Raw genomic sequence first — 55235 nt, forward strand, 5'->3', positions numbered from 1 at the left:
GTGTAGGCCGCCGCCTAAATTTTTTTATACCCGGGGCCCCTGTATTTAATTCCAGGGGCCACGGCTTTTTTTGTTTTGCGGAGATGGTATCCCGTCACCAACCCCTCCGCACCGCCCTGCGTCAGCTGAGGGTAAGGTCAGGGGGCATCATTGGCTCTTTTCCACAGGAGGCTCCCGGGTGGAGGTCCAGGAGACGCGGGTCCAGACGGACCGTGTCCTCACCATCCCGAACATCCTCAGCATGGCGCGCCTCGCCGGCGTGCCCCTCTTCCTGTGGTTGATCCTCAGGCCGGAGTTCGGAGGGCCCAACAGCGACAAGTGGGCGCTGCTGGTACTCGCGCTCAGCGGCATCAGCGACTACCTCGACGGCAAGCTCGCACGCCGCTGGAACCAGATCAGCAACCTCGGCAGGCTGCTCGACCCCGCGGCGGACCGGCTCTACATCCTCTCGACGCTGGCCGGCCTGACCTGGCGGGAGATTCTTCCGCTCTGGCTGACCGCGGTGCTTCTGCTGCGCGAGCTGGTTCTGCTCGTGATGGTCTGGATCCTCAGACGCCACGGCTATCCGCCGCCGCAGGTGAACTTCCTGGGCAAGGCCGCCACCTTCAACCTGATGTACGCCTTTCCACTACTGCTCTTGAGCGACGGAAGTGGCTGGCTTGCATCTCTCGCTGCTATTTTCGGATGGGCGTTCGCCGGATGGGGTACAACACTGTACTGGTGGGCAGGGATCCTGTATGTGGTTCAGGTCCGCCGACTTGTCAAGGCGGACAGCATGGCCGATTGAGCCTGCCGATTCGGCGGCCGTAGAGGCGCGAAGGCCCGTTTCACATGCGGGCCAACAAGGCGGGCTGAGTCGGCTAGATCGTCGTCTATAAGGAGGACGTTTCCGACATGAAGGCCGTCGTAATGGCCGGCGGTGAAGGCACCCGCCTTCGCCCCATGACCTCAAGCATGCCCAAGCCGCTCCTGCCTGTGGCCAACAGGCCGATCATGGAGCATGTGCTGCGCCTGCTCAAGAGGCATGGTCTGACCGAGACCGTGGTAACAGTGCAGTTCTTGGCGTCGCTCGTCAAGAACTACTTCGGCGACGGCGAAGAGCTCGGGATGGAGCTCACCTATGCCAACGAGGAGAAGCCGCTAGGCACCGCCGGGAGCGTGAAGAACGCCGAGGAAGCGCTGAAGGACGATGCGTTTCTCGTGATCTCCGGTGACGCCCTGACCGATTTCGACCTCACCGAGCTGATTAACTTCCACAAGGAGAAGGGCGCGCTCGTCACCGTCTGTCTGACGCGCGTACCGAACCCGCTGGAATTCGGCATCACCATCGTCGACGAGGAAGGCAAGGTCGAGCGCTTCCTCGAGAAGCCGACCTGGGGGCAGGTCTTCTCCGACACGGTGAACACGGGCATCTACGTGATGGAGCCCGAGGTCTTCGACTATGTCGAGGCCGATGTGCCGGTCGACTGGTCCGGCGATGTCTTCCCGCAGCTCATGAAGGAAGGCAAGCCCGTCTACGGGTATATCGCCGAGGGCTACTGGGAGGACGTCGGCACGCACGAGAGCTACGGCAAGGCGCAGGCCGACGTGCTGGAGGGCAAGGTCGACGTCGAGCTCGACGGCTTCGAGATCTCGCCCGGCGTGTGGGTCGCCGAGGGTGCCGAAGTGCATCCTGACGCCGTGCTGCGCGGGCCCCTCTACATCGGGGACTACGCCAAGGTCGAGGCGAACGTCGAGATCCGTGAGCACACCGTGGTGGGCTCGAACGTCGTGGTGAAGGACGGCGCGTTCCTGCACAAGGCCGTCGTGCACGACAACGTCTACATCGGCCAGCACAGCAATCTGCGGGGCTGTGTCGTCGGCAAGAACACCGACATCATGCGGGCCGCCCGCATCGAGGACGGCGCGGTCATCGGCGACGAGTGCCTCGTCGGCGAAGAATCGATCATCCAGGGCAATGTGCGGGTCTATCCGTTCAAGACGATCGAGGCGGGCGCGTTCGTCAATACGTCCGTCATCTGGGAGTCGCGCGGTCAGGCGCACTTGTTCGGAGCCCGTGGTGTGTCCGGGATCCTGAACGTGGAGATCACGCCGGAGCTCGCCGTGCGCCTGGCGGGGGCGTACGCGACGACCCTGAAGAAGGGCGCGACCGTCACCACCGCGCGTGACCACTCGCGAGGCGCCCGCGCGCTCAAGCGGGCGGTGATCTCGGCGCTGCAGGCCAGCGCCATCGACGTACGAGACCTGGAGAACGTGCCGCTGCCGGTCGCGCGGCAGCAGACGGCTCGGGGCAGCGCCGGCGGGATCATGATCCGGACGACGCCCGGGGTGCCGGACTCCGTCGACATCATGTTCTTCGACGGGGAGGGAGCAGACCTTTCCCAGGCGAGTCAGCGGAAACTGGACCGGGTCTACGCGCGCCAGGAGTACCGGCGGGCCTTCCCCGGTGAGATCGGCGATCTGCACTTCCCGTCCAGCGTTTTCGACTCCTACACCGGCTCCCTGCTGCGGAACGTCGACACCACAGGCATCGCCGAGTCGGGGCTGAAGGTCGTCGTCGACGCGTCCAACGGAAGCGCCGGACTGGTGCTGCCGAGCCTCCTCGGAAAGCTCGGGGTGGACGCGCTGACGATCAACCCCGGGCTCGATGAGTCACGGCCCACGGAGACCGCTGACACGCGACGTTCCGGGCTTGTGCGGCTCGGCGAGATCGTGGCGTCGGCGCGGGCGGCCTTCGGGGTGCGGTTCGACCCGGTGGGTGAGCGGCTTTCGCTGGTGGACGAGAAGGGGCGGATCGTCGAGGACGACCGGGCCCTGCTGGTCATGCTCGACCTGGTGGCCGCCGAGCGGCGCAGCGGGCGGGTGGCGCTGCCGGTGACCACGACGCGCATCGCCGAGCAGGTCGCCGCGTACCACGGCACACAGGTGGACTGGACGACCACGTCGCCGGACGATCTGACGCGAGTGGGGCGCGGGGAGTCGACCATTTTCGGTGGTGACGGGCGTGGCGGGTTCATCGTGCCCGAGTTCAGCGGCGTATTCGATGGAACGGCCGCGTTCGTGCGGCTCATCGGGCTGGTGGCACGCACCCAGCTCACCCTGAGCCAGATCGACGCGCGTATCCCGCGTGCCCATGTGCTGCGGCGCGATCTGGCAACGCCGTGGGCCGTCAAGGGGCTCGTGATGCGCAGCGTGGTGGAGGCGGCCGGGGAGCGGTCCGTGGACACCACCGACGGTGTGCGGGTCGTGGAGGCCGACGGGCGTTGGGTGCTGGTGCTTCCCGACCCGGCCGAGGCCGTCACCCATCTGTGGGCCGAGGGGCCCGACGACGCGTCCGCCCAGGCGCTGCTCGACGAGTGGGCCACGGTGGTGGACAGCGCCGGCCGCTGACCGTGTCCGGCGCGCCGGGCAGTACCCACAACAGGTGCTGCCCGGCGCGCCGGTGGGGCCATTCGGAGGTAACGCCCGCGACGTGCGACGATGTGCGGCATGCCGCAGCAGCCCCCCGTTCGGAGCACCTCCTCCCGCCCCCGGCGTCCGGACGCGTCCATGTCGCTGCTCACCACCGTCATGGACCACAGCCTGGACGAGGGGTACGCGGAGGCGGCCGCCAGGAAGAAGGCCAGAGGGGACAGTGGTGTTCCCCGCCCGCTGCGGGCCAAACTCGGGCTCGCCGCGGGGCTCGTGCTCGCCGCGCTCGTCGTCACCGTGGGAGCCGCGCAGGCACGTATAGCGGCGCCGGTGCTCGCCAAGGAGCGCGAGGAGCTCATCGACCGCGTCGAAGAGGCGACGGCCGGCGCCGACAAGCTCGAGGACGACGTGGACGAGCTCCGCGACGACGTGGGCGAACGGCAGCAGGCCGCGCTGAAGAAGCACGGTGGCAGCCAGGGTGAGTTGGTCGGTCTCCTCTCCGGCGCCACGGAAGTCCGCGGGCCGGGCGTGCAGCTCGTGGTGGACGACAAGAAGGAAGCCGACCAGGGTGGTGGGGGGCCGCGCGAGAGCGCCGGGTTCTCCGACACCGGGCGGGTGCGCGACCGCGACATGCAGCGGGTCGTCAACGGCCTGTGGGAGTCCGGCGCCGAGGCGATCTCGATCAACGACCAGCGGCTCACGGCGCTGTCGGCGATCAGGGCCGCGGGTGACGCGATACTGGTCGACAACCGTCCGCTGGTGCCGCCGTATACGGTGCTCGCGGTGGGGGACGGGAAACGCTTGAGCACCCGGTTCCAGAACAGCAGCGACGGTCGGTATCTGCATGCCCTGCAGGAGAACTTCGACATCCGGACCAGCATCTCCGTGTCGGAGGAGCTCCGGCTGCCCGCAGCGCCGAGTGTGACCGTACGTACAGCAGAGCCGAAAGCAGGAAAGGGCACATCTTGATCGCCGTACTGGGCCTCGTCGTGGGAGTCGTGGCTGGATTGTTGGTTCGGCCCGAGGTTCCGGCGGTGGTCGAGCCGTACCTTCCGATCGCCGTGGTCGCGGCTCTCGACGCCGTGTTCGGCGGGTTGCGCGCGATGCTCGACGGCATCTTCGACGACAAGGTCTTCGTGGTGTCGTTCCTGTCGAACGTGGTGGTGGCCGCGCTGATTGTGTTCCTGGGCGACAAGTTGGGCGTCGGCGCGCAGCTGTCCACGGGCGTCGTCGTGGTCCTCGGTATCCGGATCTTCTCCAACGCCGCCGCGATCCGCCGGCACATCTTCAGGGCGTGACGCCGATGAGCGCTGACGAGACGCCCGAGTACCACCGCCGCAAGGAACTCCCCGAGGAGGTCCCGGCGGAGCCCGAGGCCGCCGCTCCACCGGCCTCCGGGAAGCCGGGGCTCACCGGCCGTCAGCGGCTGGTCAAGGGCCTGTGGCCGCCCCGGGTGACCCGGCCCCAACTCATCGTCGCCCTGCTGCTTTTCGTGCTGGGTCTCGGCCTTGCCATTCAGGTGCGGTCGAACAACGACAGCAGTGCGCTGCGTGGCGCGCGGCAAGAAGATCTCGTACGCATCCTCGATGAACTGGATGACCGTACTGAGCGTCTGGAAGAAGAGAAGCGGCGTCTCGAGGAGCAGCGGACCGGGCTCGAGAACAGCTCGGACCAGGCCGAAGAGGCGCGCAAGCAGACGGTCGAGCGGGAGCGGCAACTCGGCATCCTGGCAGGCACGGTGGCGGCCCAGGGGCCCGGCATCACGCTCGCCATCAAGGACAAGAAGGGGGCGATCGAGGCGGACATGCTGCTCGACGCCATTCAGGAGCTGCGCGCCGCCGGCGCCGAGGCCATCCAGATCAACGACGTACGCGTGGTGGCGAGCACCCATCTGTCGGACGCCGACGGCGGGGGCGTGAAGGTGGACGGTCGCAAGGTCGGCGAACCGTACCTCTTCAAGGTGATCGGTAAGCCGCAGGATCTGGAACCTGCGCTGAACATCCCCGGGGGTGTGGTGCAGACTCTGGAGAAGGAGCAGGCCACGGTCACCGTGACACGCTCGGAGAAGATCGTCGTGAACGCCTTGCGACCTGCGAAGCGGCCTGACTACGCTCGGTCGTCCTCGCAGTGAGGGGCGGGCGCATGGTGGCGGCGAGGCGAGGGCATGAGGTTGCGGGGGGTCGGCGCACCGGAAGCGTGGTGCGTGGTGGAAACTGTTTGGTGGACACGGACGTTGTGAGGATGTCTGGTTCACCGATGAATGCCGGTGTGTGCAATCAGGGTTCGTCCTGCCCCACGGGCGGGTCTGTTTCGGTCAAGGGGAATCGCCCGTGAAGTTGTTTGCGAAGTTGTTCGGCAAGAGTGCACGTGAGGACAGCGGCAATCCCGCTACTGCCCGTCACCGTGCCCCACGCCATGGAGATGCCGAGGAGCAGGGCGGCGAGCGCCCCATGTTCCGGGACCAGGTGGCTGGTCCAGGTGGTGACATTTCGGGCGGACAGGGCGCGTCGTCTGTTGACCCTGCCGGTCCCGGCCGCATAGGTTTCGGAGAACCGTCAACCTCGAGTACGGGTGGAGGGTTTACCCCCGGTCCGTACGCGTCCAATGCCCCTGCGGGGCAGCCGCGGCAGGAGGACCCGTCCATGGCCCTGGTGTGTACGAGGTGCGGGAACCGCAACGCCGAGGCGAGCCGGTTCTGCTCCAACTGTGGTGCGCCGCTGCGGCCCGGAGCGGCGCCGGAGCGCGCGTCCGAGACGACCTCGACGATCTCCATCTCGGGCCTGGAGGCCTACGACGCGGAGACGACGGGGCAGACCCCGTCTCCCGCGCTCTCTCCGGAGGCGCAGGCCGCCGTCGACGCCCTGCCGCTCGGCTCGGCGCTCCTGGTCGTGCGCCGCGGGCCGAACTCGGGCAGTCGTTTCCTGCTCGACGGCGAGCTGACCACGGCGGGCCGTCACCCGCAGAGCGACATCTTCCTGGACGACGTGACGGTGTCGCGTCGCCACGTGGAATTCCGTCGCGTTCAGGACGGTTCCTTCACCGTCGCCGACGTGGGCAGCCTGAATGGCACGTACGTCAATCGGGAGCGCATCGACTCCGTCGCGCTGTCGAACGGCGACGAGGTGCAGATCGGTAAGTACCGGCTGGTCTTCTACGCGAGCCAGCGCAGCGTCGGCATCTGACCCTCCCCCCGGGCTCCGTCCGGGGGCACCCCCATGGAAGGTCCATGCTTCAAACACCGAGGGGCGGTGCCGGCACCGGCACCGCCGCCGCGGACCGTCGACTGATGAGCATCGGCACCGTGCTGAACATGCTGCGCGACGAGTTTCCCGAGGTCACGATCTCCAAGATTCGTTTCCTGGAGTCCGAGGGGCTCATCGAGCCGCAGCGCACGCCTTCCGGCTACCGGAAGTTCAGCCCGCAGGATGTCGAGCGGCTCGGTCACGTCCTCAGGATGCAGCGGGACCACTATCTGCCGCTCAAGGTCATCCGTGAGCATCTGGAGGCGCTGGAGCGCGGCGAGCGGGCTCCGCTGCCCTCTCCGGGGCGCCAGCGGGACAGCGGCGGCGTCGAGGGCCCGGGCGAGGCCGAGGAGCCGACGGCGGCCCGTGTGGGCCGTGACGAGCTGCTGGCCGTCGCGGAGATCGACGAGGGGCAGCTCGCCGAGTGGGAGACATACGGGCTGGTCGCACAGCTGCCGGACGGCGGTTACGACGCGGAGGCCGTCACGGTCGCCTCGCTCGTCGTCGAACTCGGCCGGTTCGGAATCGAGCCACGCCATCTGCGGGCCATGAAGGCCGCCGCGGATCGGGAGGCGGGGCTCGTCGACCAGGTGGTCGCGCCGCTGCGGCGGCACCGCAATCCGCAGACCAGGGCCCATGCCGAGGCCCGTACCAAAGAACTGGCGGGTCTCACCGGGAGGCTGCATTCGGCCCTCGTGCAGACCGCGCTCGGGGTCAGACTGCCCTGATTCCGCCCTGACACTGCCCGATTCAACGGGCACTCGGAGGGCACTCGCGGAGTCCCCGACCGGTACTCGGCGGGTGCCCGACTACCCAAACCTGCCGGCCACGTCCTAGGGTTGCTGTGTGAACGAGCTCGACGTCGTAGGTGTCCGGGTCGAAATGCCCTCCAACCAGCCGATCGTGCTCCTGCGTGAAGTGGGAGGCGACCGGTACCTCCCCATCTGGATCGGTCCAGGTGAGGCGACCGCCATCGCTTTTGCACAGCAGGGCATGGCACCCGCACGGCCGCTGACCCACGACCTGTTCAAGGACGTGCTGGACGCGGTGGGCCAGGAGCTCTCCGAAGTGCGCATCACGGACCTGCGAGAAGGGGTCTTCTACGCCGAACTGGTCTTCGCCAGCGGGGTGGAGGTGAGCGCGCGGCCATCCGACGCCATAGCGCTTGCGCTGCGCACCGGGACGCCGATCTACGGCAGTGACGGTGTCCTGGACGACGCCGGCATCGCGATCCCGGACGAGCAGGAGGACGAGGTGGAGAAGTTCCGCGAGTTCCTCGACCAGATCTCGCCCGAGGACTTCGGTACCAACAGCCAGTGAGGCGCCGCTCCCGGCGGCCCGTTTCGGGCCATTCGGCTAGCCTTTCCCCGCGGCAAGGTACGGGAAACCACTCTCAGGGTGATTATCACTCGGCGTGGCGAGTGTGGCGATCGTTGACGAGCCCCTGGTGACTGCCTACCGTCGTGCAGGCAGGTCAAGGACGGAGGTCGGCGTGAGAAGCAGCGGCGACGGTACGGCGGTGGGTGGTCCGTACGCGTTTCACGGCAGCGCGGCCGATCACTCTCCGAAACCGGTGGCGGTCCAGGGGAGCGGGGACGCGACGTCCGAGAATTCCGAGCAGATCGGGTACCGCGGTCCGACCGCGTGCGCGGCCGCGGGCATCACGTACCGGCAGCTCGACTACTGGGCCCGGACGGGCCTGGTCGAGCCCAGTGTGCGTGCCGCCGGTGGCTCCGGTACCCAGCGGCTCTACAGCTTCCGGGACGTCGTCGTCCTGAAGGTCGTCAAGCGGTTCCTGGACACCGGGGTATCGCTGCAGAACATCCGTACGACGGTCCAGCATCTGCGGGAGCGCGGGTTCCGTGATCTCGAGCGGATGACGCTGATGAGCGACGGGGCGACGGTGTACGAGTGCACGTCGTCCAGCGAGGTCCATGAGCTGCTCCAGGGCGGCCAGGGGATCTTCGGGATCGCCGTGGGTGTGGTGTGGCGTGACGTCGAGGCGGCGCTGTCCCAGCTGCACGGGGAGCGCGTCGACACCGGCGAGACGCTCGTCGGGCACAACCCCGCCGACGAGCTGGCCAGGCGGCGCAACAGGGCGGTCTGAGCCGTCGGTGGGGCATTGTCAGTGGCGTAGGGCAGCATCGGAGATGTGAGAAGCGCGCCGACGATTCTGCATCTGGACATGGATGCCTTTTACGCGTCCGCCGAGCAGGCCGCGAAGCCGAGTCTGCGCGGGAAGGCCGTCGTGGTGGGCGGCCTCGGGCCGCGGGGTGTCGTGGCCACCGCCAGCTATGAGGCGCGGCGGTTCGGTGTGCACTCGGCGATGCCGATGGGGCAGGCGCGGCGGCTGGCGCCGAACGCCGCCTATCTCGTCCCGCGCTTCGGGCTGTACCGCGAGGTCAGTGAGCAGGTGATGGCGCTGCTGCGGGAGCTGTCGCCGCTGGTGGAGCCGCTCAGTTTGGACGAGGCCTTCGTGGACCTGGAGGCGGGTGGTGTCGCCGACGACGAGGCGTCGGCCAGGGCGGTGGGGGAGCGGCTGCGGGTGGACATCAGGGCTGCGACCGGGCTGACGGGGTCGGTGGGGCTCGCCGTGTCCAAGATGGTGGCGAAGATCGCCTCCGAGGAGGCGAAGCCGGACGGGCTCGTGCTGATAGCGCCGGGGACGGAGCGGGCGCTGCTGGGCCCGATGTCGGTGCGTACGTTGCCCGGGGTGGGGCCGGCCACCGGGGACCATCTGCGGCGGGCCGGGATCACCACGGTCGAGGAGATCGCGGAGGCCGGGGAGGACGAGCTCGTACGGCTGCTCGGGAAGGCGCACGGCGTGTCGCTGTACGCGATGGCGCTGGCGCGCGACGAGCGGCCCGTGGTGGCGGAGCGGGACACGAAGTCGGTCAGTGTCGAGGACACGTACGACGTGGACATCCACGACCGGGTGCGGGTCAGGACGGAGGTCGCCCGGCTCGCGGACCGGTGTGTGCAGCGGCTGCGGGAGGCTGGGCACTCGGGGCGGACCATCGTGTTGAAGGTGCGGCGGTTCGACTTCTCGACGCTGACGCGGTCCGAGACGCTGCGGGGCCCCACGGATGACCCTGGGGTGGTGCGGGAGGCCGCTGCGCGGCTGTTGGAGTCCGTGGACACCACGGGAGGGGTGCGGCTGCTCGGGGTCGGGGTCACGGGGCTCGCCGACTACACGCAGGAGGACCTTTTCGCGCAGGCACAGGCGCAGGCGGAGGCGCTGGCGCTGGCTGCGGTGGAGACAGGGGCCGAGGCGGATGAATCGGTGCCCGGGGAGGCGGTGCCCGGGGAGCAGCCGGAGGTCGGCGGGAGCGCCGAGGAGCCGGTGGTGCCCCCGGAGCGGCGGTGGGCGGCCGGACACGATGTGCGGCACGCCGAGTACGGGCACGGCTGGGTGCAGGGGAGCGGCCTGGGCCGGGTCACGGTTCGCTTCGAGACACCGGGGTCGGAGCCGGGGCGGGTACGGACATTCAGCACGGACGACCCGAAGCTGACACCGGCCGAGCCGTTGCCGCTGGTGGGGGTGCGGGGCGAGGGGGCGGTGGTGGCTACTGGAGTGGGGGGTGTGGGCGCTGGGGAGTCAGGCTGAGGCGAAAGGGCGGACGGCGAGGGGAGGGCAGTTTCGGTGGCGCTGTCGGCCAGGGTCGGGCGGCGGGGTGGCCGCAGGGAGCGTCCGGGCCTGCCGGCGGGGTTGGCGGTAGGAGCAGTCCAGGCGTGCTGGGCCTGTCGGCGGGGTGTGGGGTCAGGGCGGGTCTGGGCGTGCCGGGCTGCTGGCCGGGTGTGGTGCCAGTGCGGGGCCGGGGCTGCCAGGTCTGCTGGCGGGGTGTGGGGTCAGGGCGGGTCTGGGCCGCGCTAGGTCTGTCCGTGGGTGTGGGGTCAGGGCGGGTCTGGGCGTGCCGGGCTGCTGGCCGGGTGTAGTGCCGGTGCGGGGCCGGGGCTGCCAGGTCTGCTGGCGGGGTGTGGGGTCAGGGCGGGTCTGGGCGTACCGGGGCTGCTGGCGGGTGTGGGTCAGGGTGGGTCTGGGTGCGCTAGGTCTGTCCGTGGGTGTGGGGTCAGGGCGGGTCTGGGCGTGCCGGGCTGCTGGCCGGGTGTGGGGCAGTGCGGGGCCGGGGCTGCCAGGTCTGCTGGCGGGGTGTGGGGTCAGGGCGGGTCTGGGCCGCGCTAGGTCTGTCCGTGGGCGTGGGGTCAGGGCGGCTCCGGGCGGGCCGGGGCTGCTGGCGGGTTGGGTCAGGAGGGGTCCGGGTCTGTTAGGTGGCCGAAGTCGTGGTCGGGGGGTGGGGGGTGGGGGAGTGTGGTGTCCAGGCCGTAGTGGTGGTAAAGCTGGAGTTCCTGGGCGGGGGAGAGATGGCGGCCCACGCCGAAGTCGGGGGCGTCCTTGATCAGGGCGCGGTCGAAGGGGATGCGGAGGGTACCGTCGTCGACCAGTTCGCTCGGTTCGAGGGGGACGAAGGCGTCGCGGCTGAAGAGGCCCGTGCGTATGGCGGCCCACTCCGGTGCACCGGTGGCGTCGTCGAGGTAGATCTCGTCGATCGTCCCGATCTTGGCCCCGTTCCGGTCGAACGCCTTGCGGCCGATCAGGTGGCGCGGATCGATGTCGGTCTGCACGGGCCCTCCAGCTGGTCGCGGGTCTCCGATGTGGGCATAACTCATCTTTGTCCGCTCGTACTCCCTACGTAAGAGCACTTCGGGGCAGGCGGCCACTCGAGGGAACGGCTGTGGTCCTCGCTGGTAGGCTGACGGACGGCTGCTGACCCCGTGCGGGAGAGCTCTCCGGGTCACGATTCCGGAGGCGCCGAAGGAGCAAATCCTCCCCGGAATCTCTCAGGCACCCGTACCGCACGGACGAGGTCACTCTGGAAAGCAGGGCGGGCGTACGGGCGGGCACGTTCGGATCCCTTCCTCACCGACGGTGAAAGTCGGACGGCGTCTACGCAGGACGTAGGTGTCGCCCGGTGAAGCTCTCAGGTTGAGATGACAGAGGGGGAGGCCGTCCGGGTACCCACGCCGTGGTACCCCTCGTAGGTCGCGCAGACCAGGAGGCCTCCGCAATGACTGCCACCAATCGCATCCCGCTCTCCGAGCTCGAACAGGGCATCCCCTTCGAGCAGCGGCACATCGGGCCCGATGCGGAAGCGCGGGCCAAGATGCTCGCCCAGGTCGGGTACGGCTCGCTCGACGAGCTCACGGCCGCCGCGGTGCCGGATGTGATCAAGAACGCCGAGGCGCTGAAGCTGCCCGGCGCCCGTTCCGAGGCCGAGGTTCTCGCCGAGCTGCGCTCGCTCGCGGACCGCAATCAAGTTCTCGATTCGATGATCGGGCTCGGGTATTACGGGACGTTCACACCGCCCGTCATTCTGCGGAACGTCATGGAGAGCCCCGCCTGGTACACCGCCTACACCCCGTACCAGCCCGAGATCTCGCAGGGACGCCTTGAGGCGCTGCTCAACTTCCAGACCATGGTCGCCGAGCTGACCGGTCTGCCCACCTCGGGGGCCTCGCTACTCGACGAGGGCACCGCCGCCGCCGAGGCCATGGCACTGTCGCGGCGCATGGGGAAGGTCGAGGACGGCGTCTTTGTCGTGGATGCCGATGTGCTGCCGCAGACCATCGCCGTCATGCAGACCCGTGCCGAGCCCACCGGCGTCGAAATCGTCGTCGCCGACCTGAGCGAGGGCATTCCGGCCGAGGTCGCCGAGCGCGGTGTCGTGGGCGTGCTGATGCAGTACCCCGGCGCCTCCGGTGTCGTACGCGACATGAAGCCGCTGATCGACCAGGCGCACGAGCTCGGTGCCGTCGTCACCGTCGCCGCCGACCTGCTCGCCCTGACGCTGCTCACCTCGCCCGGTGAGCTCGGCGCGGACATCGCGGTCGGGACGACGCAGCGCTTCGGTGTGCCGATGGGATTCGGCGGGCCGCACGCCGGTTACATGGCGGTGCGCGAGAAGTTCGCGCGCAGCCTGCCCGGACGGCTCGTCGGTGTCTCCGTCGACGCCGACGGCAACAAGGCGTACCGGCTCGCGCTGCAGACCCGTGAGCAGCACATCCGCCGCGAGAAGGCCACGAGCAACATCTGCACCGCGCAGGTGCTGCTGGCGGTCATGGCCGGTATGTACGCCGTCTACCACGGTCCCGACGGGCTCAGGGCCATCGCGCGGCGCACCCACCGGTACGCGACACTGCTCGCCGCGGGCCTGACAGCCGGTGGCGTCGAGGTCGTCCACGGCGCGTACTTCGACACGCTGACCGTGCGCGTGCCCGGCAGGGCCGGCGAGCTGGTCTCGGCCGCACGCGAAGGCGGCGTCAACATCCACCGGGTCGACGCCGACCACATCTCGCTCGCCTGCGACGAGACCACCACGCGCCAGCAACTGGCCGCCGTGTGGGGAGCCTTCGGGGTGGAGGCCGACATCGAGGCGCTCGACGCATCCGTCTCCGACACGCTGCCCGAGGGCCTGCTGCGTACGGACGACTACCTCACGCACCCGGTCTTCCACCAGTACCGCTCCGAGACCTCGATGCTGCGCTACCTGCGCAGGCTGGCCGACCGCGACTACGCGCTCGACCGGGGCATGATCCCGCTGGGCTCCTGCACCATGAAGCTCAACGCGACCACCGAGATGGAGCCGGTCACCTGGCCCGAGTTCGGGCAGCTGCACCCCTTCGCGCCCGCCCAGCAGGCGCAGGGTTACCTCACCTTGATCCGTGAGCTGGAGGAGCGGCTGGCCGAGGTCACCGGGTACGACAAGGTCTCGCTGCAGCCCAACGCCGGGTCGCAGGGCGAGCTTGCCGGTCTGCTCGCCGTACGCGGGTACCACCGGGCCAACGGCGACGAGCAGCGCACCGTCTGCCTCATCCCGTCCTCCGCGCACGGGACGAACGCGGCGAGCGCCGTCATGGCCGGCATGAAGGTCGTCGTCGTGAAGACCGCCGATGACGGTGAGATCGACATAGAGGACCTGCGCGCCAAGATCGAGAAGCACCGCGACGAGCTGGCGGTGCTGATGATCACGTACCCCTCGACGCACGGTGTCTTCGAGGAGCACGTCGCCGACATCTGCGCCTCGGTGCACGAGGCCGGCGGTCAGGTGTACGTCGACGGCGCCAACCTCAACGCCCTGGTGGGGCTCGCCAAGCCGGGGCACTTCGGGGGCGACGTCTCGCACCTGAACCTGCACAAGACCTTCTGCATCCCGCACGGCGGCGGCGGCCCCGGCGTCGGCCCGGTCGGTGTGCGCGAGCACCTCGCGCCCTACCTGCCCAACCACCCGCTGCAGCCCGCCGCGGGCCCCGACACCGGTGTCGGTCCGATCTCCGCGGCGCCGTGGGGTTCCGCCGGGATCCTGCCGATCTCCTGGTCGTACGTACGTCTCATGGGCGGCGAGGGGCTCAAGCGGGCCACGCAGGTCGCGGTGCTCTCCGCCAACTACATCGCCAAGCGCCTGGAGCCGCACTACCCGGTGCTCTACACCGGTCCCGCCGGGCTCGTCGCGCACGAGTGCATCATCGACCTGCGGCCGCTCAGCAAGGCGACGGGCGTCAGCGTCGACGACATCGCCAAGCGGCTCATCGACTACGGCTTCCACGCGCCGACCATGTCGTTCCCCGTCGCGGGGACGCTGATGATCGAGCCGACGGAGAGCGAGGACCTGATCGAGATCGACCGGTTCTGCGAGGCGATGATCGCCATCCGCCGGGAGATCGAGAAGGTCGGCTCCGGCGAGTGGTCCGCCGACGACAACCCCCTGCGGAACGCGCCGCACACCGCGGCCGCGCTCGGCGGCGAGTGGGAGCACGGCTACAGCCGCGAGGAGGCCGTCTTCCCGGCCGGTGTCGCCGCGTCGGACAAGTACTGGCCGCCGGTTCGCCGTATCGACCAGGCGTACGGCGACCGGAACCTCGTCTGCTCCTGCCCGCCGCTGGATGCCTACGAGGACTGATGGCGGGCGCCCGTGCGGTACGGGCATGCGTCGGGGCCGGTTCGGAGAGTTCTCTCCGGGCCGGCCCCTCGGTCGTTCCGCTGTGCGGTTGTTCGGTGCTGCGTGATGCTGGGTAGTGCTGCGTAGTGCTGGTCGTACGTCCGTGCGGGTGTGCCGGTGGTGATCAGGCGGCCGTCATGATCTGGTCGGTGCCCAGCGGTCGGTGCGGGGCGATGATCTGGCCGTCCGGCAGCAGCTCACCGGTGTCCTCGAAGAGCAGGACGCCGTTGCACAGCAGGCTCCAGCCCTGCTCCGGGTGGCTCGCCATGAGGAGCGCGGCTTCCCGGTCGGCGGAGTCGGCTGTCGGGCACGGTGGTTGGTGCTGGCACATGGAAGGGTTCTTTCGCTGCGGTGAGATGGCTGTGACGTCAGTCCTGTGGCTCGATGCGGTATGCATAACCGCCCCCCCCGTTGTAGTCGGTCCGGTCCCAGTGTTGCCCCACGGGCGTCAAACCGCAGGGATTTTGCTGCAGCGGTTCCTACTGCTTAATGACGTATCACCCGCCCGGACGGTTCACCCCAACTCCAGTGTCTCTTCGGGTGGTTCGGTCTGGCCCGTCCGGGCTAGTCCACCTGGGTGGGGGCAGCGCGATGCCCCGCCGCCAAGGGCGGCGGGGCACGTGCGACAAGAGGGGTGTGGCGACGTCAGGCGGGCGAGCCGAGCAGGGGCGACGGCGTCAGGCGATGGGCGAGGACCGGGAGCAACTCGGCGACGCGGTGCGGGCGGTGGGCCGCGATGCCGGGCGGGGCCGGCGCGAGGGGTACGAGCAGGTCGGTGGGGGAGAGGGGGGCCTCGGTGCCGTTGTCCGTGCAGTCGCGGTGCAGCCAGAGCGTGAGCATATAGAGCTCGGGTACGGAGAGCAGCCGGGGCTGGCAGGGCATCGGCATGGCCTCGGCGTGCCGCAGGGCCCGTTCGGTGGAGGCGATGTAGGGGCCTTCGAAGAAGTGCGAGAAGGCCCAGCCGTCGGGGGTGAGCATCGTGTCCGCCGCGGCGAGGGCGCGCTCCCCGCAGCGGATCATGAAGCGCCAGCCGGCGAGGCGAGTGGGCGCGGCGCCCTCGGGAATGGTGCCCTCTGGAGTGGTGCGGCCCAACACGTGCACGGGCAGCGGGAGTTCGGGGCTCACGGAACCCTGGGCGGCACGCAGGGACGGGGTGCGGGCCTCGCGTACGGCTGTGGGGGAACCGAGTGCCGCGAGAACGCTGCGCAGGGCGGGGGCGGGGGCAGGGAGGACGTGCAGCGGCATGGTGGGTCGCCTCTCTCATTCGACAGGCACGGTGGAGCGGGGGCAGGTGCGTGACGGCGCTGTCAGCTCTGGGTCAGAGGGGCGGGGGCCGGGGGACCGCGAGCGCCAACTCTCTGCCTAGAGTGCGGAGTTTATACGAGCCGTGTTCGAACCATGTTTCATCTAGACGCGGTCGATATTGCGGGCAAGGCGTTATCAGGTCGTCTTTACGAGGGTTTTATCACGATTTCACGTGGGCGTCACTTCGGTGACCTCGTATTCCGCAAGTCGAGCGGTCGGCCGATTCCCGTCGGTGCTTTTGACCAGGCACTTCGGAAGGGAATCTTCACCGTGCCGCATGCCCGGCGAATGTGCCTGGCGGCAGCGGTACCGAGCGTACTGTCCGGTGGGCCGCCATGGGGCGTTATCGATCACATTGCCTGGGCATCATCCCCCGTACACAGCAGCGGCCGGGCCCTTGGCTGCCCATTCGAGGAGGGACACTTCGATGGGGGAGAAGGTCGTGGCGGGCGCGTTCGACCTGTCCGATCGGCACCAGTACCGCAGGAAGCTCCGGGAGTGCCTCACGGGGCTGGACCGACTGTTGGAGGAGGAGCGGTTCGATCGGCCCAGGAATCTGATGGGCATGGAGATCGAGCTGAATCTCGCCGGGCCCGACGGACTGCCGAGAATGTTGAATGCGCAGGTTCTGGAGCGCATCGCGAGCCGGGATTTCCAGACGGAACTCGGAATGTTCAATCTGGAAGTGAACATTGCCCCGCACCGGCTCGGCGGACGCGTTCTCGACCGGCTCGCCGAAGAAGTACGCACCGGTCTCAACTATGCCCACAGAAAAGCGAACGAGCTGGACGCGGGCATCGTCATGATCGGCATACTCCCGACGCTGAACAGAGCCGATCTGGTCTCCGCGAACCTCTCCGACGTGGACCGCTACGCCCTTCTGAACGAGCAGATCGTGGCGGCGCGCGGTGAGCGTTTCGCCCTCGACATCCAGGGCGTGGAACGGCTGACCTGCACATCGACGTCGATAGCGCCCGAAGCGGCGTGCACGTCCGTGCAGTTGCACCTCCAGGTCACCCCGGGCCGGTTCGCCGATGTGTGGAACGCGGCGCAGGCCGTCGCCGCGGCGCAGATCGCCGTGGGCGCCAACGCGCCGTTCCTGTTCGGCCGTGAGCTGTGGCGCGAGTCGCGGCCGCCGCTCTTCCTCCAGTCCACCGATACGCGACCGCCCGAGCTGCAGGTCCAGGGGGTGCGGCCGCGGACCTGGTTCGGTGAGCGGTGGATCACCGGGCCGCTTGAGCTCTTCGAGGAGAACCTGCGGTACTTCCCCGCGCTGCTGCCCCTGATGGACGCCGAGGACCCACTGGGCGTCCTCGACGCGGACGGGGTGCCGAGGCTCGGCGAACTCGTCCTGCACAACGGCACCGTGTACCGCTGGAACCGCCCGGTGTACGGCATCGCCGACGGTGTCCCGCATCTGCGCGTCGAGAACCGCGTGCTGCCCGCCGGGCCCACCGTCACCGATGTCATCGCCAACGTCGCCTTCTACTACGGGCTCGTGCGGGCGCTCGCCGAGGAGGCCCGGCCCGTGTGGACCCGGCTGCCCTTCGAGGCCGCCGCCCAGAACTTCGACGTGGCGTGCCGCCACGGCATCGACGCCCGGCTGCGGTGGCCGCGGCGCGGCAGGCTCGGCGGCACCGTCGAGCTGCCGGCCGTCGACCTCGTACGCGATGAACTGCTGCCGCTCGCGGCCGCCGGGCTCGACGCGTGGGGCGTGGAGCGCGCCGACCGGGAGCTGTACCTCGGGGTGATCGAGGAGCGGTGCCGGCGGCGGGTCAACGGCGCGTCGTGGCAGGCGGCGACGTACCACCGTGCCCTGGAGGGCGGGCTCACCAGGGAGGCGGCGCTGGCCGCGACCACTCAGAGCTACTGCCGGCTGATGCATGAGGGCGAGCCGGTGCACACGTGGCCGGTGGGGCTTTTCGCGTCGGCGGTGCCTACGGGCTGAGGCCGCGGGCGGGCAGGGGCGGGCGTGGTCCTGTCGGCCGGGGTCAGCCCTGGTTGCTGCCGGCCTCCATGATGGCCTTGAGGATGACCGCGTGGATCTGCGCCGGGTCGTCGACCTGGTGGCCGGAGCCGCCGGTGGCCGCGGCGATCTGCTGGACCTCGTCCTTGTCCGCGTCGGGGCCGACGGCGATCGCGATGATCGGCACCGGCTGCTCGCGTTCGGAGAGGTCCTCCAGCTGTGCGATGAGGGAGCTGCGCGAGATGCTCCCGGGGTCCTGATTGACGCCGTCGGTCAGGATCACGAGGGCGTTGAACTTGCCGCTCGCATACGTCGACCTGGCTTCCTTGTAGGCGGCGAGCGTGGTGTCGTACAGGCCGGTGGCGCCGCCCGGCACGGGCTGCAGATCGCTGAACGCCTTCGAGAGCCTGTCGCGGTGCGTCGCGCCGCCCTTGCGGTCGCCGAGCCGTTCGGTCGGCTGCAGCTTGCGGTAGTCACGGGCGCCGTCGAGCCGGGTGGCGAACTCCCACAGGCCGATCTCGTCCTTGTCCGTGAACCCCGTGAGGGCCCGGAGCAGCGAGCCCTTGGTGACCTCCATACGGGACTGGGCGCGGCCCGGCACCAGTTGGCGCATGGACTCCGAGGCGTCGACGACCGTGCTGAGCCGGGCGCTCTGCACGGTGATCGTCCACATGCCGAGCGTCTCCTGGATCTGCTTGTCGGAGGGCGGCTCGGTGGCCTCGCCCGCGTACGGCTGCGGGGTGCGGCCTCCGGCGGCGGTGACGAGCTTGTCGGAGGGCTGGTCGGGGTCGGTCCTGAACCCGTGCTCCGTCAGGATCCTCCGGCCGTCCTCGTCGCTGAACATCGTCATGAAGCGCAGCGCCGCGCGGCTCGTGTCGGTGGACATCTTGTCGTCCGCGACCAGCGTGTACGGGTAGTCCAGCTGCGGCGTGCCGTCCTTGGGGTAGAAGAGGTCGAGGCGGCGCCCCTGGCCCGCCGACGCGTTGTGCGTGAACGACGCCTGCTCGGAGAGGATCAGCACCTGGTTGCGGTGGGGGGCGCCCTTCCCGGCGCCCGTGTTGGCTTTGGTGCCTCCCGTGCCTCCCGTGCCTCCCGTGCCTCCCGTGCCTCCCGTGCCTCCCGTGCTTCCCGTGCTTCCCGTGCCTTCGGAGCCTTTGGTGGTGCTTGATTCCTCGCGGTCCAGGGTGTCCAGGAGCTGGCCGTCGCTGTCGGAGGTGCGTGTGGACAGGGCCTTGGCCATGGCGGCGGCCTGGGTCTCACCGTCCTTGCCGCCGTGCTTCTTCGCGGACGCGCCCAGCTTGGCGAGCGCGAGCAGACCGGTCGCGCTGCGCGCCGGGTCGGCGGCGCCGAGGCGAGGCTTGCCGTCCTTCATGGTGGCGGCGGTCAGCTCCGGCCAGTCGTACGTCTTTCTGGGCCAGCCCAATGACTCGGCGGCGGTCGGCAGCATGGCGATGCCGACCGGTGACGAGGCGATGTTGCCCGTGGGGGAGACCTTCGTCTGCTTGGTGCCGAGCCCGACGCGCTGCACCCACAGGTCGGAGTCGGGGACCCATACGTCGTACACCGGATCGCCTTTGCCGGCCCGCAGCTCGTCGGCGACCTTGTACGAGTCACGGGCGGTGACGCGTACGTCGATGCAGTGCCCGTCCGAGGTGATCTCCTTCTCGCGGGCGTCTTCGGCGGCGGCGCGAAGGGCGGGGGTCACATCGGGAGCGGCGACGACGTCCAGACGTACGGCGTCGTCGTCGCAGGAGCCGCCGAGGGAGAGCACTCCGCTGCGCACCGCCGCCGCCGCGCCTCCCGCGACCACGAGAACGAGAGCCGCGGCGACGGCGACCGTGCGGCCACGGGCGCGCGGCCGGGGGTCGGGTGCGCCCGTCCCCTGTTCATCGGGCAAGCTGTGACGTCCCATGGCGGTGGTGCCCCTCCTTGAGTGATGAAGCAAGGAAAGAGGGGGCGGTACGCCCGGAACCGGCGGCCTTCCCCCTCGGCCTGTCGCACACGATTTTCGTAACTTCTTTCGAGACCCTAGCGGGACGAGGATGGGGATGAGGCGGGATTACTCAACTGGAGGCGTCAGTGCAAGCGGAGCCGGGGCCGATGGCCGGTTCTTTTCCCACGGACAAGCTGTCGCGGCGAACGCTGCGGGACGAGACGCTGCTCGTCCTTGCCCTCTCGCTGGGGGCGAGCGGCGTGTCCGCGCTGATCAGCTTTGTCGGGTCGGTCACCAGACCGGGCGGTCTGAAGGACCAGGCGGCCACGATGAACGCGTCGGCGGCGCCGGGGCGGCCATGGCTTGATCTCGCGTGGCAACTGTTCGGAATCACCAGCGCGTTGGTACCGGTCGCGCTCGTCGCGCACCTCCTGCTGAGGGAGGGGGCGGGCTTCCGGACCATCGGGTTCGACCGGGCGCGGCCGTGGCCGGACCTGGGGCGCGGCACGGTGATCGCCGCGGTGATCGGCAGTACCGGGATCGCCTTCTATCTCGCGGCCCGAGGGCTCGGCTTCAACCTGACGGTGGTGCCGGAGGCGCTGCCCGACGTGTGGTGGAAGTACCCGGTCCTCGTGCTGTCCGCGGTGCAGAACGCGGTTCTGGAGGAAGTGATCGTCGTCGGCTATCTGCTGCGCAGGCTTGGGCAGTTGGGGTGGACGCCGATGGCCGCGCTGGTGGGCAGTTCGGTGCTGCGCGGCTCGTACCACCTGTATCAGGGCATCGGCGGGTTCGTCGGGAACCTGGCCATGGGTGTGGTCTTCGCGCTGCTCTACCGCAGGTGGGGGCGGGTCGGGCCGCTGGTCGTGGCCCATTCGCTGCTGGATATCGGGGCGTTCGTCGGGTACGCGCTGCTCGCGGGGAAGGTGGGGTGGCTGCCTACGCCTTCGTGAGGGTGGGGCAGGGGGGCGATTCGGGGGGTGGCTGTGGGGACGTACGGATTTCTCGTACGTCCCCACAGTGCTGTACGCGGACGGGGTCGCCGTCAGGCGAAGAGCTCGCCCTCGATGACCGTGACCGCGCGGCCCGTCAGGAGGGTGCGCTCGCCGCGCAGCTCCGTGTGGACCAGGCCGGTGCGGGGCGAGGCCTGGAGTCCTGTCAGCTCCGTGCGGCCGAGGCGCTCGGACCAGAAGGGGGCGAGGGCCGTGTGGGCGCTGCCCGTCACGGGGTCCTCGTCGATGCCGACGCGGGGGAAGAAGCAGCGCGATACGAAGTCGTAGCCGCCGGAGGGGTCTTCGGCTCGGGCCGTGGCGATGATGCCGCGCTTGGAGTGGCGTACGAGGGCCTTGTGGTCCGGGGTGAGCGCCCGCACCGTCTTCTCGTCGGCGAGCTCGACCAGCAGGTCACCGATGTGCCGGCCGGTGTCGTACGCGGCGAGCGGCTCGGCGCCCAGGGCTTCGCCGACGCCGTCGGGCACGTCGGCCGCGGTGAGCGGGGCGGTCGGGAAGTCGAGGGTGAGGTTGCCGTCCTCATGAGCGGTCGCCGTGAGGACGCCGCCGCGCGTGGCGAAGCTGACGGGGCCGGTGGCGGCGCCGGTGGTGTGCAGGACGTGAGCGGTGGCCAAAGTGGCGTGTCCGCACAGGTCCACTTCGGTGGCCGGTGTGAACCAGCGCAGGGCCCAGTCCGCCTCGCCGCCCTCGGGGAGACGGTGGGCGAAGGCGGTCTCGGCGTGGTTGACCTCCCTGGCCACGTGCTGCAGCCAGGTGTCGTCGGGGAAGGCATCGAGGAGCAGGACCCCGGCCGGATTGCCGGCGAAGGGGCGGTCGGTGAAGGCGTCGACGATGCGGATGCGGTGGGAAGTCGGCATAGGGCTGACGGTAGAGGGCTGCGGAGCGGTCGGGGTAAGGCCAATTGGGAGGGAGTGGACTGGGGGGTGGCTTGTGGGGGTGGTGGGGTGCGGGGTGGTGGGCTGTGAGGTTGCGGCCTGGGGGGTCTGCGGGGTCGCGGGCTGCGGGGGTGGGGTCGGCTAGTTCATGGGGGCCGGCGGACGGCACAGGGACCCCCGGGGTTGCGGAGAATGCGGGCCGCCGCGGCTTCCGGGGCCGTACCGGGCGAGGCGATCGGGGGGCGATGGATTTACGGCCGTCGCCCGCCCGCCCGGCAGGGCCTGGCAGGGCCGGGCAGAGCTGTCCGGTTTCAGCGAACCTTGACCGATCTCACTGAACTTTGACTGGTCTGCTGCGGTTGATCAGGGAGCCTGGGATCCGCCGACGGAGGCGTGGCGAAAGATGTGCACCATGCACGAGACCTTCCGCTTCCGCTACCTCCACGCCGGTATGGGCCTGACCGCCGACTTGCGAGCCGACGTATACGAGATAGACGGGCCCCCGCCCCAGCCCGCCCTCCTCATCCACAGCTCGCTGTATCTGCGCCTACCCACGGACCGAACCCCGTACTGGCTGGAGGCGGCCTGGCTTGCCTTCGGGGCTTCCCTGCACGCCGAGCAGCTGTGTGGCGGCCGCGCCCTAGTCCTCGACGTTGATGCATTCAAATACCCAGGCGCCGATTTCCGCGCGGAGGTCGGCGCCCTCGCCCTCGATGGATGGGTCCACCGTCGCTTCGGCCTCGCCCCCTGCGGTGCCTCGGTGACCTACAACAAATCCTCGCGCCGCTTCACCTTCAACTGGCCGAGCCCGGTAGCCCCCTTCGCCGACGAGTTCCCCACGCCAGGCCCGGAGTGAGTTGCCGCCGCTGCTCGCAGATCCGGGACAGCGGCGCCCGGACCTCCCTGACTAATAGTGGAGCCCGTCAAAGTTCAGTGAGAACGGTCAAGATTCAGTGAGACAAGGCACGCCCGTCTCTAGGGGTGCCAGGCCGAGGTGTCCTGTCTCAACGAAGTCAGGCGTCTGCGCCTCGCTGATCTGCGTGGACTGCATTGGGTGAGACGCGGGGAGTTGGTTCGTTGAGACGCATCTCTGGGGCTAGGACCGAACCGGCTGCGTGCTGTCCGGTCTCAGGTCGGGCTTCCGCTGTACTGGTCGGGCCGTCAGGCCCTGGCGCTGGCGACTTCTGAACCGTCGATGTAGTCACGGACTCGCGACATCAGTCCGTTGCGGACATGGAGTATCAAGCGATCTCGAGGCGGGAAGATGTTGGTGAGAGGCGAGAGCGGCTGTGTCAGCAGACCGCGCTGTGCCGACTCCGCCAAGCCCGCTAACGCAGCTGCGCGTTCCGATGCTGGTCGCCCGCCTGCTCCAAGGCGGCCTCGTAGGCGTGCAGGGCGGTGATGACTGTGGCGCGTTCCGCGGGGTCGAGACCGCGCATGACGCATTCCCAGGCAGAGGCGCTGCCAGAGAGCCATTCTCCGATCGGTGCGGCGTAGGTGGGGGCGATGGCGATGATGCGGCGGCGGCGGTCGGCGGGATCGGCGGTGCGCTGCAGGACGCCCGGTCGTGACAGCTCGCTGACCATGAGGCTAACGGTCGTCGGGGCCACCTCCAGCCGAGCGGCCAGCTCATTGATGCTGGTGGGGCCGTCGTACTCCAGGTGGGCCAGCAGCGCGAGGTGTCGCGGTGCCAGGTCCAGACCCTGGAGCGCCGGAGGTATGGGCAGACGCTTGGCGCGGCCCACGAGTCGTGGCATGAGCAACAGCAGGGTGCGGACGGCCTCATTGACGGCTGGACCGTCCGGTTCCGTGGACATCAGCGACCTCTTCCAGATATCTTTAGGGGCAAAGGCTTTGGATTCAAAGGGAACGGGGCCCACTATGCCGCATCTGACCGTCCACCTTCCAGAGAACAGGCTGACCGGGAACGAACCCATGCTCGTCGACGCACTGACCGATGCCATCGTCGACGTCTATGGCGAATGGGCCCGCGACCTCGTAAGCATCCGTCTGGCCGGAGTCCCCGCAGGCCGTTTCGCGCAGGGTGGCAAGGCCGTGGACACAAACGCCTCGGTGATCTTGGGCGTCCGCGCCAGCGTCTTCGACCGCCCCGACTCCGCCCAGATCACCGCGCGCCTCGGCACCGCGCTCACCGACGCGATCACGCGCGTCGTCGGCGATGACCTCCGCGCCGGCACCATGGTCGAACTCGTGGCGTCACCGCCAGAACGTACCTTCGTCGGCGGCGCCCTCGCCGTGTGACCCTCCATCTGGGGCATCAATGACGCTCACCGTGCGACCAGCGAAACATACGCACGGCATCGCCATCCTCGAACCAGCCCGTCACACAGTCCCGCAGTGGACGCCGACGACGCCCGTGCACGACGCCCGTGTACGACGCCCGTGCACGGCGCCCACGTACGACGCCCGTGCACGGCGCCCACGTACGACGACTCGATGCACGGCCTCGCGTGATCCACCCCAGCCGGTACAGCCATCCAGCACACCTCAGCACGCTCAACCGTGAGGTTCGCTGACACAGAAGCCCGAACGACTCGGTTCGTGTCCCGTCGCAAAGGATCTGGTCCATGAGACCGGCTCTGACCTGGAGCGATCAGATCAAGTGCGCGATCGGCGCCCAGACGACGGTGCCCTTGTCGGGTCCGGAGGCCAGGCGGCGGGGAAGCTGCAGCCTGTCGTGGTTGAAGGACTTGACCACTCCGGTGGCCGAGCCCGCGGTGTCGAACCGTTCGAAGACCTGGGTGATGGCCATCACGATGGCGGTGTCCGGGTCGAGGACGACCTTGCCGGACAGGTCGTAGACGAGACCGATCGGCAACGGCTGGATCAGCTCTCCGCGTCGGGCCTTGGACAGCTGTCCGCCGCGAAGACGGCCCTTGAGCAGGTGCAACTCGGCCTCGGACATGGTCCCTTTGAGACCGAGCAACAAGCGATCATTGAAATCGCAGGGATCATAGAGGCCGTCCTCGTCCAGGATCAGAGTGCCGGCCATCGCGCAGAGCTCCAAGAGCCGGTGCCAGTCGGTGTTGTTGCGCGCGAGCGGGGACACCTCCAGACCGAGCACGATCCCGGCATGTCCCATGCCGATTTCGGTCACCAGCTTCTGGAAGCCCTCCCGGTCGGCCGCCGACACCCCGGACTGACCCTGATCAGTATCGATGACGACGATCCGATCCTGTGGCCAGCCCAGCGCGACAGCCCGGCCCTTGAGCGCGTACTGCCGCACCGCCGACTCGGTGTTGTTGAGGACCTGCTTGAGCGAACTCTGCCGGACGTACAAGTACGCGTCCCGGGCCAGATGCCCGGCGGTCACCTTGAGCGCGGGACCGAACAGCACCTCATTCATCACCGACACTCCCTGCAGAACGGCAGGTCACGGCGCATGCGCCAGCACCATGGACGCCCAGATACGCACAATCTCCGGCTCCAGGCCACAGACGGTGTCCGATGCCACGGGCTGCGCGGGAGCCCGCGGAGTGGGCGGCGACAGTGCCATGGCGACCGTGAGGAACGTGGCCATGCCCTTGTCCAGGAGCACGGCCAGCCCCCGGCGGCGGCCTGCGTGGCCAGCCGCTTCGCGCAGCTGCTCGTACTGGCCGGCCAGATCACCGGCAGCGGAGCCCAGGTCAGGCCCGGGCTCTGGTATCCCCGCTCTCCCGGACCTCCCGCCGCCGGGCCAGTGCCCGCTCGATCGATCGCGGATGGACCGGGAACCCGAACTCCGCCTCGACCCGCATCGCCAGCAACCTCGCCCCGGGCACCGGAGCGCCGCTGATCCACTCGTCGACGCGGGCCATAACCTCCTCTGTCAGCTTGCGCGGACCCTTCGGGCCGGGCTTGCCCGGCACCAGCGCCATCGGCCCGCCCGCATCGAGCGCGGCGGCGATCTCGTAGAACGTCTGACGGCAGTAGCCGAACGTGCGGGCCGCCTTGGTGACCGGCACCTTGTCCACGCGGACCCTGCGCACCATCTCGTACTTGACCTGCACCACATCGCGCGGATCGCAGAACGGCGAGGATAGGAACACCGCGTCGGTCACCAGCTCCGGGCACGGGTTCAACGACCTGGTCGCCGCCAGCGCCGCCACCTTCGGATCCACTACTGCTGCCACCGTGCCACCTCCCGCTCGGGGCCCCTGTCGGAACGATCCCGCCGCCCAACCATCCGGACAAGTCCCCCAGCACGGCGCATAGAAGCAAAAGCAGCAGGTGCAGTTCAGGGCCGCCCGCTCCCGTGACGCGAACGTACGCCCACGTCGTGAGCAGATGCGGCATCGATCGTCCGACGCTCACGGCGTCAACCCGCCGACACCGCTGGCGCGGAGCGCGTCCACAAGATCCGCCACCGCCAGCAAGTCCTCCAGCCGGAACGGACAGCGTCCTGCGGCGATCACGATGAACGGGTCGACCGGGTCGATGTCCGTCCACACCGCAGGCAGCGACATCACCAGCCCGTCCTCATCCAGGACCGCGACCCGGTCCGCATCCCACGCCAGACGGCGGTCGACGTACACAAACTCGCGCCCGAACAGAGGGTGGAACGGGTGCGTCACCCGCACAACACCAGGCCGATCGTTCTGATCGGGTGCAGTCGACGACTCGTGACAAGGACACGATCGAGAAGATGCTGGGCTCCGTCGCGACGATGTTCGCCCAGTTCCTCCCCGGCTACACCGGCCGCAACACCGACCACCGCGGCCGGCACCCGGAGGAGGAGAACCTGTGGTCACTGCCTGAACTCCAGGACCTGCTTGACGAGTGGATCGTCGCGAAGTGGCAGAACCGCCCGCACGAGGGGCTGCGTGATCCCGACCACCCGGGACGCCTGTTCACCCCCAACCAGAAGTACGCCGCCCTGGTCGAGGCCTGCGGCTACGTCCCGGTCGCGCTCAGCGGCCAGGACTACATCGAACTCCTGCCCGCGGCCTGGCGGGCCGTCAACTCCTACGGCATCCGGATCAACAACCGCACCTACGACGCCCCCGAACTCGGGCCGATGCGACGGCGCGACTCGGGCATCACCGCCAAACGCGGGCTCTGGGAGGTCCACCGTGACCCCCACGACGTCTCCCGCGTCTGGGTACGCAATCACCGCGGCGGCGGCGAATGGGTCCAGGCGACCTGGAAGTACCTGAACCGGGCTCCGGTCCCCTTCGGCGACCTGGCCAGGGACCACGTCAGCCACTAACTGCCCAAAGCCACCGAGGAAGAACTCGCCGAGGCCGTCGCCGCCCTGCTTACCCGCGCACACGCCGGCCCCGCCCGGCCGACGGCGAAGAAGAGCAGGAAAGCCGCAACGGCCAAGAAGGACCGCCGCGTCGCGGCCCGCACCAAGGCCTCCACGCCGACGGCGGCGACAACACCGCCACCGCCGAGCACGCAGAACGAACCCGCCCCGCACGAGCCGGCGGAGGACGACGAAACCATGGCCGAGGTGATCCCGCTGGGGCTCTTCGACCCGCTCGAGGACCCCTGGAAGAGATCATGACGACGATGCCCGACAGCGGCCCGCACGAGGACTTCGGCCAGTACCTGACCGTCCTGCCGGGCTGGCAGCAGTTTGTCGCGTCGACGACCAGTACCACGATGACCGTGCTGACGAAGAACGAGTACGACGCCCTGAGTAAAGAGAAAAAGTACGACTGCGACGAGGACCGGCTTGACCACCACGCCCGTCTCCAGGTGGTCGCCACCTCCACCGTCCGCCGCACCGTCACCTGCGGACGTCGACTGACCGTCCTCGACCGCGGTGCCATCAGTGCACGCCGCGGCTTGATCGTCACCGGTCCGGCCAACACCGGCAAGACGATCGCTCTGACCCAGCTCGGCCTGGCCCACGAACTCCAGGACCGTCGCCGGCACCCCGGGCAGGACGAGCGCATACCGGTCATCTACATCACCGTCCCGCCCGCCGCGACACCCCGCATGATCGCCGCCGAGTTCGCCCGGTTCCTCGGTCTCCCTGTCCTGCGGAGTTCCAACATCACCGACCTCACCGAAGCCGTGGTCGGCGTCTGCACCAAGGCCCGCACCGGGCTCGTCCTGGTCGACGAGATCCACAACATCTCGCTGCAGACCCGCACCGGAGCCGACGCGTCCGACACACTCAAGTACTTCTCCGAGCGGATCCCGGCGTCCTTCGCCTACGCGGGCATCGACATCGAGGACAGCAGTCTCCTGACCGGAACCCGCGGCGACCAGATCGCCGCCCGCTTCACGGCAGTGGACACCCACCCTTTCCCCTACAGCGCGGAATGGAAGGCCCTGGTCGCCCAGTTGGAGGCGAACCTCCTGCTGCACCAGCACAAGCCCGGCACCCTCACCCGCCTGGACCGGTTCCTGCACACCCGCACCGGTGGCATGATCGGCACCCTGTCCCACCAGCTCCGCGGGGCCGCCGTCGACGCCATCCTCACCGGCACCGAAAAGATCACCAAAGCAGGACTGCTGGCCGTCGACCTCGACATCGCCTCCCGCCGCAAGCAGCCCGGCACCGACGGATGACGTCGTCGGTCCCGGACACCGAGGTCGCCCGCCTTCCGATTAAGGTTCGTCCACGACAGGGAGAAGGAGTCGCCTCGTTCATCACCCGCCTCGCTAAGGCGAACTACCTTCCCCCGGCCTACCTGCGGAAATACCTCGCTGAACCGCCCATGCGCCGGGGCAGTCCGACCTGGCCCCGCGTTGCCGCCGCCGCTGGCCGTGACCCGGCCGAGCTCCGGCAGATACTGAACACGGTCAACTGCGAGGAGTGCGGGGCCCCCATACAGTCCAAAGCGATCTTCGGCGTCAAGCCGCTGACCTGTTCGAGAGCCTGCCGGCAGAAGAGATACCGCAAGCGCTACCCCGCCAGCCAGTGGCGCCGGGAACGCTGCCGGATCTGCAGGAAGATCATGAGGATGCGTATCGGACAGCGCCGCCCTCTCTGCTCGTCGGCCTGCCGACGAGCCGCCTACCTCGAACGGCAACAGCGACGCACGCCACAGCCCGAAGCACCTTCCGGACTGCGAGGCGACGCATCATCGATCTGTGTGATCTGCGAAGTCCCCCTGGCGCCGAGCACCGCGAAGAGCCAGCGTCGCACGTGCTCGCAACGCTGCCGCCAGTCCGCCTACCGCTGGAGAGCAACACCACCACGTCCACCCCGTCCACCGGCCCCGCCCCGCAAACCGGCACCGACGCCTTCCCGCACATGCGAGATCTGCGAGCAGCCCTTACCTCCTGGCCGCGGACGGTCACGGCGCCGCACGTGTTCAGCCCGATGCCGTCAGCGGGCCTACCGGTCGTCCGAAGAGCAACGTGCTCAACAAGCCGCTCCGGCGACACCCCCCAGCCCCGTCCCGTTGCCTGGACCTGCGGCTTCATCCAAGACGGCCGGGGCGAGGGCTGACGCCCTCGCCCCGGCCCGCAACGAATCCCTTGAAACACCGCCCTGCCCGGTTTGTTCAGGCCCTATGCCAGAAGGAAGCCACAGGTCACAGCGCCGGACATGCTCCCAGCGCTGCCGCCAGAAGGCATATCGACGGCGGAAGGCGACGCAGCCCCGATAGAAGATCGTCGCCGCTGTCCCGCCTTATCGAAGGCTGGGCGGGCTCAACGAGTCTTGAGCGCGGTGGCTGTCGGCCGCCGCCTGGATGCGGGCGTGATACTGCTGCCACTTGGCATCGTCGCCGAAGCCATCGTGATCTGATCCGGCTTTGCCGTCGATGAGCTCTCGCAGGACATCGGCGTGGCCAGCATGCTGGGTAGTCTCGGAGACCATACGGACGAGCAGCACGCCCAAGGTGGTGGCCCGGCGGTCTTCGGGCCAGTGCGGCACCTGGCCCGGGGTTTCGAGTGCGAGATCCGCGATGGTCCGGTCGGCATGCGCGCAGGCGCGTTGATAGAGCCCGATGATGTACTTGCTGGACTCATCGGGCCTGGCCCACATATCTGCGCCTTCCCAGATGGAACCGTCCTCGACCCAGGCCAGCGGCTCTGGTGCCGGCCGGTCGAACGATTCGCCGAGGTATCCGTACTCAAGACCTGCCAGATGCTTGACCAAGCCCAGCAGGTTTGTGGCGGTGGGCGTCATGGGCCGGCGCATGTCGTATTCGGTGAGTCCCTTCAGCTTGGAGAGCAGACCGGCCCGTCCTGCCTGCAGCTTGCGGTGCAGCTCCGCTTTGAGATCGGTCACGTGGTCCTCCTTAAAGGATGCGGCCACCCAACCACGCGGCTCTGACAAGAAGCTGGCGATGCACCCGGGGCTGACGACGGCCGACACTCACCGCCAGCGGTCATCCTCCACTGTCACAAATCCACAAGCAGTCAGCCCTAACTGGCACAAGAGTCAGTTGGTCGCCCTTCGCTGGCAAACGATCAACGTTCACTGGCACAGGTCAGCACTGACCCGTCTCGGTGAAGATTCCGCGATTCTCAGCGAAGGTGAACGGACGGCTCCTAATCTCACCGAAGGTTGAGCACCTGCTTGGCCTGGGGGCTGGGGGTGCGGTGGAAGCTCTGTCGCGTGCGTACGGCGACGAGGCGTTAGCAGCGTTTGAGCTGGACTTTCTCAGCGATGGAGAGCGTCGCAGGCTCCCTCTGGGGGCGAGTTGGCAGGTTTCCTTCGAGACGGTCAAACCTGTCCGGCCGTTCCGTTGGGACAAGGAAACGCCGGGCTTCGCCGGCTGGTACTACTCGGTGACCGCGCGGGATCACGTGGGCTATGAGTCGTGGCTGGAGCGAGACCGGTTGATCCTGCTTGACCGCGATCCGCAGGTGACGGCGATATCGTCGCAGCCCTTCTGGCTGCACTGGGACGACGGCCGAAGACAGCGCCGACACGCTCCTGACTACTTCGTCCGGTTGGCTGCGGGGCAGGCCCGGGTCGTGGATGTCCGTGCCGAGGATGACATGGACGAGCGGACACGGGAGGCCTTCGCGGCGACCGAGCGCGCTTGCGAGGCGGTGGGCTGGGAGTTCGAGTGGGCTGGCCGTCCTGATCCGGTGCTCATGGCCAACGTCCGGTGGCTGTCGCGGTATCGCAGGGCACGCTCAGGTCGGCCGGAGGCTGTGGCCGAGAGCCTCCTGGAGGTGTTCAGCGAGCCGAGGGGCTTATGGGAGGGCTCCGGACTCGTTGGCGACCGGATCCAGGTTCTGCCAGTGCTGTTCCACCTGCTGTGGTCGGGGAAGTTGAAGGCGGATCTGTCGGGAGGACTGATGGAGACCGGGAGCCTCGTCTGGGCGAAGGGGCTGCAGCGATGGGTCGGTTGACGCGTCCGCCGGCTCTGGTGGTCGGTGAGAGAGTCCGATTCGATGGGCAGGTCCGGGGAGTGCTTGAGGTGACCACCCAGGCCGCGGTCCTGGAGGACGCCGGGGATCCGCACCGGGTGGTGGCCTTGATCGAGCTGTTCGAGGCGGAGGACTTCGAGGTCTTGTTCCGCCCGGAGAGGATGCCTCTGCCGTCCTCTTCCGTTCTGGAGGCGCTCCCGGCGGCAGCAGTCACACAGGCACTGTGGTGGGAGAGCCACATCCTGGAAGTGGTGCACGGTCTGCCGCCGGACGCGGAGCCCGGGACGGAACCGCGCGAGGAGTACGGGCCGGGCACGTCGCTGACCGCGCGGGAGAAGGCCAAGGCCTCGGAACTTTCGAGGGCTGGGCACTCGGTGACGGCCAGCACGGTCGCCCGGCTGCGTCGCCGCTATCTGAAGGACGGGGTTGCGGGGCTGGCTGATGGCCGCGCGGCCCGCAAGCGGCCGGAGTTCGGGACGGTGGACCCCGGGGTGGTGGACGCGATGCGTCAGGCCATCAAGGAAGGCATCGACGCCTCCACCCGGACCGCGTCCTACCTGATTTGGAGGACGAAGGAGATCCTCGAGCAGACCGAGGAAGGACAGGGGGCTACGTGGCCGTCCAGGGCCACGCTCTACCGGTTGGTGGAGAAACTGACGGCGGGCACTCACGCAACGGGCTCGGCCGTCACACGTCGGTCGAAGGCCCACACGGCGGCTGTCCCGTTCGGGGAACTGACTGTGAGTGCTCCGGGCGAGGTCATGCAGATCGACTCCACCCCGCTGGATGTGATGGTCCGGCTGGACAACGGGGTCGTCGGCAAGGTCGAACTCACGGCGATGATCGACGTCGCGACCCGGACCCCGACAGCGGTCGTTCTCCGGCCGTCGACGAAGTCGGTTGACGCCAGCGTGCTGCTGGCCAGGACTGTTACTCCGGAACTGATGCGCCCGGGCTGGGTGGACGCGCTCAAGATGTCCCGCTCCGTTCTGCCGCACCGGCGGCTGCTGACCCTGGACGAGCGTCTCGAGCACGCGGCCGCCAAGCCGGTGATCGTCCCGGAAATGATCGTCTGCGATCACGGGAAGGCGTTCATCTCACGCAACTTCCGGGCCTCCTGCCGGTTCCTGGAGATCGACTTCCAGCCGACCCACAAAGGCGCGCCCTTCGAAAAGGGCCACATCGAGAAGATGCTGGGCTCGGTCGCCACGATGTTCGCGCAGTTCCTCCCCGGCCACACCGGCCGCAACACCGACCACCGCGGCCGGCACCCGGAGAGGGAAAACCTGTGGTCACTGCCCGAATTGCAGGAACTGCTCGATGAGTGGGTTGTCGCAAGGTGGTTGAACCGCCCCCACGAAGGACTACGCGACCCCGACCACCCTGGCCGGCTGTTCACGCCGAACCAGAAGTACGCCGCGCTGATCGAGTCCTGCGGCTATGTCCCGGTCGCACTGAGCGGCCAGGACTACATTGAGCTCCTGCCCGCGGCCTGGCGGGCCGTCAACGCCTACGGCATCCGGATCAACAACCGCACCTACGACGCCCCGGTACTCGGGCCGATGCGGCGACACCATTCAGGTGTCACCGCCAAGCGAGGTCTTTGGGAAGTCCACCGCGACCCCTACGACGTCTCCCGAGTCTGGGTACGCAACCACCGCGGAGACGGCGGATGGGTCCAGGCGACCTGGAAATACTTGAACCGGGCCCCCGTTCCCTTCGGCGACCTCGCCTGGGACCACGTCAGCCACCAGCTGCCCAAGGCCACCGAGGAAGAACTCGCCGAGGCCGTCGCCGCCTTGCTGACCCGCGCACATGCTGGCCCTGCCCAAGCCGCTGAGGGAAAGAAGGGCAAGAAGAACAAGCCCTCCAAGCGGGACCGGCAGGTGACCGCACGGACCAGAGTCACAGCTCCGGCCGTGGTCCCTCCACAGCCCGAGCCGTCCCAGGAGACCGCAGACGAGCCCGTTGCGGAAGAACAGCAGGAAGACGAAGAACCGATGGCCGAAGTGATCCCGCTTGGGCTCTTCGACCCGCTTGAGGACCCCTGGAGACGCCCGTGAACACCCCGCCGGCAGACCGGCCGGATGACTTCGGCCGCTACCTGACGGTCCTGCCCGGCTGGCGCGCGTTCGTCGCGGCCTCCCGCAGCAAGCCGATGGTCATGCTCGGCCAGGCTGAGTACGCCGCGCTGGTTCATGAGGCTGAATCCGATGCACTGGCCAAAGAGGAGAAGAACACCTACGACGAGGATCGTCTCGACCACCATGCCCGCCTGCAGGTGGTGGCCACTTCGACCATCCGGCACACCGTCACCTGCGGACGCCGCCTGGTCATCCTCAACCGTGGCGCGATCAGCGCTCGCCGAGGCCTGATCGTCACCGGGCCAGCCAACACGGGCAAGACGATCTCCCTGACCCAGCTCGGACTGGCCCACGAACTCCAGGACCGCCGCCGTCACCCGGGCCAGGACGAACGCATGCCGGTTATCTACATCACCGTCCCGCCGGCCGCGACACCTCGAATGATCGCAGCCGAGTTCGCCCGCTTCCTCGGCCTCCCGGTCCTGCGAAGCTCCAACATCACCGACCTGACCGAAGCCGTGGTGGGCGTCTGCACCAAGGCCCGCACCGGGCTGGTCCTGGTCGACGAGATCCACAACATCTCCCTGGACACCCGCACGGGAGCCGAAGCGTCCGACACACTCAAGTACTTCTCCGAGCGCATCCCCGCGACCTTCGCCTACGCGGGCATCGACATCGAAAACAGCAGCCTGCTGACCGGCACCCGCGGCGACCAGATCGCCGCCCGCTTCACCTCGGTCGCCACCCATCCCTTCCCCTACAACGCGGAATGGAAAGCGCTGGTCGCCCAGATGGAAGCCAACCTGCTGCTGCACCAGCACAAACACGGCACCATCACCCGCCTGGACCGATTCCTCCACACCCGCACCGACGGCATGATCGGCACTCTGTCTCACCAGCTCCGCGGAGCCGCCGTCGACGCCATCCTCACCGGCACCGAGAAGATCACCAAAGCGGGACTCCAAGCCGTCGACCTCGACATCGCCTCCCGCCGCAAGCGCCGCAGCGGACCCGAGCAACCAGGTCAAGCCGGGTGAGTTCGCCTTCCCGAAATGGCGAGCAGATCGCGAGACTCCCGTTTCAGATCCGCCCCGTCGCCAGCGAAGGCGGCACATCGTTCATCGCACGCCTCGCCAGGGCCAACTCCCTGAAACCCCGATACCTGCAGAGGTTCCTCAGAGACCCGTCTAGTCCACGCAGCACGCCTTCCTGGGAGCGCCTGGGAGCCATCACCGGCCGCGACCCAGACCGGTTAAGAGACATCCTTGAATCCACCAAGTGCAGGTCATGCGGCACAAGAATCCCGCCAGGCCCTAGCTACGGCCGCCCCGCATACCTCTGCTCGGCTCGCTGCCGACGCCGTGTTCGACCCAAGCGGGTCCTGGTTGCAACCTGCAGGATCTGCCAGTTGCCCATGAAGATCCAGTTCGGCCAACGGCACCGGCTCTGCTCGACGACTTGCCGTCGTACTGCTTACCTCCTGCGCAAGCGCGACGAAGTCGCGCATGTCCAGTCCGAAGCTACCGATCCCCAGGAAGGCGCCGAGGCCGACATCGAGAGGACCTGTCTGGTCTGCGAAAAGCCTCTTCCTGCGACATCTCGTCCGTCCACGCGGCTCTGTTCGTCTGTCTGTCGGGTCAATGCCTTCCGATGGGACAAGACCGCGTCCCAGACAGCGTTCACCTTGATCACGACCGCCTGCGCGTTCTGCGGAAGGTCGATCCAGCTCTCAAGCTCGTCACCCCAGACCAGTCGAAAATGGTGTTCAAGTCGCTGCAGGGCACGAGCAAAGCGCACCTGAACCGCCGCCCCGGTCAGTCATTCACTGAGACAAACGGGAGGCTGGTGAACCTTCACCGAGACGAATGGTGATCCATCAGCCTTCGCTGAGATCCACTCAACCTTCATCGAGACAGGTCAAGCACCCGGCCCGCGAAAGGTGTTGTCATGCCAAGTCTTCCGATATATCGTTGACGCATCGCGATAGAGACGCGAGTGATCGATGATCGGATAGACAGAAGGAGTGATCGTCATGCGTTCCCATGGTTTTCAACACGGGCACGGAGGTGGCCGTCGCGGTGCGTTCGGCCCGTTCGGCCCCGGCTTCGGTGGGCCCGGTGGCCCCGGAGGTCCCTGGGGCGGCCGCAGCGGACGGGGTGGCCCGCGGGGCAGGGCGCGGCGCGGCGATGTGCGCGCGTCGATCCTGGCCCTTCTGCAGGACCGGCCCATGCACGGCTACGAGATGATCCAGGAGATCGCCGAGCGCAGCGGCGGGGCGTGGAAGCCCAGCCCCGGTTCGGTCTACCCGACCCTCCAGCTCCTGGAGGACGAGGGTCTGATCAGCAGCGCGAGCGAGGGCGGCAAGAAGCTCTTCTCGCTCACCGACGCCGGACGTGAGGCGGCCGAGGAAGGGCCCGACGCCCCTTGGGAAGAGGCCGGACGCGGCGTCGACTGGGACACGCTGAACGAGATCCGGCAGGCCGGTTTCGGCCTGATGGAGGCGTTCGGCCAGGTCTGGAAGACCGGCAGCAAGGAGCAGCGCGAGAAGGCGGTCTCCGTCATCAACGACGCCCGCAAGAAGCTGTATCTGATTCTCGCCGATGAGGACTGAGAGGACTGAGAGGACTGAGAGGACTGAGAGGACTGAGAGGACTGAGAGGACTGAGGTGATGGAGGTCGGTGACGGCTTCCGTCGCAGATGAGGCGCCCCCACCGATGCGTGCGGGGCGCCTCGTTCGTCTGTGGAGGGGGTGTTGTGAGTTTTCGGGCTCGCGCCTCAAGACACCAGGGCGGCCAGCTTGCGCAGCGACTCGTTCAGCGCGGCCGTCGCCGAGTCCTTCAGTTTGCCCGCCATCAGGGAGACGGCGGCGCCGGTGAACTCCCCGTCGATGCGGACCAGCGTCCCGCCGCCGTCGGGGCTGAGGGTGTAGCGGGTACGGACGTTGACGCCCATCGGGCCCTTGCCGGTGATGGCCAGGGTGCGGGCGGTGACCAGCTCTTCGATGGTCCAGTCGACCTCGGCTGGGAAGCCCATCAGTTTCATGTTCTCCATGAAGGTGCCGCCCACCTTCAGTGAGGCAGGGCCGCCCTTGGGGAAGCTGGTGTGGGTGGCGTTCCACTCGCCGTACGAGGAGAAGTCGGTGAGCTGGGCCCAGACCTTCTCGGCGGGCGCCTCCAGCCGTGCCTCCGCGCTGACTTCGGCCATTGCGGGCCACCCCTTCCGTCGGGCGCTGCGACAGCCGCAGCTGCGGTGCCGCGGAACGTAGCCGCAGGGCCGGAAACATTCAATACTGATGATCCGTCAGATTGCGCTCCGAGCCGTCTGACCCCGTTGTTTGTCAGGGAAGTGGGGTACTGTTCCCCCTGCCCTGTGACGGACGCAGGCGACGCGCCTTGGAGGTGAGACCCATTACCGCAGTAGCAGGTCGGGTGCTCCCTCTTCGCGACCGCGCGGTTCACCCGGCATAGGTGATCCGAGGGACCCCATCGGGATCCCGGAAGGTTTTCTTCACATGTCGGTTTCGTCTTTCTCCACCTCTGAGTCGTCCCCCGTCTCTGAGTCGTCCCCCGTCTCTGGGGTGTCCCCCATCTCTGGGTTGTCCGCCGCTTCGGTGTGCTCCCCCTCCTCGCATCGCTCCTCCGTGGTCACGGCGTTGCGTGCCGCGGGCTGTGTCTTCGCCGAGGACGAGGCGGAGTTGATCCTCTCCACCGCGCGCACCACCGCCGAAGTCGCCGCCATGGTGGAGCGCCGGGCGGGCGGGCTTCCGCTCGAACACGTCGTCGGCTGGGCCGAGTTCCGCGGTCTGCGGATAACCGTCGACCCCGGGGTCTTCGTGCCGCGCCGCCGCACCGAATTCCTCGTCGCCCAGGCCGCCGCGCTCGCGGGACGCGAAGCCGTCGTCGTCGACCTGTGCTGCGGATCGGGCGCCCTCGGCGCCGCGCTCGCCGCGGGGCTCGACCGGGTCGAGCTGCACGCCGCCGACATCGACCCGGCGGCCGTCCGCTGCGCCCGCCGCAATGTCGCCGCCGCCGGTGGCGAGGTGTACGAGGGCGACCTCTACGACCCGCTGCCCGGCACCCTCCGCGGCCGCGTCGGCGTCCTGCTCGCCAACGTCCCCTACGTCCCCACCGATGAAGTCGGCCTGCTGCCCGCCGAAGCCCGCGTCCACGAGGCGCGGGTGGCGCTCGACGGCGGCAGCGACGGGCTCGACGTACTGCGCCGGGTGACCGCGGGCGCGCCGGGGTGGCTGGCGCCCGGCGGTCATCTGCTGTTCGAGATGAGTGAAGGGCAGGTGCCCGCCGCCGTCGACGCTGTCGAGCGGACCGGTATGGCGGCGCGGGTCGTCGAGGACGAGGAGCTGTACGCCACGGTCGTCATCGGCACGCGTCCGTGAGGACTTGCACGGGGCGGCGTGGACGGGAAGGGCGTGGACGCGCGAGGTGGGGCGCGTGAGGCGGGGCGCGTGAGGCGGGACGCGTGAGGTGGGGCGCGCGAGGCGGAGCGCGTGACGCGGAGCGCCTGTCGGTCGGCGCCGGTCAGCCGACGCGTCGTATGACCGCCGCGTCGAAGAGGTCCGACGCCCTCGGGAACGGGCTCTCGTCATGGCAGTGCCAGGCGTCCCAGAACAGATCGGCGGGCAGCGCGTCGTCGGGTGCGTACACCCGATACACGTACTGCCTGCCGTCGACCGCGGGCAGGGCGACCATCCAGCACCTGCCCTCCATGCACCTGGTCTCCACGCACGTGCTCTCCATGCAAGTGAGACGTATGACACCGCCCCTTGGTTGTCCCGCGTACGCGGGACAAGGCGGCGCGCGCCCATGGGGAGCCGATCGGTCGGATCTCATCCGTAAGGAGGACAACCAACGCGGGCGTGCCCAACCTGTGTCGGACGCGAAGATGCTTCCCGCCGCCGATGCATATGCCGCTGGGGGTTGATGTGGTGGGAGATGTGCAAAGCCGTACCCCGCCGGACGCCGAACCCGGCCCCACCCGAGCAGAACTCGACTCCGGACTCAGCGCGGAGCTGGCCTCGGTGGTGGCCGGCGCGCGCCGCCGCGCGGTGCGTGACGGGGACCGGCAGATCGACACCGCCCACCTGCTGCACTCCCTTCTGGAGACCGACCCCGAGGTGCGGGCCGTCTTCGAGAACGGCGCGCAGGTGGTGCGCCTCCTCGGCTACCTAGTGCAGCGCAGCATCGGCTACGGCCTTCAGTGGCAGGGCACCGTCGAGGACTCCGGGGCCGTCCCGGTGGTGGCGTCCGCGAAGGAGACGGGCTGGTCGCCCGCCGCCGCCACCGCGATGGACGGGGCGCTGGACCGCGCCGAGGTACGCGAAGACCCGCGGGCCCTCGGCATGGACCTGCTCGCCGGACTCACCGCCGACCCGGAGTGCCGGGCGGTCGAGGTCCTGGGGCGGGCCGGTGTCGACGTCGAGGTCCTGTTGCGCCGCGTCGAGGCCGGCTGCCGGCAGTACGCGTCCGGAGGCCATGGGTTCGCGGGCGGCCACGGCCCGGGGCGCTGACCGCTTCCGCCTCGCGACGCGCTCACGGCAAGGGCGGATGTCCGCCGACTGAGACAGGGGTCATGACGGATGACGCTCATGACACGTCCTGCCATGATGTGCCGGTGCAAGCGTCACAGGGGATTCAGGAGAGTCAGGGGAGCCAGCGGAGCCAGGGGAGTAGCCAGGGAAGACGGGGGAGCCAGGGGAGCCCGGGAGGCCCTCGGGGCCGCGGCCTCGGGTTGGGGCTCGCCCTCGTATCGGCGGTCGCGTTCGGCGGCTCCGGTGTCGCGGCGAAACCGCTGATCGAAGCGGGCCTGGACCCTCTGCACGTGGTGTGGCTGAGGGTGGCGGGCGCCGCCCTGGTGATGCTGCCCGTGGCCTGGCGGCACCGCGGACTGCCGCGGGCCAGGCCCGCGCTGCTCGCCGGATTCGGTCTGCTCGCCGTGGCGGGCGTCCAGGCCTGCTACTTCGCCGCGCTCTCCCGCATCCCCGTCGGTGTCGCTCTCCTGATCGAGTACCTCGCCCCCGCGCTGGTCCTCGGCTGGGTGCGCTTCGTGCAGCGGCGGCCGGTGACGCGTGCCGCCGCGCTCGGTGTCGTACTGGCGGTCGGCGGTCTTGCGTGCGTCGTCGAGGTGTGGTCGGGCCTCGGCTTCGACGCCATCGGGCTGCTGCTCGCCCTCGGCGCGGCCTGCTGCCAGGTCGGCTACTTCGTCCTGTCCGACCAGGGCAGCGACGCGGGCGCCGACGCTCCCGATCCCCTCGGCGTCATCGCGTACGGCCTGCTCGTCGGCACCGCCGTACTGACCGTCGTCGCACGCCCCTGGGGCATGGACTGGTCGTTGCTCGCGGGCGGCGCCGACCTGGACGGCTCGACCGTTCCCGCGTGGATTCTGCTCGGTTGGATCGTGCTGATCGCCACCGTCGTCGCGTACGTCACCGGGGTGCTGTCCGTGCGCAGGCTCTCGCCGCAGGTGGCCGGCGTCGTGGCCTGCCTCGAAGCCGTCATCGCGACCGCCCTGGCCTGGGTGGTCCTCGGTGAGCGCCTCTCCGCGCCGCAGATCATCGGGGGTGCCGTCGTCCTCGCGGGCGCGTTCATCGCCCAGTCGTCGGCGCCCGCCGAGCCCATCTCGAAGGGGACCGTCCCGGATCCCGAAACGGAGTTGTCGCGCAGCGGCAGCGCGACCTAGTGTGATGATCATGCATTCACGAGCGCTCGTTCTTCCGCCCCCCGCCGCTTAGCGCGGGGTGCTCACGGATCACGCCCAGGCCAGTGGCCGGGCGGAACGGTGCTGCCCGCAGACGGAGCCATTCATCCCTCTCTGCTGCGGAGAATTCACGTGTCGAACACGTCGAACACGTCGAGCACGTCAAGCGTGCCCACTGTGTCGAATGCCGTCCTCGGCCTGCCCGTCGGGCGAGGTCTCTTCTATCTGATCGTCGCCGGAACCGCCTGGGGCACCGCCGGTGCCGCCGCCGCGCTCGTCTTCCAGGACAGCGACATGGGGCCGGTCAGTCTCTCCTTCTGGCGGTGCGCGGGCGGGTTCGTCCTGCTGCTCGCCGCGCGTCTGGTGCGGCCGCGCCGGGCGAAGTCGTACGAGTCGGCCCCCGAGCCGCTCACCCGCAGGATCCGCCGCATCGTGGTGACGGGCGTGGCCCTCACGGTGTTCCAGACCGCCTACTTCGCGGCCGTCGAGACGACCGGCCTGGCGGTCGGCACCGTCGTCACCATGGGGTCGGGGCCCGTCCTCATCGCGCTCGGCGCCAGGGTCACGATGGGGGAGCGGCTCGGGCGCGGCGGGGTCGTCGCCGTCGTGGGCGCTCTGGCCGGGCTTGTGGTGCTCGTCCTGGGTGGCGGTGGCGCGACCGTCCGCCCGGTCGGTGTGGCCTGGGGACTCACCTCCGCGGCCGCGTACGCCGCGATGACCCTAACCACTCGGTGGTGGGGCCGGGACGGCGCCGCCGACTCGTCCGACACCACGGTCTGGTCGTTCGCCGTCGTCGCGCTCTGCCTGCTGCCGCTCGCCGGAACCGAGGGCCTGGTGCCGCACACCGCCGAACCCGCGCGCGTGGGCGTCTATCTGCTGTACATCGCCGCCGTGCCGACAGCGGTCGCGTACACGCTGTACTTCGCCGGGGCGGCCGTCGTGCGGTCCGCGACCGTCTCCGTGATCACGCTCCTGGAGCCGGTCAGCGCCGCCGTCATCGCGGTCGCGCTGCTCGGCGAGGCGCTGACCGTGGCGACGGTCGCGGGCACGGTGCTGATGATGGCCGCGGTGACGGGACTCGCGGTCGCGGAGGCGCGGGGCGTGGTGGCGGCGCGCAGGGAGGCGGTGGCGGTGTAGCGGTAGCGATACGGGTACGGGTGCCGGTACCCGTACCCGTACCCGTACCCGTACCCGTACCGGTGCGGGAGTTGAGGGGCGGGCGCGCGTCGTGGCGCACCCGCTCCGTCCCGTGGCGTCCCGCCTGCCCCGCTCAGTCCTCGCGGCGACGCAGGTGGTGTGCGAGTGCGGCCGCGTCACGCGGGCCGTTCCGCTCGGCGAGACCCGCGGCGATGCGGTGCCGCACCTCCTCCGGCTTGTGGATCGCGTACTTGAACTTGGCCCGTACGTCGGTCACTTCGAGGCAGAGCGCGCGGATGCCGGAGAGCATGCGGCCGTACGGGGCCTCGCCGACTGCCGCCCGCGCGGAGCCGCCGTCCAGCTGGAAGTGCCCGACCTGGCGGTTCAGGATGTCGGCCTTCTCTTCGGGGTCGTCGACCACGCGGGCGGTGCAGCGGAGCTGAACGGCGGCGTAGAAGCTCGTGGGCACGCCGTGCTCGGCCGGGATGTCGGGGGCGGCCTGCCAGGGGCCCGGCACGAACACGTAGTCGTCGACCACGCTCAGGAGCACCTCGGGGTCGGCCTCCAAGGCGGGCCAGAGCGGGTTCGGGCGGGCCAGGTGGGTCAGTACCCTGCCGCGCGTGCCGTTCGCACCCTGCGTGCTGTTCATGCCGTTCGCGCCCTGCGTGCCGTGGTCGGCTTCGTACGCGAAGTGCAGTGGCTGGACGTGCGGCGGCTCGCCCGGTAGGCCGTTCACGGCGAGCTGACCGAAGTCGTGGGCGGCGAGCCACTCCTGCCACTCGGTGTCGGTGCGGGCGCCGTCCCAGGGGTGGATCAGCATCACAGCTCGACGAGGTAGTCGGGGACGTCGATGCCGGGCGCGAGGTCGGCGGAGGGGATCAGGGCACCGTGGCCCTTGAGCAGCGGGACCACGCCCGACCAGTGGGGGAGGTCCATGTCCTCCGGCTCGTCGTTCGGGCCGCCGGTGCGGGCCTTCGCCGACACTTCGTTGAGGTCGAGGCGGAGTACGGCGGTCGCCGCGAGCTCCTTGGCGTTGGCGGGGCGCGAGTCGGCGGAGCGGCCCGGCACGACGTGGTCGACGAGGGCGTCCAGGGCGGTCCGCTTCTCCTCGGGGTCCGTGACCTGGTAGGCGGTGCCGTGGACCACCACGGAGCGGTAGTTGATCGAGTGGTGGAAAGCGGAGCGGGCCAGGACGAGGCCGTCGACGTGGGTGACGGTCAGACACACCTGAAGGCCCGGGTCCTCCTGTCCTTCCTGTCCTTCCTGTCCCCGCTGTCCCTCCTGGGCGGTGCGCGCCATGCGCAGGGGGCGGGAGCCCGTCGAGCCGTGTACGTACAGGCGTTCGCCCACGCGTCCGTAGAGCGTCGGCAGCACGACGGGGGAGCCGTCTCGTACGAAACCCAGGTGGCAGACGTAGGCCTCGTCGAGTATCGCGTGCACCGATTCGCGGTCGTACGAAGCGCGCTCCCGCGAACGGGTGGGGACGGTGCGGTCGGTCGGTGTGTAGGCGGCGCTGTCCGGCGAAGCGGTGGCGGTGGTCGGCGTCGTCTGCATGGCTCTCCCTGTACTGATCCGTCTGCTGATCCATGTGCTGCGCGTGTGCTGTGCGCGTGCTGTGCGCGTGCTCACGCGTGTGCTGCTGCTCCGCATCCGGTGCGGCGTGTTGCTGTTCTTATTGCACTAGTGCATACTGTGTTTTGTGCTAGGAGAGTATCCGATCGAAGGACGGCGTGCAGCGGATATCGCGGCCAGCGTGGAGCGGGCCGTGGGTGACGGTGGCCTGGAGCCGGGGCAACTGCTGCCGCCCATGCGTGAGTTGGCCACGCGTCTCGGGGTGAATCCCAATACTGTGGCGGCCGCGTATCGCACCCTGCGCGAGCGCGGGGTCATCGAGACGGCGGGGCGGCGCGGAAGTCGCGTACGGCCGAAGCCCGCCACGACCGCGCGCGAGCTGATCCGCGTGGACGCGCCGCCCGGGGTGCGGAACGTCTCCGAGGGCAACCCCGACCCGCGGCTGCTGCCCCCGCTCGCCGGGGCGTTCGCGGCGGCCGCGGCGCAGGGCGACGAGGAACCGGTCCTCTACGGAGAGGGGGCCGTGGACCCGGAGCTCGAACGGCACGCGCGCGTGGCCTTCGACATCGACGGGGTCCCCGCCGGGCCCGTCGCCGTCACCTCCGGGTCGCTCGACGCCATCGAGAGGGTGCTCGCCGCCCACCTCAAGCCGGGCGACGCGGTGGCCGTCGAGGACCCGGGCTGGGGCAGCCTGCTCGACCTGGTCTCGGCGCTCGGGCTGCGGACGGTCCCGGTAGCAGTGGACGACGAGGGGCCGCTGCCCGCCGATGTGGAGCGGGCCGTGGCCGGAGGTGCCCGCGCGGTCATCGTGACGGACCGCGCGCAGAACCCCACGGGCGCCGCTGTCAGCGCTCCACGCGCGCGTGGCTTGCGGAAGGTGCTCGCCGGGCACAAGGAGGTGCTGCTCATCGAGGACGACCACGGCCATGGCATCGTCGACCTGCCGCTGCACCCGCTCGCCGGGGTGACCCACAGCTGGGCGCTGGTGCGCTCGACCGCCAAGGCGTACGGGCCGGACCTGCGGCTCGCCGTACTCACCGGAGACCCCGTCACCGTCGATCGGGTCCAGGGCCGCCAGCGGCTCGGCCCCGGCTGGGTGAGCCGGCTGCTCCAGCGTGCCGTGGTGCGGCTCTGGGCCGACGGCGCGGTCGACCCCGGCGTGGTGGCGGCGTCGTACGGAGGCCGACGGGACGCGCTGATCGCGGCGCTCGCCGAACGGGGCGTACCGGCGCACGGGCGCAGCGGCATGAACGTATGGGTGCCGGTCCCGGACGAGACGGGAGCCGTGGCCCGTCTGCTGCACGCCGGCTGGGCCGTCGCCCCGGGCGCACGCTTCCGGCTCGGCGCGAGCCCCGGGGTACGGATCACCGTCGCGGGACTCGCCGACGAGGAGATCGTGCCGATGGCGGAAGCGGTGGCCTCGGCGGTCGGGCCTGCTCCGGCGCGGCGATATGAGTGAGGGGGGACGGGGCGGCGGGTGGCTACCGGCCGGGTGACGACTGGCGGTCAGGGGCCGGGTTGACTGGGGGTGTCGCGCCGCGTGGGGTCGTTGTCGTGCGCGGTCGGGACCGGGTCAGGGCCGCGCCCGCGAGGACGATCGCCGCGCCGATCGGCGTCGACCAGCTCAGGGACTCGCCGAGCACGGCGACGCCCGCGGCCGTCGCGATGACCGGGACGAAGTACGTGACCATCTGGGCGGTGGTCGGACCGACCTCGTCGACCAGCGCGTACTGCAACAGGAAGGCAAGCCCCGTGCCGAGGGCGCCGAGCGCCACGATCGCCAGCAGCGGCACCACCGGGAAGCTGGTCGGGAACGAGGTGAACAGCGGCGTCACCACCGCCAGTTCGACGGTCGCGAGCAGCAGTTGCGCTCCGGTCAGGGAGAGGGTCGAGTGGCCCGAACCGGCCAGGGTGCGGCGGACGTAGATCCAGCCGATCGGATAGCTGAGCGAGGCCAGCAGCGCCATCCCCGTGCCCGCGAAGTCGAGACCGCTGAAGCCCCGCCAGGCGCCCAGCACGGTGAGCACCCCGAGGAAGCCGATGCCGAGGCCCGCGACGCGGCGCCTGGTCGGGCGGTCCTCGGAGAGCGCGACGAGCGAGAGGGCCATGCCCCACAGCGGCGACGTCGCGTTGCAGATCCCGGCGAGCGTGGAGGGGATCGTCAGCTCCGCGTAAGCGAACAGCGAGAACGGCAGGGCGTTGAGCAGCAACGCCGCCACCGTGAGGTGCAGCCAGGTACGCGCTCCGCGCGGCAGCCGCTCCCGCTTCACCACGAGCACGGCGGCGACCACCGCTGTGCCGAACACGAGCCGCCCGAGCGTGACCTGGAAGGGCGCGTACGCCTCCGTGCCTACCTTGATCAGCAGGAAGCTGAAGCCCCAGATGAGCGAGAGGACGCCGAAGCGGACGCGCCAGTCGAGGGCGGGGCGGCCGGTCGCCTTCGAGGACGGTGTGGCGGGCGGGGTCGCGGCGGACGTGGCTGATGGGGCCGGGGCGGTACGTGGGGACGGGGCGGTGCGTGAGGCCGGGGTGGTGCGTGAGGACGGGGTGCTCATGCGTTCCACGATGCGTCCCGATGATCTCGTAGCACAAGCGAGTTTTGTTGCGCTGTATCGCGTAGCATTGCTTACATGTTGAACCTGGAGCGCCTCCGTACGCTCGACGCCCTCGCCCGGCACGGCTCGGTGAGCGGCGCCGCCGCGGGCCTGCACGTCACAACGTCCGCGGTGTCCCAGCAGATGACGAAGCTGGAGCGGGAGGTGGGCCAGCAGCTCCTCGCCAAGAACGGCCGGGGCGTGCGCCTCACCGACGCGGGGCGGCTGCTCGCCGAGCACGCCGCGCGGATCCTCTCGCAGGTCGAGCTCGCCCAGGCCGACCTGGAGGAGCAGCGCGGCAAGGCGGTCGGCGAGCTGCGGATCTCCGCGTTCCCCACGGCCATGCGCGGACTGCTGCCCGCCACGCTCTCCGCGCTCCGCGCCGATCACCCGGGGCTGCGGGTCGGCTGCCACGAACTGGAGCCGACCCCCGCGGTGTCGGCCGTGGTGCGCGGCGACATCGACATGGCGGTCGTCCTCGACTGGTACAACAAGCCGCTGCCGATCCCGGACGGCCTGGTCAAGGCGCCCCTCCTCGACGACCCCGCCGATGTCGCGATGCCCGCCGCGCATCCGCTCGCGGACCGCTCCGAAGTGGGTCTGGAGGAGTTCGCGGACGACGAGTGGATCACCTGGGGGGAGGGCGAGTTCTGCCATGAGTGGCTGATGTTCACGCTGCGCGGCAAGGGCATCGAGCCGCGCATCGCGCACCGCGCCCAGGAGCACCACACCCAGCTCGCGCTGGTCGCGGCCGGCCTCGGCGTCTGCGTGGCCCCGCAGCTGGGGCGGGACCCGATGCCGGCCGGGGTGCGCATGGTCCCCGTGCGGCACCGGGTGCGGCGCCATGTGTACGTGGTGTGGCGGGCGGACGCGGACCGGCGTCCGTCGATCAGAGCGGTGGTGGAGGCGCTGCGGGCGGCCGGGGCGGGGCTCCGGTAGGCCGGATGCCGGATGCCGGGCCACGAGCTCGTTACAGCTCCGCCAGCTTACGGAAGTCCCACGACGCGATCGCGTCCGGCGTGAGCCGGATCCACGCGTGGCGGCCGTCGTGCGGCATCTCGTCCAGGCCGAACAGTTTGCGGGCGAACAGCCGCTCAGGAACGTCCAGTTCCGGGCACGGTTCGCCCGTGCGCGGAGACTCCCCGACGAAGTCCACGGCGCCCGACAGCTCGACGCCGCGCAGCTCTCCGTACTCCTCGCCCGTGTCGACCACGACGGCGATCCGCTGATCCCGGATCAGGTCGGCCCAGCGCTTGCTGCGGGTGATCGAGTACAGCCACAGCGACGTGCCGTCCCAGGCGAACCAGAGCGTGCTGACGTGCGGGGCGCCGTCGGCGGAGACCGTCGCCACCCGGCAGGTGCGCTCCGTGGCGAGGAACGCGTCCAGCTCGTCCGGCGTCATCATGATCCTGCGGCCCCGGCGCTGTGTGACGGCCATGTGTCCTCCTGAGTGGTGTTCCGCGTGCCCGCACCTGACTCGCTCCCCGTCCCCATCCCCATCCCCGTCCCCTTCTGACTGGGCGTCAGGGTGGGCGTCACGAAAGGATGGACGCTCTTCCCTCGTGACGCAATGGCCGTTAGCCTCGCGCGGATTCCGGGCGCCCCGACTGCCCGCCGGGGGCCGGATGTCCCGGACGTCCTCGACAGGGGGAGCCATGCCGTCGTACGAACAGCTCAGGGAGATCCTCGACCCCGCCACCACGGCCCTGCTGACCGTCGAGTGCCAGCAGGGCATCGTGGGCACCGAGAGCGCGCTGCCCGAACTCGCCGAGGAGGCGCGGTCGTCCGGTGCCCTCGCCAATGTCGCGCGGCTGGTGTCCGCGGCCCACCACAGCGGCGTCCAGGTGCTGCACGCGGTCGCCGAGCGGCGGCCCGACGGGCGCGGGGCCAGCCGCAACGCCCGGCTCTTCCGCGCCGCCGAACGGCTGCCCGTGCGGCAGCTCTCGGGTACGACGGCCGTGCGGGTCGCGCCGCCGATCGACGTGGCCGACGAGGACCTCGTCGTACGCCGCCTGCACGGCCTCTCGCCCCTCGCGGGAACCGACGTCGACGCGCTGCTGCGCAACATCGGCTGCCGGACCCTTCTGGTCACCGGGGTCTCGGCCAACGTCGCGATACCCAACGCCGTGTTCGACGCCGTGAACCTCGGCTACACCGCCGTCGTGCCCGCCGACGCCATCGCGGGGGTCCCCTCCGAGTACACGCCCGCGATGGTCCGCAACACCCTCGCGCTGGTCGCCACCATCGCCGGCACGGAGGACGTCCTCGGCGCCTGGAAGGGGCCGCGCCGCGCCTAGGCGAGCTTGATCGAGTCGCCGTCCACGGAGATCTCGGCCGCGGGCAGCGGACTGGGCGCCGGGTTCTGTTTCACGCTGCCGTCGGCGATGTCGAACTTGCTTCCGTGGCAGGGGCAGTTGATGGTGCCGCCCTCGACGCTCGTCACCGGGCACTTCTTGTGAGTGCAGAGGTTCGAGAAGGCCTTGAACTCGCCCTTGGCGGGCTGGGTGACCACCACCCCCTCGTCCTTGAAGATCTTGCCGCCGCCCACGGGGATGTCCGCCGTCCTGGCGAGCACGGTCCCGGTGGCGCCGTCGCCGCCCGCCGGGGACTGCGCGCCCGCCGGTGCGGAGGAGTCCTTGTCGTCACTGCCGCACGCGGTGAGGGCGGCGGCGATCCCCGCGGCGCCGACCGTGGCCACGACGGTGCGGCGGCTGGGCCCGGAGACGGTTTCTTCGGAAGTCGTCATGCCCGGTGGTACGGCCGCGTCGGCCGCCGCGTTCAAACGCGCGGGGACTTCTTAAGGCTCGAGAACTTCTTAAGGCTCGAGAACTTCTTAGGGCTCAGGGACTTCTTAAGGCTCAGGGACTTCTCAAGCCTCAGCGACTTCTTACGCTCTCCGCCCGGCCGGTTCGCCCCCGCGCAGCACGGTCACCGTCTGTCCGTCCGGAGCCCTGCTGTCGAGCACCACGGTGTCCCCGCCGACGGCCGCCGCGTGCACGCCGGGGCCCTCGCTGATCCGCCGCAGGGCGCCGGTGCGGCGCGCGGCGTGGACTCCTCGGGCACCTCGTCCGGGGCGCGCACCGCGACCCGCGTCCCGTCCAGGCGCAGGATGTGCGGCGACGTCTCGGCGTTGGCCGTGCCGGGCCGTGAAGCCGCGCGGCACCCCCAGGGAGAAGGGGCGTGTGCGCGCGAACTGCCGAGGAAGGCCAAAGGAGTCCATGCCGGGCACTGTAGGCAGCGGGGCGAGTGATCGAACAGCTCCGGCCCGGAAGTAACCTGGGGCCATGCTCACGGAAGTCACCGCGGTCCGCTATGTCACGCCCCTGCGGGAGGGCGGATCGCTGCCCGGCGTCGTAGAGGCCGCCGACGCCGAGGGCGCGTACGCGACGTACGTCATGAAGTTCACCGGCGCCGGACAGGGCCGCAAGACGCTCGTCGCCGAGGTGGTCTGCGGGGAGCTGGCGCGCCGCCTGGGGCTGCGGATGCCGCGGCTCGTCCAGATCCTCCTCGACCCGGTGATCGGCCTCGGGGAGCCCGACCAGGAGGTGCAGGGACTTCTGAAGTCGAGCGGTGGCCTCAACCTCGGCATGGACTTCCTGTCGGGCGCGCTCGGCTTCGACCCCCTCGCGTACGACGTGGACCCGGCCGAGGCGGGACGCGTCGTCTGGTTCGACGCCCTCATCAACAACGTGGACCGGTCCTGGCGCAACCCGAACCTGCTCCTGTGGCACGGCGACCTGTGGCTGATCGACCACGGCGCGAGCATGATCTGGCACCACAACTGGCGCACCGCCGAGACCGCGGCCGCCAAGCCGTACGACGCATCGGACCACGTCCTCGCCCCCTACGGGCCCGACGTGGCGTCGGCCACGGCCGAGCTCGCCCCCCTCGTCACCGAGGAACTGCTCGCCGAGGTCACCGCCGAGGTGCCCGACGCCTGGCTGGTCGACGAGCCCGGCTTCGAGGGCCCGGACGACGTGCGCCGCGCCTACGCGGCGGCGCTGCTGCCGCGCGCCAAGACCATCCACGAGCGGATCGCGCTCGGCGAGCCGCGGCCGAAGGGGGCCACCAAGTGACGGAGCGGGACGTCTTCGAGTACGCGCTGGTGCGCGTGGTGCCGCGCGTGGAGCGCGGCGAGCAGTTCAACGCGGGCGTCGTGGTCTACTGCCGCGCCAAGTCCTTCGTGGCCGCCCGTACGCACCTCGACGAGAGCAAGCTGCTCGCGCTCGACCCGGCGGCCGACGTCGTCGGCGTCAAGGCCGCGCTCGGTGCCGTCGAGCGGATCTGCGCGGGCGGCGAGGCCGCGGGCCAGGCCGAGCGCGACGACGCGGGGCGGCGCTTTCGCTGGCTGATCGCGCCGCGCTCCACGGTGGTCCAGCCGGGGCCCGTGCACACCGGTCTGACGGCGGATCCCGAGGCCGAGGTGGACCGTCTCCTGGGCCTCTTGGTGAGGTAACAGGTCACAGCTCGCCTGTGTGCCGTTGACACCCGGTGCCAGGGCTTCTAGCGTCTCGTCCAGCTGAAGGTACTAAGCGGTCGCTCACCATCGGGGCGTACCGTAGAGCCGCATCCCAAGGGCGAGGAGAACCAGCATGTCCACCACTGAGCAGCGCGTCGCGGTCGTGACCGGAGGAGCGCGAGGCATCGGTGCGGCGACCGCCGTACGGCTCGCGGCCGAGGGCCGCGCCGTGGCCGTCATCGACCTCGACGAGGCCGCCTGCAAGGACACCGTCGCGCAGATCACCGCGGCCGGCGGCAAGGCGCTCGCGGTCGGCTGCGACGTGTCCGACGAGGCCCAGGTCGAGGCCGCCGTCGCCCGCATCGCCGAGGAGCTCGGCGCGCCGACGATCCTCGTCAACAACGCGGGCGTGCTCCGCGACAACCTCCTCTTCAAGATGAGCGCGGGCGACTGGGACACGGTCATGAACGTGCACCTGCGCGGCGCCTTCCTGATGTCCCGCGCCGTCCAGAAGCACATGGTCGACGCGGGCTTCGGCCGCATCGTCAACCTCTCCTCGTCCTCCGCGCTCGGCAACCGCGGCCAGGCCAACTACGCCGCCGCCAAGGCCGGACTGCAGGGCTTCACCAAGACCCTCGCCAAGGAGCTCGGCAAGTTCGGCGTGACCGCCAACTCCGTCGCCCCCGGCTTCATCGTCACCGAGATGACCAAGGCCACCGCCGACCGCGTGGGCATGGACTTCGAGGAGTTCCAGACCGCGGCCGCCACTCAGATCCCGGTGCAGCGCGTCGGCCGCCCCGAGGACATCGCCAACGCCATCGCCTTCTTCACGGGTGATGCCGCGGGCTTTGTCTCCGGGCAGGTCATGTACGTGGCCGGCGGCCCGCTCAACTGATCCGGAAGGCGAGATCATGGCTGTGCAGGACAGTGGGAAGACCGCGCTCATCACGGGCGCGAGCCGCGGCATCGGCTACGGCATCGCCGAGGCCCTGGTCGCCCGGGGCGACCGCGTCTGCATCACCGGACGCAACGAGGACGCCCTCAAGGAGGCCGTCGAGAAGCTCGGCTCCGACCGGGTCATCGGCGTCGCGGGCAAGGCCCACGACGAGGCCCACCAGGCCGTCGCCGTCGAGCGCATGATGGAGGCGTTCGGCCGGGTCGACTTCCTGATCAACAACGCCGGTACGAACCCGGTCTTCGGGCCGATCGCCGACCTCGACCTCAACGTGGCCCGCAAGGTCTACGAGACCAACGTCATCTCCGCGCTCGGCTTCGCCCAGCGGACCTGGAAGGCCTGGCAGAGCGAGAACGGCGGCGCGATCGTGAACATCGCCTCCGTCGCGGGCGTCTCCGCCTCACCCTTCATCGGCGCGTACGGGATGAGCAAGGCCGCCATGGTCAACCTCAGCCTTCAGCTGGCGCACGAGTTCGCGCCGAAGGTGCGCGTGAACTCCATCGCGCCCGCGGTCGTCAAGACCAAGTTCGCCCAGGCGCTCTACGAGGGCCGCGAGGCGGAGGCCGCCGCCTCCTACCCGCTCGGCAGGCTCGGCGTGCCCGAGGACATCGGGGGCGCGGCCGCCTTCCTCACCTCAGGCCAGTCCGACTGGATCACCGGCCAGACACTCGTGGTCGATGGCGGCATCTTCCTCAATGCGGGCGTCGGCTGACCAAAGCCTCACAATCCTCGGGTACGCCGTCAAAAGTGACGTACACGCGCATCAAGTGCCCTGTCGGCGCCAGCAGTTGGCCCGGCGGGGCACTGCGATATTGTCTGCCGACCCCATGGCATGGCCGATCGAGGAGCGTGCGCGTGTTCAGTGAAGTTGCCCTTGCGATGCGTGCGAGGGGTCTGCGGCAGGTGGCGGCGCTCGCGTCCATGTCACTGCTCGCGGGTTGCGGAGTGCTGTCCTCCGAGGGGCCGGACGAGGAACAGCGGATCACCGTAGGCACCATGAGCGCGCCCACCACCCTGGACCCGGCCAAGGCCTGGGACAGCTCCTGGGAGCTGTACAGGAACGTCTTCCAGACACTGCTCAGCTTCCCTTCGGGAGCCACCGAACCGGAACCGGACGCCGCCGAGTCCTGCGAGTTCACGGACGCCTCCAGCACGGTCTTCGCCTGCGAGCTGCGCGAAGGGCTGAAGTTCTCCGACGGCGACGAACTGGACGCGGCGGCCGTCAAGTACTCCTTCGACCGCATGCGCACGATCGAGGCGAAGGGCGTGGTCAAGGGCGGCCCCATGGGGCTGCTCGGCTCGCTCAAGGAGGTCGAGGCCAAGGGGGAGCGGACTGTCATCTTCCGGCTCAAGAAGGCGGACGCGACGTTCCCGTTCGTGCTGTCGACACCCGCCATGTCGATCGTCGACCCCGGCGACTACCCGGCGGACAAGCTCCGCGAGGGCAACGAGATCACCGGCTCCGGGCCGTACGCCCTGGAGGCGTACACACCCGGCCAGAAGGCCGAACTGGTCAAGAACAGTCACTACAAGGGCGCGGCCGACGTCAAGAACGACGCCGTCACCATCCGCTACTACAAGAAGTCGTCGGCGATGGTCGACGCCATCAAGGAGAAGCAGATCGACGTGACCTTCCGAGGTCTCGCCTCCGAGGACATCGTCGCCATGCAGGGCAAGGGCCGGCGCGAGCAGGACATCGAACTCGTCGAGGGCGCGGGCACCGAGATCCGCTACCTGGTGTTCAACACCAAGGACCCCTGGGCACGGAAGCTGCCGGTCCGGCGGGCCTTCGCGCAGATCGTCGACCGCGCCGCCATCGCCCACAAGATCTACAAGGACACCGTCGAACCGCTCTACTCGATGGTGCCGAGAGGGCTCACCGGGCACGCCACCGGGTTCTTCGACGACTACGGAGACCCCAGCACGGCCAAGGCCAGGAAGATCCTCACCGACGCCGGCATCAGCGCGCCCGTGCCGCTCACGCTCTGGTACACCACCGACCGTTACGGCTCGGCCACCGAGCTGGAGTTCGCCGAGCTCAAGCGGCAGCTGGAGGGCTCGGGCCTCTTCGAGATCACGCTCAAGAGCCGCCCGTGGACGGAGTTCCAGGAGGGCTACAGCAACGGCGAGTACCCGGTCTTCGGACGCGGCTGGTTCCCCGACTTCCCGGACGCCGACAACTTCATCGCGCCGTTCGTCGGCCCGAAGAACGTGCTCAACACGCCCTACGTGTCCAAGGAGATCACCGACCAGGTGCTGCCGCGCCAGCGCAGGGAGACCGACCGGAACGCGGTGGTCGACGATTTCGAGCGGGCCCAGGACATCCTCGTCGACGACGTCAGGCTGCTGCCGCTCTGGCAGGGCAAGCAGTACATCATGGCCAGTGAGGAGATCGCGGGTGGCGAACGCGCGCTCGACCCCTCGGCGATCATGATGATGTGGGAGCTGCAGCGCAAGACGAGCTGGTAGCGGGCGTCGATCGCGCCGGGCGGAGCGGGGGGCCGGGTCGATTGTCAGTGGCCGCCGGTAGGTTCTTCAGGAGAAGTGACCGCACATCGGAGGTTGTTGACGTGACCGACATCGCCATGCTGCCCGCGTCCTGGCGCGGAGTCCTCGGCGAGGAGCTGCAGAAGCCCTACTTCAAGGAGCTCACCGAGTTCGTCGAGCGCGAGCGCGCGACGGGTCCCGTCTACCCTCCGCGCGAGGAGGTCTTCGCCGCCCTCGACGCGACGCCGTACGAGCGGGTGAAGGTCCTGGTCCTCGGCCAGGACCCCTACCACGGCGAGGGCCAGGGCCACGGGCTGTGCTTCTCCGTGCGCCCCGGCGTGAAGACCCCGCCCTCGCTGCGGAACATCTACAAGGAGATGAAGGAGGAGCTCGGCCACCCCGTGCCGGACAACGGCTATCTGATGCCGTGGGCCCAGCAGGGCGTCCTGCTCCTGAACGCGGTGCTCACGGTCCGCGCCGGCGAGGCCAACTCCCACAAGGGCAAGGGCTGGGAGAAGTTCACGGACGCGGTGATCCGCGCCGTGGCCGACCGCCCCGACCCCGCCGTCTTCGTGCTGTGGGGGAACTACGCCCAGAAGAAGCTCCCGCTCATCGACGAGGAGCGGCACATCGTCGTGAAGGGCGCGCACCCCTCGCCGCTGTCCGCGAAGCGGTTCTTCGGCTCGCGCCCCTTCACGCAGATCAACGAAGCGGTGGCGGCGCAGGGGCACGAGCCGATCGACTGGCGGATTCCCGACCTCGGCTGAGAGCGCTCAGCCGCCGATCGGGATCGTGTAGTCGAAGGTGTACGGGGTGGACTTGTCCCCGTGCCGCGCGGTGAACGTGCCGGTACCAGTGAGCCCGGCCAGCTCACCGGTGCCCGAGCCGGACAGCACGGTGAAGGCGCACTCGATGCCGTCGTCGACGAACGAGCCCTGCTGCTCGATGATGAACGAACCCTTGTGGCCGTCGAGCGTGCCCTCGATGAACTCGTAGCCGACATAGCCGCCCGTCGTCCCGCTCGTATACGCGATGGTGTACTCGCACGAGGTGCCCGCCGCCTCGATGGCGCCGGTGTAGTCGTTGGTGACGGCGGCGTGGGTGATGCGGGCGCCGCCGTCCGCGCCCGCGACGGGCTGCTCGTTCCAGGCGGCGAAGGTGAAGGTGCCGGCGGTGGTCGCGGTCATGGGGGTCCTCCTGGGAGCGGTGCGTCGCTGGTTCGTTTCTGCTTGCGAGGAGGACTCTGCCGGACGTACCTGACATCTTCTGTCAGGTACGTCCGGCACGGCACACTTGGGCCCCATGCGCGCCGACCGGCTCCTCGCCCTCCTTCTGCTGCTCCAGAACCGCGGGCGCATGACCGCGCCGGAACTCGCCGGGGAGCTGGAGATCTCGGTCAGGACCGTCTACCGGGACGCCGAGGCGCTCGCCGCCTCCGGGGTGCCCGTCTACGCGGAGCGGGGCCCGGCGGGCGGCTTCCGGCTCCTCGACGGCTACCGCACCCGGCTGACCGGCCTCACCGACGACGAGGCCGACTCCCTCGCCCTCGCCGGGATGCCCGGGGCCGCGGCCGACCTCGGCCTCGGCGCGGAACTGGCCACCGCCCAGCTGAAATTGACCGCCGCGCTGCCCACGGGCCTCGGGGAGCGGTCGCGGCGCATCCAGGAGCGCTTCCACCTCGACGCCGCCGCGTGGTTCCGCACCGCCGACCCGGCGCCACGGCTCGCCGCGGTCGCCGAAGCCGTGTGGCGGCAGCGGGTGCTGCGGGGGCGCTACCGGCGCTGGGGCGGCGAGGTCCAGCGGGAGCTGCACCCCTTGGGGCTGGTCCTCAAGGCGGGCAACTGGTACCTGGCGGCGGCCGTCGACGGTGACGTACGTACGTATCGGGTGTCGCGGTTCCTGACGGTGACGATGGCGGAGGAGACCTTCACGCGCCCCGCGGACTTCGATCTGGTGGCGTACTGGGAAGAGGCGTCACGCGGCCTTGAGGCTCGGGTGCTGCACAGCACCGCGCGGCTGAGGGTCTCCCAGGTGGGGCTGCGGCTGCTGCCCGCCATGTTCGGGGCGGCGGGGGCGCGGGCGGTGGAGGGGGCGGCTGCGGCCGACGCGGACGGCTGGGCCGAGGTCGACCTAGAAGTGGAGGCGCTACCGGTGGCCGTGAGCGACATTCTCCGGCTCGGCCTGGAGGCGGAGGTGCTCGGGCCGTCCGAG

At 69.6% G+C, this 55235-nt stretch carries 54 protein-coding genes, 1 pseudogene and 1 riboswitch (1 of these 56 running past the window's edge); of the genes and pseudogenes, 35 read left to right on the forward strand and 20 right to left on the reverse strand.

Annotated features, from left to right (window positions below; translation table 11 throughout):
* Positions 1 to 178: 178 nt before the first annotated feature.
* From ACWDVB_RS18430 to ACWDVB_RS18475, 10 genes are all read left to right on the forward strand, one after another.
* Positions 179 to 787, forward strand: a complete 609-nt coding sequence (locus ACWDVB_RS18430; RefSeq protein WP_451519361.1) for a CDP-alcohol phosphatidyltransferase family protein — start codon at positions 179 to 181, stop codon at positions 785 to 787.
* A 107-nt stretch (positions 788 to 894) separates the two neighbouring features.
* Entirely contained in the window at positions 895 to 3390 is a 2496-nt protein-coding gene (locus tag ACWDVB_RS18435; RefSeq protein ID WP_451519362.1) for a sugar phosphate nucleotidyltransferase, read from the forward strand.
* A 90-nt stretch (positions 3391 to 3480) separates the two neighbouring features.
* A complete protein-coding gene (locus ACWDVB_RS18440; RefSeq protein WP_451519363.1) occupies positions 3481 to 4380 on the forward strand; it encodes a DUF881 domain-containing protein in 900 nt (299 codons plus the stop codon).
* A complete protein-coding gene (locus ACWDVB_RS18445) occupies positions 4377 to 4709 on the forward strand; it encodes a small basic family protein (protein ID WP_030794354.1) in 333 nt (110 codons plus the stop codon). Before ACWDVB_RS18440 ends, ACWDVB_RS18445 begins: the two co-directional genes overlap by 4 nt.
* 5 nt (positions 4710 to 4714) lie before the next feature.
* On the forward strand, positions 4715 to 5542 hold the full coding sequence (locus ACWDVB_RS18450) for a DUF881 domain-containing protein (RefSeq protein WP_451519382.1): 828 nt from the start codon (positions 4715 to 4717) through the stop codon (positions 5540 to 5542).
* Positions 5543 to 5624: 82 nt separating this feature from the next.
* Positions 5625 to 6593, forward strand: coding sequence for an FHA domain-containing protein (locus ACWDVB_RS18455; RefSeq protein WP_451519383.1), 969 nt, complete (start codon positions 5625 to 5627; stop codon positions 6591 to 6593).
* 44 nt (positions 6594 to 6637) lie between these two features.
* Entirely contained in the window at positions 6638 to 7381 is a 744-nt protein-coding gene (gene ftsR / locus ACWDVB_RS18460; RefSeq protein WP_451519364.1) for a transcriptional regulator FtsR, read from the forward strand.
* Between the two features lie 118 nt (positions 7382 to 7499).
* Positions 7500 to 7973, forward strand: coding sequence for a bifunctional nuclease family protein (locus ACWDVB_RS18465; RefSeq protein WP_067272821.1), 474 nt, complete (start codon positions 7500 to 7502; stop codon positions 7971 to 7973).
* A gap of 172 nt (positions 7974 to 8145) precedes the next feature.
* Complete coding sequence (locus tag ACWDVB_RS18470; protein ID WP_451519365.1) at positions 8146 to 8760, forward strand: MerR family transcriptional regulator; 615 nt, start codon at positions 8146 to 8148, stop codon at positions 8758 to 8760.
* A gap of 45 nt (positions 8761 to 8805) precedes the next feature.
* Positions 8806 to 10260, forward strand: a complete 1455-nt coding sequence (locus tag ACWDVB_RS18475; RefSeq protein ID WP_451519366.1) for a DNA polymerase IV — start codon at positions 8806 to 8808, stop codon at positions 10258 to 10260.
* Positions 10261 to 10898: 638 nt separating this feature from the next.
* Here the strand turns inward: ACWDVB_RS18475 and ACWDVB_RS18480 are convergent.
* Entirely contained in the window at positions 10899 to 11276 is a 378-nt protein-coding gene (locus tag ACWDVB_RS18480) for a PRC-barrel domain-containing protein (RefSeq protein WP_451519367.1), read from the reverse strand.
* Between the two features lie 143 nt (positions 11277 to 11419).
* Positions 11420 to 11518, forward strand: a riboswitch (glycine riboswitch).
* A 201-nt stretch (positions 11519 to 11719) separates the two neighbouring features.
* Between ACWDVB_RS18480 and gcvP the strand changes: the two genes are divergently transcribed.
* Positions 11720 to 14608, forward strand: a complete 2889-nt coding sequence (gcvP, locus tag ACWDVB_RS18485; protein WP_451519368.1) for an aminomethyl-transferring glycine dehydrogenase — start codon at positions 11720 to 11722, stop codon at positions 14606 to 14608.
* 163 nt (positions 14609 to 14771) lie between these two features.
* On the opposite strand, the gene ACWDVB_RS18490 is transcribed toward gcvP, so the two are convergent.
* The gene (locus ACWDVB_RS18490; RefSeq protein WP_030794330.1) at positions 14772 to 14978 is read right to left on the reverse strand and encodes a DUF5999 family protein; all 207 of its coding nucleotides are present in this window, start codon (positions 14976 to 14978) and stop codon (positions 14772 to 14774) included.
* A 314-nt stretch (positions 14979 to 15292) separates the two neighbouring features.
* Entirely contained in the window at positions 15293 to 15892 is a 600-nt protein-coding gene (locus ACWDVB_RS18495; RefSeq protein WP_451519369.1) for a hypothetical protein, read from the reverse strand.
* Between the two features lie 487 nt (positions 15893 to 16379).
* On the opposite strand from ACWDVB_RS18495, the gene ACWDVB_RS18500 reads away from it, so the two are divergent.
* Positions 16380 to 17900 (forward strand): glutamate--cysteine ligase, encoded by a 1521-nt coding sequence (locus tag ACWDVB_RS18500; protein WP_451519370.1) that lies wholly within the window; start codon positions 16380 to 16382, stop codon positions 17898 to 17900.
* Between the two features lie 43 nt (positions 17901 to 17943).
* Here ACWDVB_RS18500 and ACWDVB_RS18505 read toward each other — a convergent pair whose 3' ends face one another.
* Positions 17944 to 19830 (reverse strand): substrate-binding domain-containing protein, encoded by a 1887-nt coding sequence (locus ACWDVB_RS18505; RefSeq protein ID WP_451519371.1) that lies wholly within the window; start codon positions 19828 to 19830, stop codon positions 17944 to 17946.
* Positions 19831 to 19997: 167 nt separating this feature from the next.
* Between ACWDVB_RS18505 and ACWDVB_RS18510 the strand changes: the two genes are divergently transcribed.
* Positions 19998 to 20801 carry a CPBP family intramembrane glutamic endopeptidase gene (locus ACWDVB_RS18510; RefSeq protein WP_451519372.1) on the forward strand — a complete coding sequence of 268 codons (804 nt, stop codon included), beginning with the start codon at positions 19998 to 20000 and terminating at the stop codon, positions 20799 to 20801.
* 92 nt (positions 20802 to 20893) lie between these two features.
* On the opposite strand, the gene ACWDVB_RS18515 is transcribed toward ACWDVB_RS18510, so the two are convergent.
* On the reverse strand, positions 20894 to 21715 hold the full coding sequence (locus tag ACWDVB_RS18515) for a PhzF family phenazine biosynthesis protein (protein ID WP_451519373.1): 822 nt from the start codon (positions 21713 to 21715) through the stop codon (positions 20894 to 20896).
* 430 nt (positions 21716 to 22145) lie between these two features.
* On the opposite strand from ACWDVB_RS18515, the gene ACWDVB_RS18520 reads away from it, so the two are divergent.
* Positions 22146 to 22589, forward strand: coding sequence for a hypothetical protein (locus tag ACWDVB_RS18520; protein WP_451519374.1), 444 nt, complete (start codon positions 22146 to 22148; stop codon positions 22587 to 22589).
* 472 nt (positions 22590 to 23061) lie between these two features.
* Here the strand turns inward: ACWDVB_RS18520 and ACWDVB_RS18525 are convergent, their stop codons facing one another.
* Entirely contained in the window at positions 23062 to 23550 is a 489-nt protein-coding gene (locus ACWDVB_RS18525; RefSeq protein WP_451519375.1) for a MarR family winged helix-turn-helix transcriptional regulator, read from the reverse strand.
* Between ACWDVB_RS18525 and ACWDVB_RS18530 the strand changes: the two genes are divergently transcribed.
* Complete coding sequence (locus tag ACWDVB_RS18530; RefSeq protein ID WP_451519376.1) at positions 23543 to 23995, forward strand: tautomerase family protein; 453 nt, start codon at positions 23543 to 23545, stop codon at positions 23993 to 23995. The two genes, ACWDVB_RS18525 and ACWDVB_RS18530, sit on opposite strands and share 8 nt — an antisense overlap.
* Before the next feature lie 352 nt (positions 23996 to 24347).
* Here ACWDVB_RS18530 and ACWDVB_RS18535 read toward each other — a convergent pair whose 3' ends face one another.
* The 4 genes from ACWDVB_RS18535 to ACWDVB_RS18550 all read right to left on the reverse strand — a co-directional run bounded on the left by ACWDVB_RS18535 (position 24348) and on the right by ACWDVB_RS18550 (position 26307).
* Positions 24348 to 25100 (reverse strand): recombinase family protein, encoded by a 753-nt coding sequence (locus tag ACWDVB_RS18535; RefSeq protein ID WP_451519377.1) that lies wholly within the window; start codon positions 25098 to 25100, stop codon positions 24348 to 24350.
* Between the two features lie 27 nt (positions 25101 to 25127).
* On the reverse strand, positions 25128 to 25292 hold the full coding sequence (locus tag ACWDVB_RS18540; protein ID WP_451519378.1) for a hypothetical protein: 165 nt from the start codon (positions 25290 to 25292) through the stop codon (positions 25128 to 25130).
* An 88-nt stretch (positions 25293 to 25380) separates the two neighbouring features.
* A complete protein-coding gene (locus ACWDVB_RS18545; RefSeq protein WP_451519379.1) occupies positions 25381 to 25854 on the reverse strand; it encodes a helix-turn-helix domain-containing protein in 474 nt (157 codons plus the stop codon).
* A 189-nt stretch (positions 25855 to 26043) separates the two neighbouring features.
* On the reverse strand, positions 26044 to 26307 hold the full coding sequence (locus ACWDVB_RS18550; RefSeq protein ID WP_451519380.1) for a DUF5372 family protein: 264 nt from the start codon (positions 26305 to 26307) through the stop codon (positions 26044 to 26046).
* A 50-nt stretch (positions 26308 to 26357) separates the two neighbouring features.
* Here ACWDVB_RS18550 and ACWDVB_RS18555 point away from each other — a divergent pair.
* Both ACWDVB_RS18555 and ACWDVB_RS18560 read left to right on the forward strand, forming a co-directional pair.
* Positions 26358 to 27242, forward strand: a pseudogene (locus ACWDVB_RS18555) (Mu transposase C-terminal domain-containing protein); the annotation flags it as partial.
* A complete protein-coding gene (locus tag ACWDVB_RS18560; RefSeq protein WP_451519381.1) occupies positions 27239 to 28258 on the forward strand; it encodes a TniB family NTP-binding protein in 1020 nt (339 codons plus the stop codon). The pseudogene ACWDVB_RS18555 and the gene ACWDVB_RS18560, both read left to right, overlap by 4 nt.
* A 1069-nt stretch (positions 28259 to 29327) precedes the next feature.
* Here ACWDVB_RS18560 and ACWDVB_RS18565 read toward each other — a convergent pair.
* Positions 29328 to 29930, reverse strand: a complete 603-nt coding sequence (locus ACWDVB_RS18565) for a DinB family protein (protein WP_451513810.1) — start codon at positions 29928 to 29930, stop codon at positions 29328 to 29330.
* Positions 29931 to 30178: 248 nt separating this feature from the next.
* On the opposite strand from ACWDVB_RS18565, the gene ACWDVB_RS18570 reads away from it, so the two are divergent.
* From ACWDVB_RS18570 to ACWDVB_RS18585, 4 genes are all read left to right on the forward strand, one after another.
* The gene (locus ACWDVB_RS18570; protein ID WP_451513809.1) at positions 30179 to 31006 is read left to right on the forward strand and encodes a TnsA-like heteromeric transposase endonuclease subunit; all 828 of its coding nucleotides are present in this window, start codon (positions 30179 to 30181) and stop codon (positions 31004 to 31006) included.
* Entirely contained in the window at positions 30994 to 33087 is a 2094-nt protein-coding gene (locus ACWDVB_RS18575) for a Mu transposase C-terminal domain-containing protein (protein WP_451513839.1), read from the forward strand. Before ACWDVB_RS18570 ends, ACWDVB_RS18575 begins: the two co-directional genes overlap by 13 nt.
* Positions 33084 to 34145, forward strand: coding sequence for an AAA family ATPase (locus ACWDVB_RS18580; RefSeq protein WP_451513808.1), 1062 nt, complete (start codon positions 33084 to 33086; stop codon positions 34143 to 34145). The genes ACWDVB_RS18575 and ACWDVB_RS18580 overlap by 4 nt, the downstream gene beginning before the upstream one ends.
* Before the next feature lie 995 nt (positions 34146 to 35140).
* Positions 35141 to 35719 carry a PadR family transcriptional regulator gene (locus tag ACWDVB_RS18585; RefSeq protein WP_451513807.1) on the forward strand — a complete coding sequence of 193 codons (579 nt, stop codon included), beginning with the start codon at positions 35141 to 35143 and terminating at the stop codon, positions 35717 to 35719.
* A gap of 165 nt (positions 35720 to 35884) precedes the next feature.
* On the opposite strand, the gene ACWDVB_RS18590 is transcribed toward ACWDVB_RS18585, so the two are convergent.
* The gene (locus ACWDVB_RS18590; protein ID WP_451513806.1) at positions 35885 to 36313 is read right to left on the reverse strand and encodes a type II toxin-antitoxin system Rv0910 family toxin; all 429 of its coding nucleotides are present in this window, start codon (positions 36311 to 36313) and stop codon (positions 35885 to 35887) included.
* A 307-nt stretch (positions 36314 to 36620) separates the two neighbouring features.
* On the opposite strand from ACWDVB_RS18590, the gene ACWDVB_RS18595 reads away from it, so the two are divergent.
* Positions 36621 to 37502 carry a putative protein N(5)-glutamine methyltransferase gene (locus ACWDVB_RS18595; protein WP_451513805.1) on the forward strand — a complete coding sequence of 294 codons (882 nt, stop codon included), beginning with the start codon at positions 36621 to 36623 and terminating at the stop codon, positions 37500 to 37502.
* 142 nt (positions 37503 to 37644) lie between these two features.
* Here ACWDVB_RS18595 and ACWDVB_RS18600 read toward each other — a convergent pair whose 3' ends face one another.
* Positions 37645 to 37833, reverse strand: coding sequence for a hypothetical protein (locus ACWDVB_RS18600; protein WP_451513838.1), 189 nt, complete (start codon positions 37831 to 37833; stop codon positions 37645 to 37647).
* A gap of 227 nt (positions 37834 to 38060) precedes the next feature.
* On the opposite strand from ACWDVB_RS18600, the gene ACWDVB_RS18605 reads away from it, so the two are divergent.
* The 3 genes from ACWDVB_RS18605 to ACWDVB_RS18615 all read left to right on the forward strand — a co-directional run bounded on the left by ACWDVB_RS18605 (position 38061) and on the right by ACWDVB_RS18615 (position 40957).
* Entirely contained in the window at positions 38061 to 38633 is a 573-nt protein-coding gene (locus ACWDVB_RS18605) for a Clp protease N-terminal domain-containing protein (RefSeq protein WP_451513804.1), read from the forward strand.
* A gap of 221 nt (positions 38634 to 38854) precedes the next feature.
* Complete coding sequence (locus tag ACWDVB_RS18610) at positions 38855 to 39802, forward strand: EamA family transporter (RefSeq protein WP_451513803.1); 948 nt, start codon at positions 38855 to 38857, stop codon at positions 39800 to 39802.
* 195 nt (positions 39803 to 39997) lie between these two features.
* Positions 39998 to 40957 carry a DMT family transporter gene (locus tag ACWDVB_RS18615; protein WP_451513802.1) on the forward strand — a complete coding sequence of 320 codons (960 nt, stop codon included), beginning with the start codon at positions 39998 to 40000 and terminating at the stop codon, positions 40955 to 40957.
* 133 nt (positions 40958 to 41090) lie between these two features.
* Here ACWDVB_RS18615 and ACWDVB_RS18620 read toward each other — a convergent pair whose 3' ends face one another.
* Both ACWDVB_RS18620 and ACWDVB_RS18625 read right to left on the reverse strand, forming a co-directional pair.
* Positions 41091 to 41777, reverse strand: a complete 687-nt coding sequence (locus tag ACWDVB_RS18620) for an FMN-binding negative transcriptional regulator (protein ID WP_451513801.1) — start codon at positions 41775 to 41777, stop codon at positions 41091 to 41093.
* Positions 41777 to 42511, reverse strand: coding sequence for a pyridoxamine 5'-phosphate oxidase family protein (locus ACWDVB_RS18625; RefSeq protein WP_451513800.1), 735 nt, complete (start codon positions 42509 to 42511; stop codon positions 41777 to 41779). Before ACWDVB_RS18625 ends, ACWDVB_RS18620 begins: the two co-directional genes overlap by 1 nt.
* Before the next feature lie 145 nt (positions 42512 to 42656).
* On the opposite strand from ACWDVB_RS18625, the gene ACWDVB_RS18630 reads away from it, so the two are divergent.
* On the forward strand, positions 42657 to 43988 hold the full coding sequence (locus ACWDVB_RS18630) for an aminotransferase class I/II-fold pyridoxal phosphate-dependent enzyme (protein WP_451513799.1): 1332 nt from the start codon (positions 42657 to 42659) through the stop codon (positions 43986 to 43988).
* Positions 43989 to 44010: 22 nt separating this feature from the next.
* On the opposite strand, the gene ACWDVB_RS18635 is transcribed toward ACWDVB_RS18630, so the two are convergent.
* Positions 44011 to 45084 carry a DMT family transporter gene (locus ACWDVB_RS18635; RefSeq protein WP_451513798.1) on the reverse strand — a complete coding sequence of 358 codons (1074 nt, stop codon included), beginning with the start codon at positions 45082 to 45084 and terminating at the stop codon, positions 44011 to 44013.
* A gap of 75 nt (positions 45085 to 45159) precedes the next feature.
* On the opposite strand from ACWDVB_RS18635, the gene ACWDVB_RS18640 reads away from it, so the two are divergent.
* Positions 45160 to 46062 (forward strand): LysR family transcriptional regulator, encoded by a 903-nt coding sequence (locus tag ACWDVB_RS18640; RefSeq protein ID WP_451513797.1) that lies wholly within the window; start codon positions 45160 to 45162, stop codon positions 46060 to 46062.
* A 31-nt stretch (positions 46063 to 46093) separates the two neighbouring features.
* Here the strand turns inward: ACWDVB_RS18640 and ACWDVB_RS18645 are convergent, their stop codons facing one another.
* Positions 46094 to 46561 (reverse strand): pyridoxamine 5'-phosphate oxidase family protein, encoded by a 468-nt coding sequence (locus ACWDVB_RS18645; protein WP_451513796.1) that lies wholly within the window; start codon positions 46559 to 46561, stop codon positions 46094 to 46096.
* 217 nt (positions 46562 to 46778) lie between these two features.
* Here ACWDVB_RS18645 and ACWDVB_RS18650 point away from each other — a divergent pair, with 217 nt between their 5' ends.
* Positions 46779 to 47420 carry a cysteine hydrolase gene (locus ACWDVB_RS18650; RefSeq protein ID WP_451513795.1) on the forward strand — a complete coding sequence of 214 codons (642 nt, stop codon included), beginning with the start codon at positions 46779 to 46781 and terminating at the stop codon, positions 47418 to 47420.
* Here ACWDVB_RS18650 and ACWDVB_RS18655 read toward each other — a convergent pair.
* The gene (locus tag ACWDVB_RS18655; protein WP_451513794.1) at positions 47417 to 47869 is read right to left on the reverse strand and encodes a Rieske (2Fe-2S) protein; all 453 of its coding nucleotides are present in this window, start codon (positions 47867 to 47869) and stop codon (positions 47417 to 47419) included. The genes ACWDVB_RS18650 and ACWDVB_RS18655 overlap by 4 nt on opposite strands.
* 141 nt (positions 47870 to 48010) lie before the next feature.
* Positions 48011 to 48343 carry a hypothetical protein gene (locus tag ACWDVB_RS18660; RefSeq protein WP_451513793.1) on the reverse strand — a complete coding sequence of 111 codons (333 nt, stop codon included), beginning with the start codon at positions 48341 to 48343 and terminating at the stop codon, positions 48011 to 48013.
* A gap of 64 nt (positions 48344 to 48407) precedes the next feature.
* On the opposite strand from ACWDVB_RS18660, the gene ACWDVB_RS18665 reads away from it, so the two are divergent.
* The 6 genes from ACWDVB_RS18665 to ACWDVB_RS18690 all read left to right on the forward strand — a co-directional run bounded on the left by ACWDVB_RS18665 (position 48408) and on the right by ACWDVB_RS18690 (position 53791).
* Positions 48408 to 49199 carry a HipA family kinase gene (locus ACWDVB_RS18665; protein WP_451513792.1) on the forward strand — a complete coding sequence of 264 codons (792 nt, stop codon included), beginning with the start codon at positions 48408 to 48410 and terminating at the stop codon, positions 49197 to 49199.
* The gene (locus ACWDVB_RS18670; protein WP_451513791.1) at positions 49196 to 49579 is read left to right on the forward strand and encodes a DUF3037 domain-containing protein; all 384 of its coding nucleotides are present in this window, start codon (positions 49196 to 49198) and stop codon (positions 49577 to 49579) included. The genes ACWDVB_RS18665 and ACWDVB_RS18670 overlap by 4 nt, the downstream gene beginning before the upstream one ends.
* Positions 49580 to 49715: 136 nt before the next feature.
* Positions 49716 to 50477 (forward strand): 3-oxoacyl-ACP reductase FabG, encoded by a 762-nt coding sequence (gene fabG / locus ACWDVB_RS18675; protein WP_451513790.1) that lies wholly within the window; start codon positions 49716 to 49718, stop codon positions 50475 to 50477.
* A gap of 16 nt (positions 50478 to 50493) precedes the next feature.
* Entirely contained in the window at positions 50494 to 51249 is a 756-nt protein-coding gene (locus ACWDVB_RS18680) for an SDR family oxidoreductase (protein WP_451513789.1), read from the forward strand.
* 167 nt (positions 51250 to 51416) lie between these two features.
* Positions 51417 to 53006, forward strand: coding sequence for an ABC transporter substrate-binding protein (locus tag ACWDVB_RS18685; RefSeq protein ID WP_451513837.1), 1590 nt, complete (start codon positions 51417 to 51419; stop codon positions 53004 to 53006).
* Between the two features lie 101 nt (positions 53007 to 53107).
* A complete protein-coding gene (locus ACWDVB_RS18690) occupies positions 53108 to 53791 on the forward strand; it encodes a uracil-DNA glycosylase (protein ID WP_451513788.1) in 684 nt (227 codons plus the stop codon).
* Positions 53792 to 53797: 6 nt separating this feature from the next.
* Here the strand turns inward: ACWDVB_RS18690 and ACWDVB_RS18695 are convergent, their stop codons facing one another.
* Entirely contained in the window at positions 53798 to 54211 is a 414-nt protein-coding gene (locus ACWDVB_RS18695; RefSeq protein WP_451513787.1) for a DUF3224 domain-containing protein, read from the reverse strand.
* 115 nt (positions 54212 to 54326) lie between these two features.
* Here ACWDVB_RS18695 and ACWDVB_RS18700 point away from each other — a divergent pair, with 115 nt between their 5' ends.
* Positions 54327 to 55235, forward strand: partial view of a helix-turn-helix transcriptional regulator gene (locus ACWDVB_RS18700; RefSeq protein ID WP_451513786.1) — the 5' portion only. It continues 54 nt past the right edge of the window; 909 of the gene's 963 nt are visible here — the first part of the coding sequence; it begins with the start codon at positions 54327 to 54329; its stop codon lies beyond the right edge, outside the window.

The organism is Streptomyces sp. NPDC003379 (assembly GCF_053589195.1).

What these genes read in the sequence shown, in the direction of transcription:
- ACWDVB_RS18595 (WP_451513805.1), top strand. Translation starts at nt 36,621, where the DNA reads ATGTCGGTTTCGTCTTTCTCCACCTCTGAGTCGTCCCCCGTCTCTGAG.
- ftsR (WP_451519364.1), top strand. Translation starts at nt 6,638, where the DNA reads ATGCTTCAAACACCGAGGGGCGGTGCCGGCACCGGCACCGCCGCCGCG.
- ACWDVB_RS18500 (WP_451519370.1), top strand. Translation starts at nt 16,380, where the DNA reads ATGGGGGAGAAGGTCGTGGCGGGCGCGTTCGACCTGTCCGATCGGCAC.
- ACWDVB_RS18490 (WP_030794330.1), bottom strand. Translation starts at nt 14,978, where the DNA reads ATGTGCCAGCACCAACCACCGTGCCCGACAGCCGACTCCGCCGACCGG.
- ACWDVB_RS18680 (WP_451513789.1), top strand. Translation starts at nt 50,494, where the DNA reads ATGGCTGTGCAGGACAGTGGGAAGACCGCGCTCATCACGGGCGCGAGC.
- ACWDVB_RS18695 (WP_451513787.1), bottom strand. Translation starts at nt 54,211, where the DNA reads ATGACCGCGACCACCGCCGGCACCTTCACCTTCGCCGCCTGGAACGAG.
- ACWDVB_RS18685 (WP_451513837.1), top strand. Translation starts at nt 51,417, where the DNA reads ATGCGTGCGAGGGGTCTGCGGCAGGTGGCGGCGCTCGCGTCCATGTCA.
- ACWDVB_RS18600 (WP_451513838.1), bottom strand. Translation starts at nt 37,833, where the DNA reads ATGGAGGGCAGGTGCTGGATGGTCGCCCTGCCCGCGGTCGACGGCAGG.
- ACWDVB_RS18620 (WP_451513801.1), bottom strand. Translation starts at nt 41,777, where the DNA reads ATGCTGATCCACCCCTGGGACGGCGCCCGCACCGACACCGAGTGGCAG.
- ACWDVB_RS18495 (WP_451519369.1), bottom strand. Translation starts at nt 15,892, where the DNA reads ATGCCGCTGCACGTCCTCCCTGCCCCCGCCCCCGCCCTGCGCAGCGTT.
- gcvP (WP_451519368.1), top strand. Translation starts at nt 11,720, where the DNA reads ATGACTGCCACCAATCGCATCCCGCTCTCCGAGCTCGAACAGGGCATC.
- ACWDVB_RS18435 (WP_451519362.1), top strand. Translation starts at nt 895, where the DNA reads ATGAAGGCCGTCGTAATGGCCGGCGGTGAAGGCACCCGCCTTCGCCCC.
- ACWDVB_RS18655 (WP_451513794.1), bottom strand. Translation starts at nt 47,869, where the DNA reads ATGACGACTTCCGAAGAAACCGTCTCCGGGCCCAGCCGCCGCACCGTC.
- ACWDVB_RS18560 (WP_451519381.1), top strand. Translation starts at nt 27,239, where the DNA reads ATGACGACGATGCCCGACAGCGGCCCGCACGAGGACTTCGGCCAGTAC.
- ACWDVB_RS18645 (WP_451513796.1), bottom strand. Translation starts at nt 46,561, where the DNA reads ATGGCCGTCACACAGCGCCGGGGCCGCAGGATCATGATGACGCCGGAC.
- ACWDVB_RS18625 (WP_451513800.1), bottom strand. Translation starts at nt 42,511, where the DNA reads ATGCAGACGACGCCGACCACCGCCACCGCTTCGCCGGACAGCGCCGCC.
- ACWDVB_RS18515 (WP_451519373.1), bottom strand. Translation starts at nt 21,715, where the DNA reads ATGCCGACTTCCCACCGCATCCGCATCGTCGACGCCTTCACCGACCGC.
- ACWDVB_RS18440 (WP_451519363.1), top strand. Translation starts at nt 3,481, where the DNA reads ATGTGCGGCATGCCGCAGCAGCCCCCCGTTCGGAGCACCTCCTCCCGC.
- ACWDVB_RS18665 (WP_451513792.1), top strand. Translation starts at nt 48,408, where the DNA reads ATGCTCACGGAAGTCACCGCGGTCCGCTATGTCACGCCCCTGCGGGAG.
- ACWDVB_RS18650 (WP_451513795.1), top strand. Translation starts at nt 46,779, where the DNA reads ATGCCGTCGTACGAACAGCTCAGGGAGATCCTCGACCCCGCCACCACG.
- ACWDVB_RS18525 (WP_451519375.1), bottom strand. Translation starts at nt 23,550, where the DNA reads ATGTCCACGGAACCGGACGGTCCAGCCGTCAATGAGGCCGTCCGCACC.
- ACWDVB_RS18575 (WP_451513839.1), top strand. Translation starts at nt 30,994, where the DNA reads ATGGGTCGGTTGACGCGTCCGCCGGCTCTGGTGGTCGGTGAGAGAGTC.
- ACWDVB_RS18520 (WP_451519374.1), top strand. Translation starts at nt 22,146, where the DNA reads ATGCACGAGACCTTCCGCTTCCGCTACCTCCACGCCGGTATGGGCCTG.
- ACWDVB_RS18585 (WP_451513807.1), top strand. Translation starts at nt 35,141, where the DNA reads ATGCGTTCCCATGGTTTTCAACACGGGCACGGAGGTGGCCGTCGCGGT.
- ACWDVB_RS18635 (WP_451513798.1), bottom strand. Translation starts at nt 45,084, where the DNA reads ATGAGCACCCCGTCCTCACGCACCACCCCGGCCTCACGCACCGCCCCG.
- ACWDVB_RS18535 (WP_451519377.1), bottom strand. Translation starts at nt 25,100, where the DNA reads ATGAATGAGGTGCTGTTCGGTCCCGCGCTCAAGGTGACCGCCGGGCAT.
- ACWDVB_RS18640 (WP_451513797.1), top strand. Translation starts at nt 45,160, where the DNA reads ATGTTGAACCTGGAGCGCCTCCGTACGCTCGACGCCCTCGCCCGGCAC.
- ACWDVB_RS18505 (WP_451519371.1), bottom strand. Translation starts at nt 19,830, where the DNA reads ATGGGACGTCACAGCTTGCCCGATGAACAGGGGACGGGCGCACCCGAC.
- fabG (WP_451513790.1), top strand. Translation starts at nt 49,716, where the DNA reads ATGTCCACCACTGAGCAGCGCGTCGCGGTCGTGACCGGAGGAGCGCGA.
- ACWDVB_RS18660 (WP_451513793.1), bottom strand. Translation starts at nt 48,343, where the DNA reads ATGGACTCCTTTGGCCTTCCTCGGCAGTTCGCGCGCACACGCCCCTTC.
- ACWDVB_RS18450 (WP_451519382.1), top strand. Translation starts at nt 4,715, where the DNA reads ATGAGCGCTGACGAGACGCCCGAGTACCACCGCCGCAAGGAACTCCCC.
- ACWDVB_RS18590 (WP_451513806.1), bottom strand. Translation starts at nt 36,313, where the DNA reads ATGGCCGAAGTCAGCGCGGAGGCACGGCTGGAGGCGCCCGCCGAGAAG.